Origin of the sequence: Lactococcus sp. NH2-7C, assembly GCF_029953655.1 — a bacterium.
Taxonomy (GTDB): domain Bacteria; phylum Bacillota; class Bacilli; order Lactobacillales; family Streptococcaceae; genus Lactococcus; species Lactococcus lactis.
The window spans coordinates 865,073-922,743 of sequence record NZ_CP124538.1; the positions used below are offsets into that span (position 1 = coordinate 865,073).

Annotated in this window: 53 protein-coding genes, 1 pseudogene and 1 other annotated feature (2 of these 55 running past the window's edge); of the genes and pseudogenes, 8 read left to right on the top strand and 46 right to left on the bottom strand. The window is 34.9% G+C overall.

What is annotated here, in order from left to right; all coding sequences use genetic code 11:
- Positions 1-668, top strand: the end of a protein-coding gene (locus QJV49_RS04150) for a UDP-N-acetylmuramoyl-L-alanyl-D-glutamate--2,6-diaminopimelate ligase (RefSeq protein WP_225511885.1). Its footprint begins 784 nt before the window's first position; only the last 668 of its 1,452 coding nucleotides appear in the window; its start codon lies beyond the left edge, outside the window; its stop codon occupies positions 666-668.
- Between the two features lie 78 nt (positions 669-746).
- Here the strand turns inward: QJV49_RS04150 and QJV49_RS04155 are convergent, their stop codons facing one another.
- Together QJV49_RS04155 and adhP are read right to left on the bottom strand one after the other, a co-directional pair.
- Positions 747-1,007: a hypothetical protein gene (locus tag QJV49_RS04155; RefSeq protein WP_017864931.1), complete on the bottom strand. Its 261-nt coding sequence runs from the start codon at positions 1,005-1,007 to the stop codon at positions 747-749.
- Between the two features lie 20 nt (positions 1,008-1,027).
- Positions 1,028-2,050: an alcohol dehydrogenase AdhP gene (gene adhP / locus QJV49_RS04160; protein WP_225511883.1), complete on the bottom strand. Its 1,023-nt coding sequence runs from the start codon at positions 2,048-2,050 to the stop codon at positions 1,028-1,030.
- 195 nt (positions 2,051-2,245) lie between these two features.
- On the opposite strand from adhP, the gene recQ reads away from it, so the two are divergent.
- Positions 2,246-4,024, top strand: coding sequence for a DNA helicase RecQ (gene recQ / locus QJV49_RS04165; RefSeq protein ID WP_225511881.1), 1,779 nt, complete (start codon positions 2,246-2,248; stop codon positions 4,022-4,024).
- Between the two features lie 27 nt (positions 4,025-4,051).
- On the opposite strand, the gene yjeM is transcribed toward recQ, so the two are convergent.
- From yjeM to QJV49_RS04200, 7 genes are all read right to left on the bottom strand, one after another.
- A complete protein-coding gene (gene yjeM, locus QJV49_RS04170; protein ID WP_225511879.1) occupies positions 4,052-5,578 on the bottom strand; it encodes a glutamate/gamma-aminobutyrate family transporter YjeM in 1,527 nt (508 codons plus the stop codon).
- A 279-nt stretch (positions 5,579-5,857) separates the two neighbouring features.
- A complete protein-coding gene (pepT, locus tag QJV49_RS04175) occupies positions 5,858-7,099 on the bottom strand; it encodes a peptidase T (protein ID WP_225511878.1) in 1,242 nt (413 codons plus the stop codon).
- Between the two features lie 28 nt (positions 7,100-7,127).
- Positions 7,128-7,925, bottom strand: a complete 798-nt coding sequence (locus tag QJV49_RS04180; protein WP_225511876.1) for a DUF1803 domain-containing protein — start codon at positions 7,923-7,925, stop codon at positions 7,128-7,130.
- A complete protein-coding gene (locus QJV49_RS04185) occupies positions 7,925-8,869 on the bottom strand; it encodes a manganese-dependent inorganic pyrophosphatase (RefSeq protein WP_003130319.1) in 945 nt (314 codons plus the stop codon). Before QJV49_RS04185 ends, QJV49_RS04180 begins: the two co-directional genes overlap by 1 nt.
- A 204-nt stretch (positions 8,870-9,073) precedes the next feature.
- A complete protein-coding gene (pflA, locus tag QJV49_RS04190; RefSeq protein WP_225511875.1) occupies positions 9,074-9,868 on the bottom strand; it encodes a pyruvate formate-lyase-activating protein in 795 nt (264 codons plus the stop codon).
- Positions 9,869-10,084: 216 nt separating this feature from the next.
- A complete protein-coding gene (locus tag QJV49_RS04195) occupies positions 10,085-11,422 on the bottom strand; it encodes a hemolysin family protein (RefSeq protein ID WP_225511873.1) in 1,338 nt (445 codons plus the stop codon).
- 121 nt (positions 11,423-11,543) lie between these two features.
- Positions 11,544-12,659 (bottom strand): AI-2E family transporter, encoded by a 1,116-nt coding sequence (locus tag QJV49_RS04200; RefSeq protein ID WP_225511872.1) that lies wholly within the window; start codon positions 12,657-12,659, stop codon positions 11,544-11,546.
- A 148-nt stretch (positions 12,660-12,807) separates the two neighbouring features.
- Here QJV49_RS04200 and QJV49_RS04205 point away from each other — a divergent pair, with 148 nt between their 5' ends.
- Positions 12,808-13,257, top strand: a complete 450-nt coding sequence (locus QJV49_RS04205) for a GNAT family N-acetyltransferase (RefSeq protein WP_225511870.1) — start codon at positions 12,808-12,810, stop codon at positions 13,255-13,257.
- Between the two features lie 625 nt (positions 13,258-13,882).
- Positions 13,883-14,329: a hypothetical protein gene (locus QJV49_RS04210; RefSeq protein ID WP_241892018.1), complete on the top strand. Its 447-nt coding sequence runs from the start codon at positions 13,883-13,885 to the stop codon at positions 14,327-14,329.
- A gap of 23 nt (positions 14,330-14,352) precedes the next feature.
- Here QJV49_RS04210 and QJV49_RS04215 read toward each other — a convergent pair whose 3' ends face one another.
- Together QJV49_RS04215 and QJV49_RS04220 are read right to left on the bottom strand one after the other, a co-directional pair.
- Positions 14,353-16,521, bottom strand: coding sequence for a glycoside hydrolase domain-containing protein (locus QJV49_RS04215; RefSeq protein WP_225511868.1), 2,169 nt, complete (start codon positions 16,519-16,521; stop codon positions 14,353-14,355).
- Positions 16,522-16,620: 99 nt separating this feature from the next.
- Complete coding sequence (locus QJV49_RS04220; RefSeq protein WP_225511867.1) at positions 16,621-16,968, bottom strand: DUF722 domain-containing protein; 348 nt, start codon at positions 16,966-16,968, stop codon at positions 16,621-16,623.
- A gap of 603 nt (positions 16,969-17,571) precedes the next feature.
- Here QJV49_RS04220 and QJV49_RS04225 point away from each other — a divergent pair.
- Entirely contained in the window at positions 17,572-18,147 is a 576-nt protein-coding gene (locus QJV49_RS04225; protein WP_225511866.1) for a helix-turn-helix domain-containing protein, read from the top strand.
- An 11-nt stretch (positions 18,148-18,158) separates the two neighbouring features.
- A complete protein-coding gene (locus QJV49_RS04230) occupies positions 18,159-18,743 on the top strand; it encodes a hypothetical protein (RefSeq protein WP_225511865.1) in 585 nt (194 codons plus the stop codon).
- 138 nt (positions 18,744-18,881) lie between these two features.
- On the opposite strand, the gene QJV49_RS04235 is transcribed toward QJV49_RS04230, so the two are convergent.
- Together QJV49_RS04235 and uvrA are read right to left on the bottom strand one after the other, a co-directional pair.
- Positions 18,882-19,463: a uracil-DNA glycosylase family protein gene (locus tag QJV49_RS04235; RefSeq protein ID WP_225511864.1), complete on the bottom strand. Its 582-nt coding sequence runs from the start codon at positions 19,461-19,463 to the stop codon at positions 18,882-18,884.
- 321 nt (positions 19,464-19,784) lie between these two features.
- Positions 19,785-22,607, bottom strand: coding sequence for an excinuclease ABC subunit UvrA (gene uvrA / locus QJV49_RS04240; RefSeq protein WP_225511863.1), 2,823 nt, complete (start codon positions 22,605-22,607; stop codon positions 19,785-19,787).
- A 358-nt stretch (positions 22,608-22,965) separates the two neighbouring features.
- Between uvrA and QJV49_RS04245 the strand changes: the two genes are divergently transcribed.
- Positions 22,966-23,280, top strand: coding sequence for a GIY-YIG nuclease family protein (locus tag QJV49_RS04245; protein ID WP_225511862.1), 315 nt, complete (start codon positions 22,966-22,968; stop codon positions 23,278-23,280).
- Positions 23,281-23,293: 13 nt separating this feature from the next.
- Here the strand turns inward: QJV49_RS04245 and QJV49_RS04250 are convergent, their stop codons facing one another.
- From QJV49_RS04250 to QJV49_RS04295, 10 genes are all read right to left on the bottom strand, one after another.
- The gene (locus tag QJV49_RS04250) at positions 23,294-24,643 is read right to left on the bottom strand and encodes an amino acid permease (protein WP_225511861.1); all 1,350 of its coding nucleotides are present in this window, start codon (positions 24,641-24,643) and stop codon (positions 23,294-23,296) included.
- A gap of 607 nt (positions 24,644-25,250) precedes the next feature.
- The gene (locus tag QJV49_RS04255) at positions 25,251-26,168 is read right to left on the bottom strand and encodes a Gfo/Idh/MocA family protein (RefSeq protein ID WP_038601917.1); all 918 of its coding nucleotides are present in this window, start codon (positions 26,166-26,168) and stop codon (positions 25,251-25,253) included.
- Positions 26,169-26,199: 31 nt separating this feature from the next.
- Positions 26,200-26,835 carry a thiamine diphosphokinase gene (locus QJV49_RS04260; protein ID WP_010906154.1) on the bottom strand — a complete coding sequence of 212 codons (636 nt, stop codon included), beginning with the start codon at positions 26,833-26,835 and terminating at the stop codon, positions 26,200-26,202.
- A complete protein-coding gene (locus QJV49_RS04265; protein WP_225511860.1) occupies positions 26,832-27,179 on the bottom strand; it encodes a nucleoside triphosphate pyrophosphohydrolase family protein in 348 nt (115 codons plus the stop codon). Before QJV49_RS04265 ends, QJV49_RS04260 begins: the two co-directional genes overlap by 4 nt.
- Before the next feature lie 24 nt (positions 27,180-27,203).
- Positions 27,204-27,659, bottom strand: a complete 456-nt coding sequence (locus QJV49_RS04270; protein ID WP_225511859.1) for a hypothetical protein — start codon at positions 27,657-27,659, stop codon at positions 27,204-27,206.
- A 140-nt stretch (positions 27,660-27,799) separates the two neighbouring features.
- Complete coding sequence (asnS, locus tag QJV49_RS04275) at positions 27,800-29,143, bottom strand: asparagine--tRNA ligase (RefSeq protein WP_225511858.1); 1,344 nt, start codon at positions 29,141-29,143, stop codon at positions 27,800-27,802.
- 207 nt (positions 29,144-29,350) lie between these two features.
- Positions 29,351-29,662, bottom strand: a complete 312-nt coding sequence (locus tag QJV49_RS04280) for a hypothetical protein (protein WP_003130296.1) — start codon at positions 29,660-29,662, stop codon at positions 29,351-29,353.
- Positions 29,659-30,840, bottom strand: a complete 1,182-nt coding sequence (locus QJV49_RS04285; RefSeq protein ID WP_225511856.1) for a pyridoxal phosphate-dependent aminotransferase — start codon at positions 30,838-30,840, stop codon at positions 29,659-29,661. The genes QJV49_RS04280 and QJV49_RS04285 overlap by 4 nt, the downstream gene beginning before the upstream one ends.
- Positions 30,837-31,280: a DUF5590 domain-containing protein gene (locus QJV49_RS04290; RefSeq protein WP_225511855.1), complete on the bottom strand. Its 444-nt coding sequence runs from the start codon at positions 31,278-31,280 to the stop codon at positions 30,837-30,839. The genes QJV49_RS04285 and QJV49_RS04290 overlap by 4 nt, the downstream gene beginning before the upstream one ends.
- A 135-nt stretch (positions 31,281-31,415) precedes the next feature.
- Positions 31,416-33,791: a helicase C-terminal domain-containing protein gene (locus QJV49_RS04295; protein ID WP_225511853.1), complete on the bottom strand. Its 2,376-nt coding sequence runs from the start codon at positions 33,789-33,791 to the stop codon at positions 31,416-31,418.
- A 228-nt stretch (positions 33,792-34,019) separates the two neighbouring features.
- Here QJV49_RS04295 and QJV49_RS04300 point away from each other — a divergent pair, with 228 nt between their 5' ends.
- On the top strand, positions 34,020-34,457 hold the full coding sequence (locus tag QJV49_RS04300; RefSeq protein WP_010906159.1) for a universal stress protein: 438 nt from the start codon (positions 34,020-34,022) through the stop codon (positions 34,455-34,457).
- Positions 34,458-34,510: 53 nt separating this feature from the next.
- On the opposite strand, the gene QJV49_RS04305 is transcribed toward QJV49_RS04300, so the two are convergent.
- From QJV49_RS04305 to QJV49_RS04415, 23 genes and pseudogenes are all read right to left on the bottom strand, one after another.
- Positions 34,511-35,803, bottom strand: coding sequence for a hemolysin family protein (locus tag QJV49_RS04305; RefSeq protein ID WP_225511852.1), 1,293 nt, complete (start codon positions 35,801-35,803; stop codon positions 34,511-34,513).
- Positions 35,804-36,048: 245 nt separating this feature from the next.
- Positions 36,049-36,795: a tyrosine-protein phosphatase gene (locus QJV49_RS04310; protein ID WP_225511851.1), complete on the bottom strand. Its 747-nt coding sequence runs from the start codon at positions 36,793-36,795 to the stop codon at positions 36,049-36,051.
- A 200-nt stretch (positions 36,796-36,995) separates the two neighbouring features.
- A complete protein-coding gene (locus QJV49_RS04315; RefSeq protein WP_225511849.1) occupies positions 36,996-38,804 on the bottom strand; it encodes an oligopeptide ABC transporter substrate-binding protein in 1,809 nt (602 codons plus the stop codon).
- 105 nt (positions 38,805-38,909) lie between these two features.
- Positions 38,910-39,793: pseudogene (gene oppC, locus QJV49_RS04320) on the bottom strand (murein tripeptide/oligopeptide ABC transporter permease OppC).
- 9 nt (positions 39,794-39,802) lie between these two features.
- Positions 39,803-40,762, bottom strand: a complete 960-nt coding sequence (gene oppB, locus QJV49_RS04325) for a murein tripeptide/oligopeptide ABC transporter permease OppB (protein WP_225511846.1) — start codon at positions 40,760-40,762, stop codon at positions 39,803-39,805.
- A complete protein-coding gene (gene oppF / locus QJV49_RS04330) occupies positions 40,743-41,702 on the bottom strand; it encodes a murein tripeptide/oligopeptide ABC transporter ATP-binding protein OppF (protein WP_225511845.1) in 960 nt (319 codons plus the stop codon). Before oppF ends, oppB begins: the two co-directional genes overlap by 20 nt.
- Positions 41,699-42,715: a murein tripeptide/oligopeptide ABC transporter ATP-binding protein OppD gene (gene oppD / locus QJV49_RS04335; RefSeq protein WP_225511844.1), complete on the bottom strand. Its 1,017-nt coding sequence runs from the start codon at positions 42,713-42,715 to the stop codon at positions 41,699-41,701. Before oppD ends, oppF begins: the two co-directional genes overlap by 4 nt.
- Positions 42,716-42,940: 225 nt before the next feature.
- On the bottom strand, positions 42,941-43,300 hold the full coding sequence (gene rplT, locus QJV49_RS04340) for a 50S ribosomal protein L20 (RefSeq protein ID WP_225511843.1): 360 nt from the start codon (positions 43,298-43,300) through the stop codon (positions 42,941-42,943).
- Positions 43,301-43,497: 197 nt separating this feature from the next.
- Complete coding sequence (gene rpmI / locus QJV49_RS04345) at positions 43,498-43,698, bottom strand: 50S ribosomal protein L35 (RefSeq protein ID WP_003132353.1); 201 nt, start codon at positions 43,696-43,698, stop codon at positions 43,498-43,500.
- 127 nt (positions 43,699-43,825) lie between these two features.
- The gene (gene infC, locus QJV49_RS04350; RefSeq protein WP_075525291.1) at positions 43,826-44,320 is read right to left on the bottom strand and encodes a translation initiation factor IF-3; all 495 of its coding nucleotides are present in this window, start codon (positions 44,318-44,320) and stop codon (positions 43,826-43,828) included.
- An 86-nt stretch (positions 44,321-44,406) separates the two neighbouring features.
- Positions 44,407-44,532, bottom strand: a sequence feature (ribosomal protein L20 leader region).
- Between the two features lie 362 nt (positions 44,533-44,894).
- On the bottom strand, positions 44,895-46,217 hold the full coding sequence (locus tag QJV49_RS04355; protein ID WP_225511842.1) for an ISLre2 family transposase: 1,323 nt from the start codon (positions 46,215-46,217) through the stop codon (positions 44,895-44,897).
- Between the two features lie 358 nt (positions 46,218-46,575).
- The gene (locus QJV49_RS04360; RefSeq protein ID WP_225511840.1) at positions 46,576-46,884 is read right to left on the bottom strand and encodes a hypothetical protein; all 309 of its coding nucleotides are present in this window, start codon (positions 46,882-46,884) and stop codon (positions 46,576-46,578) included.
- The gene (locus tag QJV49_RS04365; RefSeq protein WP_225511839.1) at positions 46,875-47,720 is read right to left on the bottom strand and encodes a ParA family protein; all 846 of its coding nucleotides are present in this window, start codon (positions 47,718-47,720) and stop codon (positions 46,875-46,877) included. The genes QJV49_RS04360 and QJV49_RS04365 overlap by 10 nt, the downstream gene beginning before the upstream one ends.
- Positions 47,721-47,895: 175 nt before the next feature.
- Positions 47,896-48,516: a hypothetical protein gene (locus QJV49_RS04370; RefSeq protein ID WP_225511838.1), complete on the bottom strand. Its 621-nt coding sequence runs from the start codon at positions 48,514-48,516 to the stop codon at positions 47,896-47,898.
- 146 nt (positions 48,517-48,662) lie between these two features.
- Complete coding sequence (locus tag QJV49_RS04375) at positions 48,663-49,271, bottom strand: hypothetical protein (protein ID WP_225511836.1); 609 nt, start codon at positions 49,269-49,271, stop codon at positions 48,663-48,665.
- Positions 49,268-50,074, bottom strand: coding sequence for a hypothetical protein (locus QJV49_RS04380; protein ID WP_128062378.1), 807 nt, complete (start codon positions 50,072-50,074; stop codon positions 49,268-49,270). Before QJV49_RS04380 ends, QJV49_RS04375 begins: the two co-directional genes overlap by 4 nt.
- A gap of 2 nt (positions 50,075-50,076) precedes the next feature.
- Complete coding sequence (locus QJV49_RS04385) at positions 50,077-51,306, bottom strand: phage tail tip lysozyme (RefSeq protein WP_021722640.1); 1,230 nt, start codon at positions 51,304-51,306, stop codon at positions 50,077-50,079.
- Positions 51,306-53,237 (bottom strand): conjugation-related ATPase, encoded by a 1,932-nt coding sequence (locus QJV49_RS04390; RefSeq protein ID WP_021722639.1) that lies wholly within the window; start codon positions 53,235-53,237, stop codon positions 51,306-51,308. Before QJV49_RS04390 ends, QJV49_RS04385 begins: the two co-directional genes overlap by 1 nt.
- A 69-nt stretch (positions 53,238-53,306) precedes the next feature.
- Positions 53,307-53,918 carry a hypothetical protein gene (locus tag QJV49_RS04395; RefSeq protein WP_225511835.1) on the bottom strand — a complete coding sequence of 204 codons (612 nt, stop codon included), beginning with the start codon at positions 53,916-53,918 and terminating at the stop codon, positions 53,307-53,309.
- The gene (locus QJV49_RS04400; RefSeq protein WP_032946809.1) at positions 53,905-54,264 is read right to left on the bottom strand and encodes a DUF5592 family protein; all 360 of its coding nucleotides are present in this window, start codon (positions 54,262-54,264) and stop codon (positions 53,905-53,907) included. The genes QJV49_RS04395 and QJV49_RS04400 overlap by 14 nt, the downstream gene beginning before the upstream one ends.
- Before the next feature lie 150 nt (positions 54,265-54,414).
- A complete protein-coding gene (locus tag QJV49_RS04405) occupies positions 54,415-54,861 on the bottom strand; it encodes a Mov34/MPN/PAD-1 family protein (RefSeq protein WP_021722635.1) in 447 nt (148 codons plus the stop codon).
- Complete coding sequence (locus tag QJV49_RS04410; protein WP_225511834.1) at positions 54,858-56,675, bottom strand: ThiF family adenylyltransferase; 1,818 nt, start codon at positions 56,673-56,675, stop codon at positions 54,858-54,860. The genes QJV49_RS04405 and QJV49_RS04410 overlap by 4 nt, the downstream gene beginning before the upstream one ends.
- Positions 56,668-57,671, bottom strand: partial view of an SMODS domain-containing nucleotidyltransferase gene (locus QJV49_RS04415; protein ID WP_225511833.1) — the 3' portion only. It continues 85 nt past the right edge of the window; the window shows 1,004 of its 1,089 coding nt (coding positions 86-1,089); its start codon lies beyond the right edge, outside the window; the stop codon is at positions 56,668-56,670. Before QJV49_RS04415 ends, QJV49_RS04410 begins: the two co-directional genes overlap by 8 nt.

Genomic DNA, 57,671 nt, shown 5'->3' on the forward strand with positions numbered 1-57,671 from the left:
ATGCTTTCTATGGTGCTGATTCTGAAAATAAAATTATTGAATCAAAAGGACTTCATTTTGTTACTGACGGTTCTGTCAGTGGAGCATTTGACATTCGCTTATTAGGACGCTTCAATCAAGAAAATGCCCTAGCTACAGCATTAGCAACTAAAGCTTTAGGAGCTTCATTAGAAAATATCCATGATGGTTTAGCTCTTGCTGTTGTTCCAGGACGTATGGAACTTCTTACTGCTCAAAATGGCGCTCACATCTATATTGACTATGCTCACAACGGTCTGTCATTAGAAAATCTTGTTGAAGTTGTTGAAGAACACCATGCTGGTCAGCTTGTTCTAGTCCTTGGTTCAACCGGAAATAAAGGCGAAAGTCGCCGGAAAGATTTCGGACAAGTGATTGAAAAACATCCGCGACTTGATGTCATTTTAACTACTGATGATTCAAATCGAGAAGACCCTAAAATAATTGCTGACGAGATTGCTTCTTTTGTCAGTCGCACACTTGATTTTGAACTTGACCGTGAATTGGCAATAAAAAAAGCTGTCAGTAAAACAAAAAGTACTGACGATGCTGTGATTATCGCCGGAAAAGGTACTGATATGTTCCAATTAAAAGACGGAAAACGCCAACCTTATATTGGAGATACAGCTGCTGCTCAAAAATATCTCTAATTTACTGACAAAAATTCTGTCAGTAAATTAATCATAAAAAAACGACTCAAATAGAGTCGTTTTTTCTTTTTCTTCTGACTAGGCAAAAGAATTAACAACAGCAAGAATTCTTTGTAATTCCGCATGAGTTTCATAACTTACAGTATCTGAATAAAGTAATGCTGAAAGATTCCGTGAAGAATAGCCAGCTTTTTCACTTACCTCATCAATATGCAAATTTTTTTCTTTCATTTTGTACAAAATAGCTTCTTTAAAATTGTTTGTAATTTCTTCTTGTTGAAATTGCGAAAGATTGTTAAATTCATCACTTGAATAATTGACCAAATTTTTTGAATTCATCTGCATCGCCTCTTTTATATTTATTTAGTAAAATCAATGACCATTCGGCCTTCAATTTTTCCTGCCTTCATTTCATCAATAATATCATTGATTTCTTCCAGTTTGCGTGTCGCAACAATTGGTTTTACCTTACCTTCTGCTCCAAATTGAAACGCTTCTGCCAAGTCAAGTCTTGTTCCGACAAGTGAACCTGCAACCTCCACCCCATCAAAAACAACTGTTGGAACTGATAAAGTCATCTCAGTATTAGGAAGTGCCACAGCAACCATTTTGCCCATTGGTTTCAAAGAAGCAACCGCTTGTTCAAAAGCAATCCTTGCAACAGCACAAACTATTGCACTTTGTGCTCCTAAGCCACCAGTTATTTTTTTAATTTCATCAACTGGATTTACATCACCAGAATTGATAATCACATCAGCCCCAATTTTTTTAGCTAAATTTAATTTATCTTGATTAATATCAACAGCAATTACTTTTGCTCCAAAAACATTTTTAGCATATTGAATCGCTAAATTTCCAAGTCCTCCAGCCCCAAAAATTACTTGCCAATCACCAGGTTTTACCCCTGATACTTTGATTGCTTTGTAAGTTGTTACTCCAGCACAAGTAATTGAGCTAGCTTCAATCGGATCAAGTCCGTTAGGAACTTTGACAGCATAATCGGCAACAACAATCGCTTCTTCAGCCATCCCGCCATCAACAGAATATCCTGCATTCTTAACTTCTCGGCAAAAAGTTTCATTACCAGATACACAGTATTCACAGTGACCGCATCCCTCAAAGAACCAAGCTACTGAAACCCGGTCACCAACTTGAAGTGAGCTTACATCAGCTCCAATTTCTTTGACAATTCCAATTCCTTCATGACCAAGAACAGTCCCTGCTTTGTTGCCATAATCCCCCGCTGCCACATGCAAATCGGTATGACAAACCCCACAATACTCCATTTCGAGCAAGGCCTCATTGCTTCTAATCGGCCGAAGTTCTTTTTCAACAACATCTGCATAACCATCTGGATTGTGTCTTACTACTGCTGCTTTCATAAGAAAGTCTCCTCTATATATAAAATTTTGTAAACGCATTCTTTTGTTTTATTATATCACTTTTCACCTCATTTTGTATCATTTGAAGTAACAAAAACATCTTGGTTCTTTTAATGTAATCTTTGAACCATTCATTATCAATTTTTATGAGTCATTTGTGATTTTTCTTCTTCTTTTACGTATAATATAGTAAGAATGAATTTAGAAGCAAAATTAAAAGAAATTTTTGGGTATGACAATTTCCGAAATGGTCAGAAACAAATTATCGAACAAGTCCTAGAGGGACAAGCCACTCTTGGTATTTTACCTACAGGAGCTGGAAAATCAATCTGCTATCAATTACCAGCTCTTATTCAACCAGGGCTTACTCTCGTAATCTCCCCACTTATCAGCTTGATGAAAGATCAGGTAGACCAGCTGAATATTGCCGGAATCCCAGCAACATTTATTAACTCTACCTTGAAGGATTCCGAATCTTATCAAAGAATGCGACAGGTGGAAAATGGTGAAATCAAGCTTCTATTTGTGGCACCAGAGCGTTTTTCATTAGACTATTTCAATGCCTTTTTACAAAAACTTCCAATTGATTTAGTTGCCATAGACGAGGCACACTGCATTTCACAATGGGGACATGATTTTAGACCCAGTTATGTCGATTTTGCCTCTCATCTCCAATATTTACCAACAAATCCTACCGTATTAGCCCTTACCGCCACTGCGACACCAAAAGTTGCAGATGATATTCAAAAACTTCTTTCAATTTCCCCCAGTCATACTATTAAAACTGGTTTTCTTAGAGAAAATTTACGTTTTGAAGTAGTCAAAGGGACGGATAAGAGAACTTTTCTTAAAAATTATCTTAAAAACCAAGAGAGTGAGGCTGCTGGAATTATCTATGCCAGCACTCGTAAAGAAGTTGAAGAAATTTGTGAATGGCTCAACCATAATCATTTAAAAGCCGTTCGTTACCATGCTGGCCTGAGCGAACACGAACGTCAAATGAATCAAGAACTTTTTCTCTTTGACGAAGTGCCAATAATGGTTGCCACTAATGCTTTTGGCATGGGAATCAATAAACCAAATGTTCGATTTGTGATTCATTATGCCCTTCCCGCAACAATTGAAAGTTATTATCAAGAAGCAGGGCGAGCAGGACGAGACGGCCTTGAATCTGATGCTATACTTCTTTTTTCACCAAATGATTTACGAATTCGTAATTTTTTGATTGAGCAAAGTGAAGGCGATGAAGCGCACAAGGAACATGAATACGAAAAGCTTCGGCAAATGCAAGCATATACAAGTGCCGAAACCTGTTTGCAACGCTATATCTTGCAATATTTTGGTGATGAAGGTGAAGATTGTAAAAAGTGTAGTAATTGTCTTGATGAAAGAGAACTTCTCGATATCACAATTGATGCTCAAAAAGTTCTATCTTGCATCGTCCGAATGGGCGAACGTTTTGGTAAGACAGCCGTAGCACAAGTTTTGATCGGTTCTAAAAATAAAAACATTGCCAAATGGAATTTTGAATCTCTATCAACTTTTGGAATCATGAAAAACTATTCGCAAAAGACCGTAGGTGAATTAATCGATTTTCTATCTGCTGAAGGTTATTTAAACATCACATCAGGTAAATTCCCTCTCCTGCTTCTTTCAGCCCAAGGATTAAAGGTCCTCAAAGGACAAATCAATGTTTATCGCAAAGCTAGCTTGATTATTGAATCGAAAACAAGACCTTCTCATCATTTTGATGAAGAATGTTTTGCAAGTATTCGTGCACTCCGACTTGAATTAGCCAAGGAAGAAGGCGTTCCTCCTTTCATGATTTTTTCTGATAGTGCGCTTAAAGAAATGGCTCAAGTTCTGCCAGATAATCCAAGTCAATTTTTACAAATTTCTGGTGTTGGTCCAGTTAAACTAGAAAAATATGGAGCACTTTTTATTGATAAAATATCTGAATATAAAAAAAGCTGAGTTTACTCAGCTTTTTTAATAACGTTATCACAAGTTATTTTTCTTTCTATAGTTGTGCATCATGAAGTAGGCAATTACACCAAAGATAAGTGGACCACCAATCATTGAAATAAATGATGTCAACATTTCAGATAATGCTTTCCCAGTTTGGTCAACAGCTGGTAATTGAACGTAATTCACAATTGGTTGAATAATGGTAAAGAAGTTAGCCCCACCAACAACAACCAAAACCAAAATTGTCAAGAAGTTCACAACAAAGTTTGATTTAAAGAATTCAATTGGTTTAGCAATATTTTTATTCTTCTTGAAGTACCAGAAAGCAATAACGATGAAAAGATAAGGCAACGTCATAGAAACATTAGCCATATAAGTCAAAATGAGGAAGAATTGACTTGCTCCACCTTGTGAAGTCAAGAAATTCAAAACAATAATTAAGGTAACAATCGCAAATTGAATCCACATTGCAAATTTTGGCATTCCTTCTTCATCAAGTCTTCCTAATTTACCAGGCCAAAGTTTTTCTGGTGTACCAGTAATCAACTGTTTGATTGGACTATAAGTCAAGGTAAAGAAAGCGCCCATGTAAGCAAGAAGCATAGAAAGACCAATATAGCGGGCGAAAATACCACCAAGAATATCTGCTCCAGAAGTAGAAAGTCCAAGTGCATGACCAACCGCTTCACCAAGGTTTTGCAAAAGCATGTAAGGAACAGTCCCCAGGTTCATTGATCCATCTTTAATGGCTGGAATCCATTGTGAATAATCAACAAAGAAACCAACACTAAGAATAGCGATAGCATAACCAACAGCAATAATAAGTGCTGATGTGATAATTCCACGTGGGAAATTTTTCTCAGGTTCATGAGTTTGGTCAACTAAACCAGCAATTGATTCAACCCCACCATAGGCAAAAATGGCAAAAACAAGAAAGGCAATAAAGGCAACAATACTACCATCAAAAGTTGGGTTAGGAGATGAAGTAAAAGCAGCAAGGTTAATTGGTGTTGCTGGATGACCATTAACAATAAGTACAAGAACGGCACCAAGAATTAAAATAACATTAAGTGAAAGAACGGCAATTCCCGCAATAGAGGTGAATTTTTTAATTGTTTCTACACCTTTTGAGACCATAAAGGTAATCAATGCCATCCAAACTACAGCTGCAATGGAAATCCAAAGTAATGAAGGAGTGTGAGTGGAGTTACCAAAAATCAAATTGACCATTGGAATCAAAATTTTGTTAGCAACACTTACCATCCAGATGACATAAGAAGCATACCACATGAATGTTCCGACGAAGGCGAAGGTAGGATTAACCGCCTCACTCATCCATGAATAAATTCCTCCTTTTTCATCTTTAAATGCTGAACCCATTTCCGTTACCATAAAGGCAAAAGGGAGGAAAAAGAGCAGAGCTCCAATAATATACCAAGGAATGGCGCCGTAGCCCATTTGATAGAAAGCGACAGGGATATTCCCAAAACCGAAGACAGTCGTAAATATCATCAACGAGAGTCCTACGAGTGAGAGTTTACCTTTTGTGTTTTGTGACATAATCTTTCCTTTTACATTAATTGACTTATAATCAGTCAATTTTTATTTTTAAAGCGTTGAATAATAACTCATTTTACTAACAAAGTTGTTAGTAAAATATTTAGAAACAGAATAATATTTTATACAGTAACAGAAAGTTATCGAAAAGTAGCAATTAGTCTGAAAATTACATGATAAGCGCAAAGCAAGCCGCTCATGAAGATTTTTAATCAAAAACCTTCTTGGGCGACTTGTTCTTTTATTATTGAGCTTAAAAACTAATTACTCTCTCTTTTTCTTTTATTTTGCTACTTCATTGTTCAAACGAATGATTTCAAGCAAAGTATCTACTGCTTTTTCCATTGTTTGTACAGAAACAAATTCAAAACGTCCGTGCATGTTTTCACCACCTGCAAAAAGGTTTGGTGTTGGAAGTCCCATAAATGAAATTTTAGAGCCATCAGTTCCACCACGGATTGGTTCAATAATTGGGACAATATCAAGATTTTCCATTGCTTTTTTAGCAATATCAATAATTGACATATCTTTTTCAATAATTTGAGCCATGTTGTAGTATTGGTCTTTAATAACTGGTTTCACACGGTTTTGACCAAGATCAGCATTCATTTTATCTGCAATCTCTTGCATCAAGGCTTTACGTTCGTTGAATTTACCTTCTTCATGGTCACGAATGATATATTGAGCTCGTGCTTCTTCTGGTGTACCATCAAGTTTCAAAAGATGGAAGAAACCTTCACGACCTTCGGTTTTTTCAGGACGGTCAAATTCTGGAAGTGCATTGTGGTAGTCAATTGCTAATTGTAATGCATTAACCATTGTATTTTTTGCTGTACCTGGGTGAACATTTTTTCCTTGGAACTCAATCACTGCACCAGCTGCTGAGAAAGTTTCATATTGAAGTTCTCCAAGTGGTCCTCCATCTACAGTGTAAGCAAAGTCAACATCAAAGTCAGCTACGTCGAATTTATCAGCACCTACACCAATTTCTTCATCAGGACCAAATCCAACACGAATTTCACCATGTTCAAAATCAGGATTAATATTCAAAAGATAGTCAGCCAAAGTCATGATTTCAGCTACACCTGATTTATCATCTGAACCAAGCAAAGTTGTTCCATCAGTATGAACCAAAGTTTGCCCTTTGTAGTTTTTAAGATTTGGAAAATCTTTTGGATCAAGTGTAAACTCAGTATCACCAAGTTTAATCACAGATTCACCATCATAATTTTCCAAAATTTGTGGGTTAACACCCTCTGCGTTGAAATCAGCGGTATCCAAGTGAGCTAAAAGTCCAATTTTGCGCACTTTTTTATCTGTATTCGCAGGAATTGTACCGATAACATAACCATTTGATTCAAGATAATGAACATCTTTGAGACCAAGTGCTTTCATATCTTCACCCATTTTGTGGGCAAATTCTACGAGCGCTTGAGTTGAAGGTGTTGTTGTGCTGTTTTCATCTGAACGTGTGTTTACTTTAACATATTCAAGAAAACGGGGTAACAGTTTTTCGTACTTCATTGGTTCTCCTTAAATTTATTCTAATAGTCTATTTGTCTCCAAGTGAGATGAATGACTCAATAGCTGTGGTTTGTTGAATTTGAGCAATAATGAAAGATTTAGCATCAGCATATTTCTGCTCTGGAATCACTTGTTCTGAAAATTTCAAAAGACATTTGTATTCTTTTTCCGAAATTTTTTCAATATACTTATATTTTTCTAGCACATCGACAAAAATATCCGGTTTAGATTTGACAACTTCTTTACGCATAAATTTCAAAAGAAAAGTAGTCATATACTTAAGCGCATATTCTGGGTCAACATCGCCAATCATTTGATAAACCTCTGTTTCAAGCGGAGTCAAAGGTAAATTCTTGGCCACTTTATCAAAATAATTGGCAAGTGATTGTGGAATTTCAGTATTCTGTGGATATTCTTTGTAAGAAAAAGATGTCATGAAATTCAAGATAACTTGATTCGTTTGATTAGCCAAAGATTGATAAAGCATACTTTGGGATAATAGCTTTTCAATCCGTGACTCCTTTTCAATAAAAATTGGAGGTTCGTAGATATTTTTCTGCGGTTCAGCAATTTTGTCTTTTAAAGTTTCCCAATCAAACTCACTGTCATTAAAAACATGAAAGCCAAGCGAGTAACGTTTATCAGAACGTAAGATTAACCCAGCAGCAATAAATGAGTCAATTTGCCGGTCAATATTTTTTACGTCAGCAAAATCTTTATGAATCTGTCTGAGCATAACTTCATCATGTTGTGCTAAATATTCTATCAAATCTTTAAAAAAGGGCTGACTTGTCAGCCGATTTTCATTATAGATTTTAATAGTCATTATTTATTGAAGCTTTCAGTCAATTGTGGAACAACTTGTTTTTTACGCGAAACAGCACCAGCAAGGAAGGCGTGGTCATCTGCAAGTGTAAAGTTGAAAGCTGCTTCTGATTTTTCTGGGTGTGCACCCAAAGCAATGATTTCAGAGTTTGAGTTAACGATGTCAGTAATCATAAAGACAAAGTCATCATATCCATTTGCTGTCATTGAAGCATTGATAGCTGCTTTAATATCTGACAGACGTTCTAAAACTTCTGGAATATCAACTGTATTAACTTGTGCAATACGCACATTTGAACCATTCAATTCAAAAGTTTTTGCATCAATATCAATCAATTCTTCTGCTGTTTTAGTTGATAAATTTGTTCCAGCTTTAAGCATTGCAAGTCCATACTCTTCAAGGTTAACACCAGCAATTTCAGCAAGTTCTTTAGCAACTTTGTGGTCTGTTACATGAGTCGTTGGTGATTTCAAAAGCAAAGTATCTGAAATCAAACCTGAAAGTAAAAGTCCAGCAACTTCTTTAGGAATTTCAACATTTGCTTCAAGGAATTTACGGTAAACAATTGATGACGCAGAACCAACAGGTTCAACAGTCATAAACAAAGGAGCTGCTGTATTAAAATTAGCCACACGGTGATGGTCAACTACTCCATAAATTGTTAAATCTTCAATATCAGAAATTGATTGTTGGAACTCATTGTGGTCAGTCAAAATTACTGTATCCACACCCTCTTCTTTTGCTGATTTTACTACACGTGGAGCTTTCACGCCAAAGTAATCCAATACGAATTGTGTTTCTTCATTTGGAGTTCCAAGGGCAACTACTTCAGTGTTAAGGGCACCATTTGGACGGTGGTTGCTCAAATATGAAAATCCATATGATGAGCCGATAGCGTCAGTATCAGGTTTTTGATGACCAAAAACAAGTATTTTATCAGACATTTTTTTACCTCATTTTAAAAATTTTAATTCCCATTTCAACTTCTAGTTTTGGCTAAAAATTGTTTGGGTTATCATCCCTTAAATTATACCAAAAAATGGCTGATTAAGCACATTTTCATTTTCATTTAGGACTGATTTTATCCGATTGTTCATTTTGTAAAATAAAAATGAATCTGAATAACTTCAAATTCATTTTTTATTCTTTTATCTTATACGTTCTAAGTAATCTTGATAAGATTCTGTATTCATGATTTCTTTAGCATTATGAACACGATCTTTTGTTGGAGGTTTCACACCTTCAAGCGGATATTTCCAACCTAATTCACGCCATTTAAATTCACCCATTGTATGGTAAGGTAAAATTTCAAATTTCAAGACATTTTTTAAGGTTTTTACAAATTCACCTAATTGAACCAAATCTTCATCAAAATCACTTTCACCAGGAACAAGAACGTGACGAACCCACATTGCATTACCACGGTCTGATAAATACTGTGCAAAAGCTAAAATATTATCATTTTTATTAGCTGTCAATTCTTTGTGACGTTCAGGATTCATTTCTTTAATGTCTAATAATACTAAATCGGTATAATCTAGTAATTCATCAATTTTTTCAGTTACATATTTGTCAGTCAAATAAGGTTGAGCAGCTGTATCAAGTGTTGTATGAATACCGAGAGATTTTGCATATTTGAAAAGAGCTAATACAAAGTCAATTTGAAGGAGCGCCTCACCACCAGAAACAGTAATTCCACCTTTTTCTCCCCAAAAACCTCTAAAACGAAGCGCCTCATCCATAACATCTTCTACGGTACGCTCTGTCGCTTTATCTGACTTTAATGCCCAAGTATCAGGGTTGTGACAATACTTGCAACGCATCCGACAGCCTTGCATGAAAATAATAAAACGGACCCCAGGACCATCAACAGAACCAAAAGATTCAGTTGAATGAATCAGTCCAGTAACTTTTTTAAGTTCATCTATATTCTCTGACATCATCTTCTCCAATTCAAAACACTATTTTACACCCCTATCATACCGCAATTCATTGATTTTATCAAATCAAATTCTGTCAGTAAAAGTTACGAATAAGGGCTCTGTCAGTAAAAATTTTTAGTAAATTATTTCTTGTCAGCACCTAAATGTAAGGGCTTATCTAAATAATTATCAGTTTTATTCTATAAAAAAACTGACAGAATTTCTGTCAGTAATTTTTTAAATTTCTGTTTCTTCTGGTTCGACATCAAATTCAACACGAAGTTTAACCACGCGTTTTCCAGAGACTTCTAAACTTGTCAGTGAAAAATGGTCTTCATCATTGTCTACTTTGCAGACAATTTGTTGTCCTTTGGCTGGAATTTTACCAGTTGTCGCTAAGAAATAACCCGCAATTGTATCGACGTCATTGCTTTCAAGATGTGTATCAAATTCTTCATTGAAGTCATTCAAGGTCATTTTCCCTTGAACAACATAGAGATTTTCACCGATTTTGAAGACTTCTTCTTCAGCAATATCGGTTTCGTCATCAATTTCCCCAACGATTTCTTCTAGTAAATCTTCTAAGGTAACTACACCTTCAACACCACCGTATTCGTTTAACAATACAGCCATTTGATTTTGAGTTTTACGCATTTGACGCATCAAGTCATCAACAAAGATTGTTTCAGGAACGAACAAAGGTTCTTGAAGAATTTCTCGTAAGTCAATATCATCAAAACCATGGTCAAAAGAATATCTTAAAAGTTTTTTCACATGTAAAATTCCCAGAATATTATCTTTGTCATCATCATAAACTGGCACCCGTGAATAAGTTTCATTTAGGATAGCGGTAATATTTTCACGTGAATCATCATTAATATCAATCATGAAAGCATCCGTTCTTGGAACCATGATTTCACGTGCAACCAACTCGTCTAAGCTGAACACGCCAGTAATCATTTCGCGCTCATTAGCGTCAAGTGCTTCATCATTTGTATTAAGTAAATACTCAATTTCATCTCGAGTCATCCCTTCATCCAAATCATCAAATTTCATTGGAGTCAATCGGCTTAAGACATTTGTTGAACTTGCCAAAAGCCAAACGAAAGGTTTCATCACTTTTCCCAAAAATTGGATAGGTGGTGCAACTCTAAGAGCCATCTTTTCTTTAAGATTTTGGGCAATTCGTTTTGGATAAAGTTCACCAAACACGAGTGAGACATAAGTTAAGACAGCTAAAACAATAATTTGAGCCAAAGTTTTAGCTAGAGTTGTTCCACCTAACAGTGGAGCTAAACGAGAAGATAAGGCTTCGGCCAAACTAGCCCCCGCTAAAATATTAATCAAAGTAATCCCAATTTGAATCGTTGAGAGGAAATTACTTGGTTGATTAAGGATATTAACAAGGTTGATATATTTCTTATCACCTTCGCTAGCCTTTTGTTCTACTTTCGTCCGGCTGAGACTGACCATGGCCATCTCACTGGCTGAAAAGAAGGCATTTAAAGCTGTTAAAAAAATAAGTAAAAGAATCTGCAAGAGTATCGATACACTCTCGGGATCAGGGTTTGACATTAGTGCTCCTTGAGAAAAATATTATAGTGTTTATTTTTAACACTCAAAACTTTGCCAACTCAAATTTAATGAAAATGAGAGTTAACAATTTAGATAGAATTATTATATCATATTTTTGTTCTCATTTTGAAATAATTTTTCTTTGTTCGGCTTTATGATTATTATAAAGGCTATTGGCAAATTTAACAATCTCTTTGACTAAGCAATAAGCAGGAACGGCGATAATCATCCCAAGAATTCCATATAGACTTCCAGAAATTAACATTAAAATCATAACAGTTACAGGATGAACTTTAACGGCTGAGCCCACTATTTTAGGATAAACTAGATTACCGTCAAGCTGTTGCAAGACAAGCACATAGATAACGGCAATGAGTGCTGTTATTGGTCGATTAAAGGCCACCGTTACTATCATCGGTAAAACACCAATATATGGTCCCGCATAAGGAATGAGATTCGTTACTCCAGCAAAGAGTGCGAAAAGAAAGGCATAAGGAATCCCAAGAACCATGTAACCAATAAATACAACAATAAAGACAAGCAAGGCATCAAGCGCAACTCCTGAAATATAACGTGAAATCGTATGATTCATATTTTCAAGAAGTTCAAAGATATTCAATCTATCTTCGGTCAAAACATTTTCCTTCAAAAACGGAATAATCTTTTCACCATCTTTAAGCATATAGTAAAGTAAGATTGGTACCAAAATCATTACCATAACAATACTTGTAATGATACCAACGATACTTCCAACACTAACCGTGATACTATTAAGCAAATTGTGCAAAATATCAGTGTACGAAATATTTAACTTTTCAACAAGACTATTAACATCAAGTTGGTCGTAGATTTGAGCGAATCGTGGATTATGTTGAAGCCCTTCGATCCAATCCTTAACTTGGGGATAAGCTTTTCCAGTTGCATTAATTAGACTTGTCAACTGTGAAATTAAACTTGGAATGACTGAGGCAATTGCAAAAATAATCATTCCTAAGATTAATAAAAGAACAATAAAAATTCCTAATACCTTTTTTATTCTTAACTTTTCTTCCATGAAAGTAACGACAGGATTAAAAACATAATATAAAAATCCTGCAATAATAAACGGAACAAATAAGAGCGTCAACAATGTTTTAATGGGTTGAAATACAAAATCAATCTGAGACAAAAGAAAGATTAACAAGGTTACTGCTAATATCTCCACTGTCCAGAAGAATAATTTACTATTTTTGAACATAAATTTCCTTTATTTAATTTATTTTTGTCTTTCTTAAAATAAATGATTGAATAATTGTTATTTTAAATAACTTATTTCTGCTATTTTTAGAATATTTATATTATAATAAATCCAAGGCTTTTAAGCAAACTAATCTTTAGGAGAAATTATGGAAATTAGAGTAACTCGTGATACTATGTCTGATATTTATTTTGATGCTTTACGGATTCGTAATCAAGTTTTTGTAAAAGAACAAGGTGTTCCTTATGAACTTGAAGTTGGAAATGCTCTTGAAGAGGCCTCTTCTGTTCATTTCGTTCTTTATGACAATGGTCTTGCCAAAGGAACTGTTCGTTTGCTTGCTGATTTGGATGAAAAAACAGCGCTAATTCAACGAATGGCTATTTTAAAAGAAGCAAGAGGTCATGGTTATGCAAAACTTTTAATTGATCGTCTAATTGAATTTGCTAAAGAAAGCAAATTAAATAAATTAGAACTTCATGCACAGCTTTCTGCCAAAGGTTTGTACAGCAAATATCAATTTAAAGAAGTTGGAGAAATTTTTGAAGAAGCTGGTATTCAACATATTCAAATGGAAAGAACTAACTTTGATAAATAATACTTAAAGACGCTTATTATTATTTATTTTGATAGCTGATTTTGTATGCGCAATATATCTTTACTTAAGGAATAATAAAAGCCTGATTAATGTCAGGTTTTATTTTATAATTTATTTTTGTTTAATCAAATTGGTAAGTTACTCACAAAAGTTTTCAAACGAAAGAATAAATAATTAATGACAATATAGAAAAGTAAATCTTTAAAATTCTATTCTTTAAAGGATTATAAAATTTCAGTAAATAATCATTCATCGAGCTCAATTAATGTAGAAATCGAAAATGATAATACCCTTTCAATAAACGGTAACATCAGTGTTTTTTTTTACCCTCGTAAATAAGTTCTAAGTTTATTATGAATGAGGAGACTTGTAATTATACTTTGTTTAAGTCTATTAGTACTTGTAATTTTATTATCAAAAATCTCATAAAAAGTTAAAGTATTGACTAATCATTTAGTTTATATACACTTTTATATTGTTTTATCGTATAATGTAAATAAATAATAAACGGAGAATTTATATGTTTGTATCTCACTTTAGTAAGTGGACGTGGTTCAAGATTTATCTCACTTTTTATCATTCTGCATATTGGAAATATTTTCTTCCTCGGAAAAATAAGCAACTTATGATTTTTGGTCTTTTACTTGCATTTCCAATATCTCTATTCTTGTTAAAAGATTATTTCTCTTTTGTAGCTTGTTTTTGGGTTCTTATGTTATTGATTCCTTTAATTTCTCCTGCTATGTTCCTATTTTTATATTCTCCTAAGACACTTATCTGTTATAAAGAATATCCTTCAGAAGATTTCCAGCAAAAGATTAAAAACTCTTTTGCTGATAAGAGTAATACTTCACTTAATTTTTACAGAAATACTTTAGACAAAACTTATGACCTATTACTTGAGACTCCAAAGTACTATTTTATCTATAAAAATTATAAAAAATCATTAGTCCCAGAACCTTCTGTCATTTTAGTGATTAATAAAAATGAGAATCAATCAGAATTAGATAATAGAAATCAAAATTTTTTAAAATTTATCCAACCCAAATGTAAAAAATATATAAAAAAATGACATCATTTCTGATGTCATTTTCTTTAGACTGTTATTGCCTTAGTAATGAATGTAAGTAAGAAAGCTGCTACTGCCCCTACAACATCTACTGGGGCTGTAGCCCCAATAACCAGAACTGCAACAATAATCAGTGCTGCAACCCCAATTACTTCCAAAAATTTTGGTACGAGTGCCAATACATCAGAAGCGAGCCCTGATACCTTTTCGGTTACAAAAGCAAGAGGGTCAAATTCGATTTCTAATGTCATTGAGAGCTCTCCGCTCAAAGGTTTTTCATTTACTTTTTGAACATTGTAAGTAAGAGTCAACTTAAATATATTTTGATCACTTGTGCTCAATTTAAAGCTTAAATTACCAGCGTTAAATGACGAAGAAATCGTTGAATTACCAAGTTTATCAATAACCAAGTCGGCACCAACTGATGGAAGATGGAAAGTTTTTGCTAGGTAGTCTTTCAAACTTACGGAATCATCTGATACAATTTTTCCATTTTTAATATTAAATGAGGGACCATTGCCTTCTTTTTTAAATACAGTTGCTGCAGAAGTAGTTATTTTTAAATAAGGTTCATCCAAGACAACAACTGATTTATCGAATTTAACTTTTCCTTGAAATAATTTACCAGAGGTAATGGAGTCAAGTGCATCTTGTGGCATAATTGTCCTATCAGGATTTTGATCAAATTTGGTATATCCTTTATCCTTCCCAGAAGAGGCACCTTGATCAATAGGCGTTCCCCCAATTGGGTATTCAATAAATTGATCAAAAGCCCAATTATCAGGCATTTTATATCCTAGATTTCCACTCCAACCATAAGACATATTAGAAACAAAACTATACTTCATTCCTAACTTTTCACCATGTAAACAAACATTACGCGTCCCGTAAATTCCAGGGTAAAATTCTGTTGCGGCTAATCCATTAACAACACCAATCATATATTGTCCGGCTGTCCCGTCAATATCGCCTTCTTGTAGATCAACATCAACTGCAAAATAGATCGTTGCACCTTCTGGAAAGCCTAAGTCTCTTGCTGCTTTCGATGCAAGAAAGGCATCTTTATAGCCTTGATAGATTGTAAAGTAGTCCTCCTCATAACCTCCATCTTCATAAATAGGAAAAGTACTGAGACCAGCAGATACAATTTTATTTATTTCATCTGTTGTTAATTTTTTATCACGTTTATCTGAACCTGTTCCAACAGAACCTGTTAAATAACGACCGATAATTTGGAAACCAAACTGCTTGAAATTCAAAATATCTTGATTGGACAATTGGGTAGAGGTATCTAACGCGTTTGAATTACGATTTGTATTCCCATTACTCGTCAATAAACCTTTAATAATGGTTAGATTAGCAACTCCCGTTGAATAGTCGGTAGAATCATAATTCATAAATGAAGCAAATTTTGTTACTTCTGAAGCGACTTTATCAGAGTAATTGCCATCAAAAACACCTGATTGATAAAATCCATTGACATATAGACCATATTGCAAAATCTCTACAAAGCTTCCTGAATCACCACTTTGTAAAGTGGGAGTTAATTCAACTGTCTTATTTCCATAGTTTCCATTTGCGAATGGTTTTCCCTCTATTGCTTCAGATTCTGGAGGTAGCCCTTCTTCTGATTGCAGTGCATAAATTAAAGCAGTATTTGTTGCACGTTGATAAATACCATCGCAAGGTAAAATACCAAAATAACTATTATAATTCACATTCAACCATTGTTGCATTCCGCGAATTTTTTCATCTCCCCCTTCAACAATTACAAAAGCGCTCATATCAAACAAAGCTTTTGCCCATTTAGAATTAAAGTCTCCATCTCCATTTGGAAACCCTGCCTCATTCTGAAGCTTTGTCAGTGCTTCTTGAGTATAATTAGAAAATTCACCATTTAAACCTCCTGGGCCAATACCTTTACACCAAAACGCCCCTTGAAGGAGATAAACAATATTTCCTTTGTAACCTTCTTTGAGTTTAGGGACGACTTTTTCATCATAACGCTTACTTGTTTCCTCACCAAAGTTATCGGAGAGTTCTGTGATGCCTAACTCATGTTGCAAACCACGTATGAGCGCGTAGATTGTTGTCCAGCCTGTTTTCCCATCCTCAGTAACTTTCTTAAAGCCCGAAACGTTTCCATAGGCTTTATTCAACCATTGTTGTGTCTCCAGTACCATTTCATCTGCCATTTACTTTACCTCTAAATTAAGTAATTTACTTAATCCTTTCTTTTTAATGGTTACATTATGACATGAAAAAGCGGAAAAAAACGGGAAAATTATGGGAAATTATTTTTCAATGAGCGAAGCCTTTAAATTTTTCCTAAGGTCTTTTTTGAATTTCACATATTGCTTACGAGCAGTACTTTCTTCGACACAAACTCGATTGCCAACATTTATCCAAGTCAAGTGGTATTTAAAACGGGCAATAATAATCTGTTTAATCAGTAAGCCATCAATTGAAACCATCATCCCGTCTAATACCGCTTTTTGAACACATTTTTTTTGATAATCAAGATCACTTTCAAGTATGCGTTCGTTACCTATCGATTCATTTGCTTCTTTTCTACAATTAATCTTCACCTCCAACATACCAGTTATATAATCACTCATCAATTCATCAAGCGAATCTCCCATAGCTTCCTCCTTCAATTTTTTATTAACATGCCCTAAAAATCTTTTTATTTTGTGTCAGGCTCTTATTCAGCTTTCTCTCTAATAAGTGTCACACGCGCTAGATACCTTTTTCATATCGTCCTTATCATGGAAGCTTGATTTTATAAATTCCTTTTATTTTCCTTAACTATCCGGCAACTTCCTATTCTGGAAAGCTCTCTTCTCCTCCAGAAATAATTGATTAAGACTATACTATTTGGAACTAGTCCATCCCATATTATTGGTATTCTCCATTTCCTTTATTAATATTTTGATAAAAAATACTTTTTAACCAGTGTGTTATTGTTAAAATCTTGGTGATAATATTTCTGACACACCAACTTATCCCTATTTATTTTTTCTTAACTTTAATGTCTTTAAGCTTTTCTAATACAGATATAAATAAATAATTTACTAAAATTAGACGATTATTTATAATCTCTATCATCTAATTCTTAAATTTATTATAATACTGTTTAAACAGTATGTCAAGAGAGATTATATGCAATTTATTAACCCCATTGATTTATACTGTTTAATTCGTTATAATAACGGTAGAATAAATTTCAAGAAAGTGATGAAATAATGGGAAGAGGAACTTTAACACCTCAAGAAGAGGAATTAAAAAAACTTATTTCTAATAATATTAGACAAAAAATAAAAGAAAAAGGAGTTTCGCAAGCTGAATTTGCTAGAAAAGCTGGAATTCCTCCAACAACATTATCCGGCTATATAAAAGGAGTCACAAGACCTAATGCGGGTAATCTTCAAAAAATTTCTGATAGCTTAGGAATATTAAAATCTGATATTGATCCTTCATATAAAAAAGGCTACTCTTTAGAGGAATGGCAAAGTAAGCAAGAACAAACTTCAACTGTGGCCGAAATAGTGGAAGTCAGCAAGTCCCTAAATGATATACGGCAGGAAAAAGTTCTTAGTTTTGCTAAAAATGAAAAAAAAGATCAAGAAAAAGAAAGTACAAAAATTGTTGCTTTGAAAAATGGAGAACAAAACCAAACTGTTGATCTAGCTGATTTAGTAGATGATAGCAAAGTTGATTGGGATAAATGGGTTTCATTTGACGGCAAACCTTTGACTGATGAAATAAAAAATGCCATGAAACTTGCTCTTGGAAAACGTTTGGAAGATAAGGATAAATAAGGAGGTTTTCTATGGGCAGACAGGAGCTTTTAGACTATCTCCTCAAAGAAATTGAAAAATGTGGCTTTGAGATTTTTGCAGTAGATACTTTTCCAATGGCTGCGGTGGTTAATGTGGATAACAAAATAATGGTATATAATTTCAAGGATGCTTCTCCTTTTGAAGTCGCTCATGAACTGATCCATATTCTTAATAAAGACAATCATCGTGGAGAATACTTCGACGCAATAAACCCGCAAGAGGTAAGAGCAAACCATGAAGCGATTCTTCTTCTCTGGGAGATATTTGAAGCTAATGGCGGAAGTTATGAATATTTTAATGTCTTTGTTGATACGACAGATGCACCTTTTGAATTAGCTTATTCAATTATCAGCAAAGAATATTCGGAAATGCACCAAGCAATTACTGAAATATTTGAGGATGAAATCAAAGTCACTATTAATAAACAGGAAATGCATGACTATATTGTTGATTATATTAGCTATTTTGATGTGATTGAATCGGTTAATATTTATCAATTTTTGGACCATTACCATCTGAATCATTGTTTGTATGAATTAGCGGAAAAAGAATTTCAGAAGATATCCTATGGATAGAACTGGCATAATTTGAATACATTTGCTTGAAATCTGAAAATAGTGATGTCAGAAAAATATATTGAGTAATTGGACATAAAAAAAGTTACTAACATACTGTCAGTAACTTTTTTTTATTACTGACAGCCTGTCAGTAATTTATTTCATTAATTGAGCAACTCTTTTTTTTAGTTCTGGTAAAAGTTCAGGCTCAAACCACGGATTTTTAGCTAACCAAATATTATTTCGTGGACTAGGATGAACAAGTGGAAAATATTTTGGTAAGTAGGCTTCAAAATCACGAATGACTTCTGTGGTTTTTGCTGATGATTTTAAATTTAAATAATATTTTATGGCATAAGAACCTACTAAAATAAAAAGTTCAATCTCAGGCATTTCTTCTAAGAGTACTTTATGCCATTTTTGTGCAAAACCTGCCCGAGGTGGCAGATCACCTGATTTTCCTTTTCCAGGAAAATAAAAATCTAAAGGCAAAATAGATATTTTGTTTGACTCATAAAAAGTGGTTCGGTCAATTCCAAGCCAATCACGCAGGCGGTCACCTGACGGATCATTCCAAAAGAGTCGTGATTCTTGTGCTCGAATGCCTGGCGCCTGACCAATAATACAAATTTTTGCCTCTTTATGGACAGAATAAAGAGGCTCTATCCCTTCTTTTGTATATTTTTCGTTTTGTGGGTCAGCTTTAATCGCCTCAAAAATTTCTTTAAATTTATCCATTTTCTTTCCTTAAAAGCGTAATCTAAGTTTATAGATTACGCTTTTTATTGTAAAATTTACTGACAGAAATCTTATCTGATAAATATTTCTAACATGATTCCTGTCAGTAAAATGCGAAGCATTTTATCGGTGAATAAAGGAATTGTCAGCTATGCTAGCAGTTCTATCAAATGCGACCAAAGGTGAACATTTTATGGGCACTTCTGTCAATTCGATTATCGAACTAAGTATTTTAATTACAGATGAACAAGCTGACAGTTCTATCAACCATAAGCACTTACTGATAAGTCTTTTAATTACAAGTCTAAATTTCCATCAGTCTTATTTTTCCAATTTTTCTTTCAAATACTGACCAGTATAGCTGTCAGCAACTTCTGCTACCTCTTCGGGTCTTCCTTTGGCAATAATTGTTCCACCACCAGCACCACCTTCTGGTCCTAAATCGATGATATAATCTGCTGTTTTAATGACATCCAAATTATGCTCAATGACGACAATTGTATTTCCTTGTTCAACCAAACGATCTAAGACTTGAATCAGGGTCGCAATATCTTCACTGTGCAAACCAGTTGTTGGTTCATCCAGGATATAAAAAGCTTTACCATTTGAACGTTTTTGTAATTCAGAAGCTAATTTCATCCGTTGAGCTTCCCCACCTGATAAAGTAGTCGCTGGTTGTCCAAGCGTCACATATCCCAAACCTACATCAACAATCGTTTGAAGTTTTCGTTCAATTTTTGGAATATGACGGAAGAATTCCAAACCATCAGACACGCGCATATCGAGTACTTCTGAAATATTTTTTCCTTTATAATGAACTTCTAAAGTTTCTGAATTGTAGCGTCTGCCGTGGCAAACTTCACATGGAACATAAACATCCGGCAAGAAATGCATTTCAATTTTGATGATTCCGTCCCCAGAACAGGCTTCACAACGTCCACCTTTAACATTGAATGAGAAACGTCCTTTTTTATAACCACGAATTTTTGCTTCATTTGTATTGGCAAATAAATCACGGATGTCATCAAAGACGCTGGTATAAGTAGCCGGATTTGAACGTGGAGTTCGACCAATTGGACTTTGGTCAATATCAATCAAACGCTCAATTCCTTCATAACCGGTAATTTTTTTATGCTTACCAGGTTTATCTGAGTTGTGATTCAATTTTTGAGCTAATGATTTCTTTAAAATACTGTTAACTAAAGTTGATTTACCAGAACCAGAAACCCCAGTTACAGCCGTCATAACTCCCATTGGAAACTCAACGTCAAGATTTTGCAAGTTGTTCTCGCTTGCACCTGTAATCTTGACCATTTTTTTCTTATCAATGGCTCGACGTTTTTCAGGAACTGGAATGGCTCTTTTCCCTGACAAGTATTGCCCTGTCAGTGATTTTTTATTTTTCATGACTTGTTTTGGTGTTCCAGAGGCAATAATTTCGCCTCCTAAATCACCTGCCCCAGGGCCAACATCAATAAGCCAATCGGCTGCCATCATCGTGTCTTCATCATGTTCAACGACAATTAAGGTATTTCCTAAATCACGCATCTTTTGTAAAGACTCAATCAGTCTGTCATTATCTCTTTGATGTAAACCAATGGAAGGTTCATCCAAAATATACAAAACACCTGATAAATTTGAACCAATCTGTGTCGCTAAACGAATACGTTGTGACTCTCCACCAGAAAGTGTTCCGCTTGAACGCGATAGCGTGAGATAATCCAAACCAACATTTTTCAAGAAAGTCAAACGATCTTTAATTTCTTTCAAAATAGGTTTTGCGATAATTTCATTATTTGCAGAAAGAACCAAACTATTCACATAATCAAGCGTATCGCCAATTGACAGAATTGAAAACTCAGCAATATTTTTCTCTCCCACTTTAACAGAAAGTGCTTGATCATTTAAACGATAACCATGGCAAGTCGTACAAGTCAATTCGGTCATGTAAGAACGCGCCATTTCTCTAGCTGACTCGCTCATTCCTGAACGATAACGACGCCAAAGATTAGGAATGACCCCAACAAAGGTCATATCTTGGTCACGTAATCCAAAATCTCCTTCGTGAAGAAAATGGAAAAGTTTATCTCCGTTTCCATATAAAACAATTTGTTGTTCTTTTTCTGACAGTTTTTCCCAAGGCGTATCTAAATCAATGCCGAACTGCTCCATTGCTTGCTCTAAAAGAGCAGGGTAATAAGTTGAGGCTTTCCCATACCAATAGACAATTGCTCCTTCACGGAGGGTTTTGCTTGTATCAGGAATCAATAAATCGACATCGGGTTCCAATTTGACCCCTAAACCATCACAATCTGGACATGAGCCAAAAGGAGCATTGAATGAGAAGAGACGTGGTTCTAATTCCGGAACAGTAAAGCCGCAAACTGGACAGGCATAAAATTCACTAAATAAAAGCTCTGAACCATCCATTTTATCAACAATAACATAACCCTCAGCCTGATGAAGCGCAGCCTCTACAGAGTCAAACAGACGTGAACGAATTCCTTCTTTTACAACAATACGGTCAATGACAATTTCAATGTTGTGCTTTTTATTTTTATCAAGTTCTGGAACTTCTGAAATATCATAAACTTCACCGTCAACACGAACACGAACATAACCATCTTTTTGGATACGCTCAAACATTTTGACATGAGTCCCTTTTTTGGTACGCACGACAGGAGCGAGAATTTGCAAACGAGTTCTTTCAGGAAGTTCAAGAATTTGTTCAACAATTTCTTCAACTGACTGTGCCGAAATTTTTCCATGACCATTCACACAATATGGCGTCCCAACACGGGCGTATAATAGACGCAAATAGTCATTAATTTCCGTAACCGTTCCGACTGTTGAACGAGGATTTTTAGAAGTTGTTTTTTGGTCAATAGAAATTGCTGGCGACAAACCATCAATTGAATCAACATCTGGCTTATCCATATTTCCTAAAAACTGTCTGGCATAAGCTGACAAAGATTCGACATATCGGCGTTGTCCTTCTGCATATAAAGTTTCAAAGGCAAGAGATGATTTCCCAGACCCTGAAACCCCAGTAACAACAACTAATTTATCTCTTGGAATTTCGACATCTATATTTTTTAAATTGTGCTCACGTGCACCGTGAATAACGATTTTATCTTGTGGCATTTATTTTTCCTTTATTACTTCATGCTAGGTTTAGAGTTGGGTCCCCTATTTCTCATTTTAACTCCCCTAAAAAAATTAGCTGAAAAGCAAAATGGTTCTTGTTAAGTGAGCAAAGCTCACAAATAAATTTGGACACGTTCTCTAAACAATTAGTTTATGAGTCTAAAATGATTTTCCTTTTTATTTAAATTTATATCCTTCAAATGATAAACATTTGTTATATTAATTGATGGGCTATAAATTATAAGTGACTATCTCTATTATACCACGAATGGAAGCTAGCTCTTAACTTTGGCTACACGAAATGTTATAATCATTTTATAAGCATTTACCATTTTAGAAATCTAGGATAATTTTCATGGGTACTCATTTTACATATGTTTTACAGTGTGCCGACCAAACACTTTACTGTGGCTATACCACTGATTTAGAAAAAAGACTTGCCACTCATAACTCTGGTAAAGGGGCGAAATACACAAAAACAAGATTGCCAGTTAAGCTGCTTGCCTCTGTTGATTTTGATAATAAAAATGATGCCATGTCTTGTGAATGGTGGTTTAAACATAAACTTGTTCGCAAGCAAAAATTGTCACTTATCAAAAATGATTTAATCAAAGAAAAGTTTATTGAATACCTAGAGCTCAAACAAAAGAAAAACATTCATTTAAAATGAATGTTTTTTATTATTATGCTTTTTTCTTTCGGTAAGTAAAGTAAGAAAGGAGGCAAATCACTAGAGCAAAGACTGACAAAGTCCATGGATTAGTGACAATTTGCATGATGAAGATAATCGTTAAAGCAATAAGCACAACAAGTGTTGCCAACTTAACAAACCAATTCGTTACTTCTTTATGTTTAAAATATAAAACAAGAGCAGCGACTAAAAGCAGAATCCAAACAATTGAAATCGTAAATGAAATCGAACCAGCCACAAATTGCCAGAATCCATCACCCAAAATTGCTGACAAAAGTACACCAATAAACAAAACAAATGATGAAACTAAAATCGCATTCGTTGGGACTTGGTTTTTAGATAATTTGCCCAATCTTTGACCTACATAAGAATTTGAACCTTGAATGCGTGAATAGAGTGAGCGAGAAGTGGCATAAATTGCTGAGTTAACAGCTGAGAAGATCGCGATGACAATGATTACGAGAACGATTTTATCAGCATGTGGAATTCCTACTCGAGCAAAAATTGTAGCAAATGGACTTGCTGCATCTGGATTTGAAACTTCGCTCCATGGCAATAATTGCAAGAATAAAAAGATTGGAATAACATAAAAACTAATAATCCGAATTAAAACACCTCGAATAGCTCTCGGAATCGCTACTTTTGGATTTTCCGTTTCAGCAACTGTAATTGCTGCCAATTCAGAACCACCAAATGAGAAAATAACAACCAATAATGAAGTTAAAAATCCTGAAAAACCATTAGGAGCGAAGCTTGGTGCTGTACTTTTAGTTGATCCTTTTTGAGCAGTATCAGCAACAAAACCAAGATGAGCATCATTAATAACTAATAAATAAATTCCGAGTGCAATTAAAATTAAAATAACAGCGACTTTAATAAAGGCAAGCCAATATTCCGTTTCGGCAAAAGCTCTAACTGACCAGAGATTGATTGCGGTTCCAAGAACTGCTACAATCAGGGCGAAAACCCATAATGGTACTCCAGGAATTAACATGGCAAGGAAAGTCGATACCCCTGCTTCTTCTGCAATTAGGACGGCCATCCAAGTTGCCCAGTAAACCCAGTCCGCAAAATGCGCCCAGTGGTCTCCAATAAAAGGAGCAACAACTCCGGCCATTCCAGCCTTATGTTCATCTTGATGGATAACCATTTTCCCAACACCATACATGACAACATAAAGTGTCAGTCCAGCTAAGATGTATGAGAGTAATACACTTGGCCCAGCCTGTGCGATGACTTTTCCAGAACCCAAAAATAGTCCTGAACCAATCGCTCCCCCAAGTGAGAGCATAACAATGTGGCGAGTCTTTAAAGCAGACTTCAAGCCTGTAGAATTTTCCATAAAATTCCTCTTTTCTAATGTGTGAAAGCAAAGCTTTCTTTTATAAGTTCCCTTCCATTCATCTAGCAAAACCCTGCTTGGAGTCGGTCTTTACGATTAATTTTACTTTAGAGTCGAATGAAAGGGTAAAAAAAATTAAAAAAGAAAGACCAGATAGTTTTTACTATCCGGTCTTCTTTGAATCCCGGCGCAGAAACTTGAGTATACTCAAAAGTTGTATCTACGCCAATTGCATAAACACAAACTATCTGCACCAAAAATAAAAGACTGTAGATTGTTGTGTTTTCATGCGGACTCCTTTTCTTAATTTTTTAATAATTATACTTTTTTATTGACAATAATGCAAGGCTCAGACTAAAAAAATGCTGACAGAAATTTTTTTAACTCTGTCAGCCATTTTAAGATAGGCTAATATTTCTGTCAGAGGATAGCTGTTACTGCTTTGCCCTTTTATCATTCATTTGCGACTTGCGTTGGTGCTTTAGCACCCTACAACAAGTGGGCATTCGAGCGCAGCGAAGATTAGCGGATAAAGAAAATGGATAGCTCAGTGCAAAGCCCGTAGATAGTTGTTTACAGATACGTTAGTATTTCTGTCAGTAACTTTTCATTTTAACATTTGGTCAATGATTTCGTGGGATTTTAGAATATTTTCTTGTTTAAGTTCTGTCAGTAATTCCTGACGATTTTGACCATCAAATTTTTCAACCGCTAGAACCATGGCAGAAATGATTTCATCAAAACCACGATTGTATGTCGCACTTTGCCAACCACTTATTCCAAATTTTTGACGGTCAATTCCTGTAAATTTTTCAAGTTCGCACAGTTCTGACAAGCGAAGGCTTTCTCTAGGACTTTCTACTGTAAATTCTTCAGTAAAGGCGCCAGCTTCTAAGTTCATTGTGGCAATTCCACTCGTTGTCGCTGTTTCTAGCATAACAATTGCTCTTGTTAATTGCCCGTCTTGATTCTTCTTTAATGAATAATTGACTTCTAAAATCTCATCATCTAGCAAATAAATCAAGGTGTCCAGAGGGTGAATAAAAATATCGTACATTGAAAATGTAATTTTTTCACTGGCAGAATTTGCTAAATTTTTACTTACTTTCACCATATTTTTATCTGGGAGAGCTTTTAATTTAGCTGTTTGTGGTGCAAATCTGCGATTAAAAGCGACGACAAATAAAGTATTATTTTGGTCAGCAATTTTTTGCAATTCTTTTACTTCGGCTAATTTTTCTGAAACAGGTTTATCCATTAAAACAGGAACTCCCGCTGACAAATATCTTTTAGCTAACTCAAAATGTTGGGAAGTTGCCGCATGAATAATAACCAAATCCACAGTTTCTAGTGCTGACAAGTCCTCTGTCGCATATTCAAATTTATAATGTTTGCGAACTTCTTCAGCTTTTTCCCACTGACGAGAATACAAAATAAAACGATGGTCCGCCTGCATTTTCGCATAAACTGGTAAATAAGCCTTACTTGCAATATTTGATGTTGCCCCAATGACTCCAATAATCATACTTTTTCCGTTCTCCTTAACCTCTTATTATTTATTTTTTATGCGAATCGCCTGAATAAATTACAATGACCATTCCCTGATTGAATGAAACTTTCATTTGGTCACTGATAAATTCATTACTAGCATAGATTTGACTAAAATTATCCTCTGCTTTCAAAGGATATTTTGCTTCTTCAATGGCTAAACTATCCTTTGTTTCTACTTGAACAAATCCAACATATTGGTAAGTTAGCTTTCTCTTTAGTAAATGCTGACCAGGCAACAAATAGGTCACCAAATTTTGTCGGTCAACTAAAGTCATTTTTGGAGCGAGGGCTTGATATTTTGGTCGTGTTGCTAAATAAGCATTGGTCAGTAAATGGTCCAAACGTCCACCTAAAGCACCAGCAATTACAATTTCCGCATCAGCAAAATACTCTAAAACAAAATCTAAAGCCGCTTCTAAATCTGTCAAATCTTTTTCAGCAGGCAATTTAATCAATCTGTCAGTACTGACAGAAATTTTTTCAAGTTCAATTTTACTGACAGAATCAAAATCACCAATTGCTAGAGCCAATTGATAACCTTTTTCCACTAAAAATAGTGACCCTCTATCCACACCAATATATTTATCAAAACTTTCATTAGGTATAAAATCTGGCAAACCAGCCACAATCAATATTTTCATCTCTCATCCCCTGAGCCTGAAATTTTGCCACGACTCAATCGACTCTCTAATTTTTCAATATTTTCGCTCGCAATTTGTTCAAGAGAAATTCCTAGATAACGCGCACTCGTTGCTACATACCAAAGAACATCACCAAGCTCTTGACCGATGGCCTTTTTATCATTGAATGACAGCTTTCCCTCTTGGTCACGGATGACTTTTTTTACCTTGTCAGCAACTTCACCTGCTTCACCAGATAATCCCAAAATTTTATCCACAAATGCAAAATCTATTTCATTTTGACTCTCTATTTTTTCATTCAAATCAAATTTGATAATTGCTTTTTGGTAAGCATCTAAATCCATTTTCTCCCCTTTAAGATTACAAAATTACTTTTTAAATTTTTTTCTCATTTTCACTTCCATAAAAATATCAGCTAAAATTGCCAAAACCATTTCCTGATAGTCCGCTTCGTCAACCAAAGCATGACGTAAACAACCTTGTTCATAATAAAGGTCACAAAGTTGTCTAAAAAGTCTGTGGTATTGTGCCACTTCATCTGGCAATCCCCGCATATTTTCATAAGCCATATTGACAAATAATAAAAGCATCACCTCTTCATCAAGATTTTCTGGCTTGATCAAATATGAACTGTAGGAACTAATAACAAACTCTGCAATAAAATCGGCCACAAACTGCGAATCAAGATAATCATATTCATAAATCTCGTAAGTCATCAAAGCTCTTTCAGCCATTCGCTCAGCCAACTGTCTTGTTGCCAAATCTATCATCGCTTCATATTCGTCATCCGACCACTTCATCCGAGGTTCTTCTTTATTTTTCATAAGTTTATTATATCACAGTCTTGCAAAGGCTATCATTATCCAAATTTATTAATCATTTCATACAATATTCTTTTAAAGTTGGCATTGAAACTCTTAATAATAAAAATAAAAAAACCTTAAAATAGGTTTTTTTATTTTTATTAAGGTTGGATACGGTTAATCATCCGTGGGAATGGAATTGCTTCGCGAATGTGTTCTGTACCAGCGACAAAAGTGACCATACGTTCAAGACCAAGTCCGAAACCAGCATGAGGAACTGAACCAAATTTACGAAGTTCTAAATACCAATCATAATCTTTAGGATCTAAACCGAAATCAGCAATTTTCTTAAGTAATAAATCGTAATCTGTTTCACGTTCTGAACCACCGATGATTTCACCATAACCTTCTGGAGCCAAAAGGTCAGCACACAAAACTCGTTCTGGATTGCCAGGTACTGGTTTCATGTAGAAAGCTTTGAAACTTGCAGGATAGTTGACGATAAATGTTGGAACTCCATAGTAATTTGAAATCCATGTTTCATGAGGCGATCCGAAGTCATCCCCATGTTCTACATGTTCATAATCTGTATCTTCATCATTTTCGTGTGCTTGCAACAAATCAATAGCATCATCATAAGAAACACGTTTGAAAGGTGTATCAATATACTTTTGCAACATGCTTGTATCACGTTCAAGTGTTTCAAGAGCATAAGCAGCATTATCCAAAACACCTTGAATCAAAGCTTTCACATAAGCTTCTTGAATATCTAATGATTCATCATGAGTAACAAAAGGATATTCTGCATCCATCATCCAAAATTCTGTTAAATGACGACGAGTTTTTGATTTTTCAGCACGGAATACTGGTCCAAAGTCGAAAACACGTCCAAGAGCCATCGCTCCGGCTTCAAGATAAAGTTGTCCTGATTGTGACAAGAAAGCAGGATTACCGAAATAATCTGTTTCAAAGAGTTCTGTTGTATTTTCAGCAGCATTTCCTGAAAGAATTGGACTATCAAACTTAATGAAGCCATTTTTCGCAAAGAAATCATAACTTGCATAGATAATTGCATTACGCACTTGCATCATTGCCATTTGGCGTTTTGAACGCAACCATAAATGACGGTTATCAAGGAGGAATTCAACGCCGTGTTCTTTTGGCGTAATTGGATAATCATGTGATTGACCAATCACTTCCAAATCAGTCACATCAAGTTCATAACCAAATTTTGAACGTGAATCTTCTTTAACGACACCTGTCACATAAACTGAAGTTTCTTGTGAGAGATGTTTAATTTCATCAAATTTAGCTGTTCCTTCTTCTTCACCATATTTTTCAATCATATTTGGTTTGAAAACAACAGCTTGGAAAAATGCTGTTCCATCGCGAAGTTGAAGAAATTGAAGTTTCCCTTTACCTGATTTGTCAGCAACCCAAGCGCCGATTTTTACTGTTTCACCAACGTGGTTTTTGACGTCGATGATTGAAATTAAGTCTTTCATAAATAAGTCCTTCTATCTATATTTCTATTTTTTAATTTTTTTAGAATACCTCTAAAAACTGCTTTTTGATTTGTGAGCGGATTTTTTATCTGCTAGGAAATCAGACGAAGGCGGTGCGGGCACCGTCTAGGAGGATTGATAACGCAGACAGAAAAATCTGACACAAAGCGGAAATTTGAATTTTTAGTGGTGTCCTTACTAATACTTTTATAACTTTTCAAGCCAGATTTCTTTTAAAGTTTTTAAATCTTCTTTGAATTCTTTAGTGGTTTGGAGCTCATCTTTTTCTAATTCTTCAAGAACTTCCAATTCAAAATCAGCTGTTTTCGCTGCTTTTTCAATGGCATAAGGTAAGCCAATTCCCGTTTTTTTGGCAAATTCAAAACGATTTTTTACACCTGCTAAATCTGGTGCTATATCAATATAGCGTTCATTCGTTTCGAGATTCTTATAAGCAACAACTGCTCCAACTTTTTTTGAAAGTTTATAGGCCGATTTTGCTTCTTTCTTATCGATCATTCATTCATCCAATCTTTTAAACGTGCCACTGCAACTTCTAAATTTTCAAGACTGGTTGCATAGCTCAAGCGCACATTTTCTGACGAACCAAAACCCGCTCCTGTAACCAAGGCTACACCTGCTTCTTCAAGAATAGCAGTTGTAAAATCAGTCACATCTGTATAACCCTTCATCGCCATTGCCTTAGTCACTTTCGGGAATAAATAGAAAGCACCATTTGGTTTTACAAGTTCAAACCCCGGAACCTCAGAAAGTTGACCATAAATGATATTTAAACGTTCTTCAAATGCTGCATGCATTATCTCAAAACTATTATCTCTTTCTTCAAAAGCTTCTATTGCTGCGTATTGAGCAACAGCAGTTGGATTTGAAGTCGTTTGGCTTGCAATCTTAGTCATCGCAGAAATAATTTCTGGATCACCTACAGCTAGCCCAATCCGCCAACCAGTCATTGCAAATGTTTTAGAAACACCATTAATCACTGTCGTTCTTTTCTGAATTTCATCAGATAGACTTGAAATTGCTGTAAATTTCGCTCCATTATAAACTAAGCGATGATAAATATCATCTGCCAAAATTAATAAATCATGGGCAACTGCCCACTCTCCAATGGCTGTCAATTCTTCTTTGGAATAAATCATTCCTGTTGGATTAGAAGGTGAATTGAGTAATAAAATTTTACTTTTACTTGTTCTTGCTTCTTCTAATTGCTCAACCGTAACTTTGAAATTATTTTCTTGCTTGGCTTCTACAATTACCAGATTTCCTCCAGCCATTTTCACTTGGTCAACATAAGAAACCCAGTAAGGAGCAGGAATGATCACCTCATCGTCAGGGTCAACAGTTGCCATAAAGTAAGCATAAAGGGCAAACTTTGCTCCAGCTGTAATCAATATTTCATTTGGTTGAACTTCATAATTATAAAAACGCGTCCAATAATGTTGAACTGCATTTTTTAATTCTGGAAGTCCACCAGCTTGTGTATAGAAGCTCGCCTTGCCATTATCGATTGCTTCAATGGCTGCTTGACCAATTATTTTTGGTGTTGGAAAGTCTGGCTGACCAAGTGTCAGGTCAATAATATCTCGCCCTTGTGCTTTTAATGCTTTTGCGCGATTTGCCGCAGCAAGAGTTACGGACTCATCCATTTTTAATACAAAATCAGAATTTTTTTTCATATCAACTCTTTTCCTGACTCAAAGTCATAAACTTTAAAACCATTGCTATTATTTACTTCCCAAGCCGGTTTCCCTTTGTAAAGTGCCAAGACAACTGATTTAGTATCTTTTGTCGTTAGACTTGCTGGTGAAATCCCTTGCGATAATTTAACTTCTTTAATTTTACCAGATTTTTTTGGAATTAGAATTCCAATTTCTTGATTCGCTTTATTAAGGCCAACAATTGAATAAGTCACGGTGTCAGTTGTAGCAATATCAAACCCTGTTGCTTTAACTAAATCTGTTTTTTCTGTGGCAATGTCAATCGCTTGCGCTCGAACGGAATGATAGGGACTTAGACTCTTCCAAAAGAAAAGACTGATAGACAAATAAATGGCTAAAATTATCACTAAAATTCCAATTATAATTTGCGAATGTCGAGTCATTTTTCGCTTTTTCATATTTTTCTTCTTTCAAAATTTGAGAAAATCTTTTTTTCAAAGATTATTTGAAGGCTTATTAGTAAAATTTCTCATGATTAGGAAAAAATAATTTGTCCAATTTCCCATTTTAAGTTTTTGCTTAAACATGTTTTATTATATCAAAAAATTCTTGATTTCGCTGATTGTGTCTAGTAAATTCAGCATTTTTACAGGTAAAGTTTCTGAAAGATTTTTTCGCATTCTTTTGGCGTAAGATTTTCCTGCAAGTCTTTTATCTAATACGACAATACTTGAGTACTGATTTTTACGACGGTTTACCTGACCAATGGCCTGACGTAATTTTAAAGTTGCCATTGGAACATTAAAATCATAGAAAGGATTTTCAAACTTTTTGGCATATTTTTTAGTTAAAATATCATCAGGCGTTGCAAATGGAAGTCTTGGAATAACAAGAATGACTTGATTTTGCTTATCAAAATCGACTCCCTCCCAAAAAGAACCCAAACCTAATAAAATTTTTCCTTCACCTTTATCAAACTTTTTCTTGATTTGGGCTGGACTACCATTAATATCTTGTGCTAAAATATCAAAGCCTTCAGCAGATAATTTCTCAGCAACAAAAGTCAAAGCCATTTTTGAAGTAAATAAGACCACCATTGGTAAATTCAATTTTGAAAGTTCTCCAATTGAATTTGCTGTGTAATCTGCATAATCGATTAAACTTAGATTTTTGATATTAGGCGCATCTGTCACCGTCAATAATTGCTGATTAGTGGCTTGATTTCCTTCAATTTTGAAAAAGCGATAGTCTGTAAAACCAAGTAAGTCAGGGAATGACGGCTTGTCTTTAGATAATGATAGTGTCGCACCCAACATAAAAAGTTTGGTATTTTTAGGAATCAATCGTTCAAAATTATAGAAATCTTTGTCACTCGCATAAAGCATCCCATTTTCACGCCAGATAATTTGATTATCAGCTTCTAAAAGTGCTGACAGATTTCTTAATCCAAGTTCGTCAGCATCTATCTTTATTTTATTTAAATCAAGTTCTTTTTTATTAAGCTGAAAAACAAGACTTTCTTGAAGCCTTTTGGTCAGCTGGGGATTTTCACTTGTTTCAGCATCAATTTTTATTAGTTCGTCAGTAATTTTTAAAGATTTTTGACCCGCATTTTCCATGATAGGAAATAACTGTTGAGCCTCATCAACAACAAGAACACGATTTTCCAAAAAAGTTTCAGGATAGTCAGCTAAACGTTCAATCAAATAGGCATGATTTACCACTTTAATTTCAGCCTGTTCAGCTTCTTTTTGGGCTTTCAACCAAAAATCTTGTTCATAATGAAGCTGTTTTGTATTGACATAGCCATCATGGCGAATGACTTCAAAATAGTCATCATTAGTCATGACTTTTGAAACTTCATCCAATTCGCCTGTCCTTGTTTCTGTCAGCCAAATTAAAATTTTCATTTTAAAAATTTCAAAATTTTTGCCGTCAGTATTATTTAATAAAAGCTCAGAAAATTTTCTCAGAGAAATGTAATTTTTAGTCCCAACAATCTTGGCCATTTTTAAACCAAATGTTTTCCCAAGTTTTGGTGCCACATCATTTACTAATTGCTTTTGGAGAACTTTGGTTGCTGTCGAAACGACAAGTCCTTTTCCTGAGGCCAAAATTGGCAGTAAGTATCCATAAGTTTTTCCAAGTCCTGTCGGTGCCTCAATAAAACTTGCTTGTAAATGCCTAAGCTCTGTTTCCATTAAATGAGCTAATTTTTCTTGTTTTGAGCGAGAAGCCAAGCCCAATCTACTGATATTTTCTGAAAAATTTGCTGACAAGTCTGTCAGTGGACTTTTTTTACTGACAGAAGCCCTAAACTTACGCGTCGCAATATTATGAACCACTTTAAAGCCAGCTGGTCGAATTTTTGTTTTATCCAACTGCTCTTGTAAAAAAGTTTTACTTTCAAAAAGTAAATTGTCCGAATGTCTAAGCAACTCTTCCAAAACGCTTCTTGGTAACTTTTGGATTTTTGCTTCTATTTTCAGCAATAATTCAGCTGTAGCATACGCATCCGAAACTGCGGCATGCGGATGGTCATGCGCTAAATCTAACTTTTCACTCAATGATTCTAAACCATATTTTTCAAAAGTTGGGTAAAAAACACGCGCCAAATCGACTGTATCGACACGCAACATTTCATTAAATTCCAAGCCAGCATTAAGAAAACTTTTTTCTAAAAGTCCATAATCAAACCTAGCATTATGAGCAACAAAAACACTGTCTGTCAGTAATTCTCGCACTTTTGTAGCAACTTCTGAAAACTCAGGAGCTGTCTTTAACTGTTTATCTGACAAACCTGTCAGTTCACTAATCCTTGGAAGCAAAGGTTCATGTGGATTGACTTCAGTGGAAAAAGTTTCAACAATTTTTCCATTTTCAACAAGAACAATCCCAATCTGTATAATTTTATTTTCACTACTATGAGCATCGGTCGCTTCCAGATCCACCACAGCATATCGAGTCATATTTTTCACCTATTTCTTACAGTTTTCTTTAAGTTCATAAGTCATCAAAATTTACTGACAGACTTTCAATAGAGAACTTCTATTTCTGTCAGTAATTTTTTCCACTATTTTAAAGAAATTCACTTCATCAATTATACCATAAACCATTTTTTAACAGTTTTCTTTTTACAAATTGACAAAATAAGAGTAAAATTAAAATATAGATAAAAACTTATGAAGGAGTCGCCTATGTTAGATAACTATAAGAAAATCCTTGTTGGTATTGATGGTTCGGTAGAAGCTACTAAAGCTTTTGACAAAGCAGTTGCAACAGCACTTCGTAACGATGCTGAACTCGTTATCGCTAACGTCATTGACCTTCGTGCCTTCCAATCTATCTCAGCCTATGATTCAGTTGTTGCTGATGATACACACAAAGGTGCTGAAAACCTCATTAATGACTTTGCTGACGAAGCAAAAAAAGCTGGCGTTAAAAAAGTCAAAACTCGTGTTGAATTTGGTTCTCCAAAAGTCATGCTTGGTCAAACTCTTCCAAAAGAAGAAGAAATTAGCCTCATTGTTCTTGGAGCAACTGGTCTTTCTTACATTGAACGTATCTTTATCGGTTCAGTGGCGGATTACATTATCAAAAATGCACCATGCGATGTCCTCGTCGTTCGTCAATAAAATAAAAAAGCGGAGCCTCTTAAAGCTCCGTTTTTTTATACCTCAAAGACACTCTACACTCGTTTAACTTCTAAAATATGAGGAGTAATTTTATCCATTTCAATAATAGTAATTTTTAAATTATCAATTTCGAAAGTTTGTCCCACCTTGAGTGGCTCATTTTTCTCTAGTGAATAATTTGTAATAAAACCACTAATCGTTTTACTCAAATTATTTTGAGCTAAATCAACATTAAAAAGCTCGTCGAATTCAGACAAAAGCAATTTACCATCTACTTGATAAGTAGTTGGAGAAAGCTTTATTACCAACTCTTTCTCATGATCTTCTTCATCCTGAATATCACCCACTAACTCTTCAAGAATGTCCTCAATTGTCACAAGACCACTAGTTCCACCATACTCATCCAATAGAATAGCAAAATGTTTATGCTCTTTTTGCATCTCTGAGAGTAATAACTTTACAGGAATAGTATCAATAAATATAATGGGTTCTTGCATGATTTTCTTTATTTCTTGATCAGGAGCAGTTAAATACTCTTTAATCAAATTTTGGAGCGTAACATAGCCAAGAATATCATCTTTAGTTTTAGCAATAATAGGGAAACGAGTGTGCCCTTTTTTAATCGCAAATTTTAAAGCTTCTTCAATCGAAACATCAACGGGAATCGTCTCCATATCTAATCTCGACACCATGATATCCTTAGCTATCAAATCATCAAATTCAAAGACATTATTGAGATATTCGTACTCTTTTTCGTTGATTTCTCCCTTAATGAAACTTTGATTAGCAATTAAGATTAACTCTTCTTCTGAATGAATCTCTTCACCTTCAGTTGCCAAACTTAAATTAAACAATTTACCAATTGAATTCGCCGAAGCATTCAATAACCAAACGAAAGGATAAGTCAATTTATAGAAAAAATGTAAAGGAGCGGCGACAGTCAAAACAACCCCCTCAGTTTTCGTAATACTTAATGATTTTGGAATAAGTTCCCCTATTACCACATGAACAAAAGTGATTAATAAAAAGGCTAAAATAATAGACAGGCTATCTAATAATGCAGAAGGTAAAGGAATATAAGACAATAGAGGAACCAAAATACTATGCATTGTACTCTCACCAACCCAACCAATTGCCAATGAAGTTAAAGTAATTCCAAGTTGACAAGCACTTAAGTAAGAGTCTAAATGGTTCACTATTTTAAGCGCTAATTTCGCTCTTTTATTATTTTCTTTCTCTAATGTCTCTAAACGACTCTTACGTATTTTAACCAGCGAAAATTCAGCTGCAACAAAAAATGCCGTAAGAAAAATCATCAAGACTATTATTATTAAATTTATAATCACAATTTTTTCCTTAATTTTTATTTATAATCTTTAACCTTAGCTTTGCTCACACTACTCAAAGCTTGATGTCTTTTAGACCCTACTTTGAGAGAATTGTGGCCGTCAATATCAAATTTTTCTCATCTTTTAGAATACACCAGTATTTAAACATCTTTGAGAATCCCCCAATATTGCAATAATTTAATTATACCTTAGTTAGTAAAAGACTTCAAATCACTATTTTTCTAAAATGATTATGATTAAATTTATAATTTATAGTTGAAATAAAGTCTTTGAAAATGTTCAATATAGTCTTTCTCCAATGAGAGTCCTTCTCTTAAATATCCCTCAAAAGATCCAAAATTTTCTTTCATAATTTCTCTTGCGTGAAGCAAATAAATCTTATCAACACTAAGAGCAATCTGTAGTCCCTCAATTTGCTCTTTAGTGAGCGTTTCTTTCAAAGAATTAATAATTTCTTGATTCACCTCTTTGCGAGCAACATTCGTTTTAAGATAATCCTTCATAATTTCCTCATCAGAAGCTCCTGACAGTTTTAAAAGTAAGGCGGCAGCAAACCCAGTTCTATCTTTTCCAGCAAAACAATGAAAATAAACAGCTTGTTTTTGCTCCAAAAGATCTAGTAAAAAAGCTCGATATCCTTCTAAAGCAGACTTACTGATGACAATACTTTCATAAGTTTTCATCATCGCTCCACTAATATCTGTGGCATTAATAATCATATCCTGTAAAGAGCCATTATTTCCTGAAGTTTCAGAAGCTAGAATATCTATATTTTCATATTTAATTCCTTCGAGTTCAACATCTGGTTGACTAGTAACCTCTTCTTTCCCCCTAAAATCATAAATTTTCCCAATTTGTAATTTATTCGTAAGAATTTTTTTATCTTCAGCTGTTAAATCAGTCAACTGACCTCCTCTAAAAAATATATTCTTTTTTAGTCTGGATTCTTTTGAATTTTGTGCCTGAATATCTCTAAAATTTACTAGCATATTGTTCCCTCAATTAATTATTAGTTAGGCTCATTATAGCATTTTTAAATGAATTAATTTTTAAATTCTTAAGTTCAAATATTAAAAATTGCTAAACAAAAGAAGCTCAAATCATAAATTTGAGCTTCTTTGACTTTAGAATTGCGAAACTAAAGTGAGGATATTTTTACAAAAAACTTGTAAACATAAGTTAAGTAAAACTATTTGGTTGCCATCTTATCAGAAGAAACACCAATTTCTGACCAAGTATTCATTGCGCCATAATCAAGCGTCATCCCAACCACACGTTTATTAACTGGTGTGTAACTTAGTGAAAAGTTTGTTGGAACAACATAAGCTTTTTTATTCATATCTTCTTGATATTTAACGAAAGCTGCTTTACGGTAAGTTGGATTTTCAGACTTGGCAGAATCAATATCATTTAAATCCTTAGTGATTTCTGAATCATTAAAGTGACCAAAGTTATAAGGTGCTGCTGCTGAGAACAAATCTTGTTGCGAAGGTTCAGATGACAATGACCAAGCACCGTCAGTGATATCCCAGTCATTTGCTCCTGGAGGAGTCGTCATATGATCAACCCAAGAATTAAATTCCATTAATTTACCATTGTAAAGGCTAACTTTTACCCCAATCTTCTTCCATTGTTGGATGTAGTTTTGAGCAATGGTTTCGGAGTTTGCATCACCTACACGAGCCGCATAAACAAGCGATAATTCTTTCCCGTCTTTTTCACGGTAGCCTGTAGATTTATTGAGTTTCCAACCGTCTTCATCTAAAAGTTTATCCGCTTTATCAAGGTCTTGTTTTTCATACCCTTTGACTGATGGACTCGTAAATTGTTTAAAGATAGGTGGAATTAAGCCATTTGCGGGAGTTGAAAGCCCGTTTGAGAACTTATTATCCACTTCTGCGACATTTCGCGCATAACCAATGGCTTGACGAACATTTTGATCTTGCAATGGCGTTTTACGGTCTTGGACACTAATTGAATTTTTAGTATCATAATGTCCAAGATTATAGTACATCAAGGAAATATATAGTGCTTGTTGTCCTAAAACCTTGTATCCCTTTAAGTTTTTTACTTGTTTATACTGACTATTAGCCATCGAATTGATAACGTCGTATTTATGCGCAGAAAGGGCTGCGACTGATTTTGCGGTTGATACAATTTCATAAGTAATTGAATTTAGTTTTGGTTTTTCACCCCAATAGTAAGGATTTGGGACATATTTAATAGATTCACCAGCAACCACATTTTTCGGTTTAAAAGGGCCTGTAACCAATGGTTTCGTTGTTGTTTTTGGACTAGAAGCCAAATCTTTAGGGGCAACATCTTTCAAATATTGATAAGGCGCTACCGTTTCAAGGAAGTAACCATTTCCTGATTGAGTCATCCCCGGTTTCATTTCTTTAAATTGAACCTTGATGACTTTTCCGTTTTCACCATCAGGGAAAGTAATTCCTGAGATTGTTTTAGCTTTACCCGCATGATAATCACTCAAGCCAACAATATTTGCCAGAGAATCAGTCCAACGGTCGGAACCATAAGCAGGATTAGCAATTGTTTCATAGGTAAATTCATAATCTTTAGCCGTTACTTCTGAACCATCAGACCATTTCAAATCTTTACGAAGGGTAATCGTTGCCGTTTTAGCTTTTGGGTCAAGACTGACATTTGCAGGTCCCCCATTGATAAATTTAAAGGAACTGTTAGTAAAGAAGAGAGCATCTTGACCTCCTCCAGGACCCGACATCGCACCAAAAGTGGCATCATCAGAAAGTCCTGCCAACCATTCAGCTTTCATCGGTGAGTTACTTTGATAAGCAATCTTTAAATCCCCACCTTTGATTGCCTTGTCCGGGTTTTGATAAGCAACATCAAAATTCCCCGCTTTTAATTTTTTTGTACTTGTACCTGAGCTTGAGCTTTGGTTAGAGCCACAAGCACTTAGGAGTGCAGCTGCTAAAACTACACTGCTTGCCAATAAAGTTACTTTTAATTTTTTCATCTTAGTTTCTCCAATAATTTCTTTTTATTTTTTGCTTCAATATAATATTTAATTTATCATATCCATTTTTAATAGATAAACATTTTTATCACTCTTGAATGTTGTTTATCTTGTAGCTTGTCTTTGGTCAGCCACTCGTCTTAGCGCATTTCCGATAAAGATAATGGCAAGCACCACAATTAGGATGACCACTGTTGCTGGAACCCAAGTCCAAGGCTTATCAGTCATTGTTTCTGGATTAGTCGCTTCATTTATCATTGTCCCCAAAGATGGTGTCCCTGCTGGAAGTCCAAAACCTAAGAAAGAAAGCCCTGTTTCTAAACCAATATTTCCAGCAAAAACAAGCGTTGCTTCAGCAATGACTAAGGTGGACAAGTTGGGCCATATTTCCCGAAACATAATTTTAAAATCAGAGGTTCCCGAAGTTTTTGATGCTCGAACATAATCTCGATTGACTTCTGTCATTGTTCTTGCCCGAATCAGACGCGTTGTCCCTATCCAACTAAAGATACTGATAATCCCAATTAAAGACCAAGAATTAAAGTGTGGAATAATCGTCACGAAGATGATGATAATCATCAGATAAGGTAGTATCATAACAAAATCAGTGAAACGCATGAAGATTAAATCAAATCTCCCACCAAAGTAGCCCGTAATTACACCTAAGATATTCCCTACAACTAAAGTAATAAGTGTAACTGCAAAAGCGATATTGAAAGAGTTTCGTGCAGAAATCATCAGCATCATGATGATATCTCGACCACCATTATCAGTTCCCAGTAAATGTCCATTTGTCAGTGGTGCCAGATATTGGTCCATGATATTCACATCAACATAAGTTGATTGTTTTAAAAACATCGAGTAAATATAAACGATTAGAAAGACAGCAACTAGGAAAAATGTTGAAATCATTGCTAATTTATCATTCTTTAGTTCTTCTTTGATTGAGTGAACTAATGATAAAGAATTTTGTGTTTTTTTTCTGTCATTTTCACTCCTTATTGAATCCGAATTCGTGGGTCAACCATTGCCATGATAATATCCGACAGAAGGGCTCCAAGAAGTCCCAAAAAACCATTTAATAAAATCAAAGCCGTAATCATTGAATAATCTCGCCCAGTGATTGAAGTAATAAAAAGTTGTCCTAAGCCAGGATAGCCAAAAATTGTTTCAGCAAAGATTGCTCCTCCCAAGAGTCCAGTAATCACAAATCCAAAATTAGAAGCAATTGGTAATGAGGCATTTCTCAAAATATGACATCTAAAAATCACTCTTTCCTTGACCCCTTTGGCTCGAGCCGTTCGTACATAATCTTGTGTTTGTTCATCTAAAATTCCTGAGCGGAAGTAAGTAAAAATTCCAACTGTTCCAAAGACCGCCAAACTAAATGCTGGAAGAATCATGTGATAAATCTTACTAAAGAAAACAGGAATTGTTCCCATCGCATTTGGACTTACCGTCCCACCTGTCGGAAACCAATTAAGACTATAACCAAAGATAAAGATAATCAAGAGATAGAATACGTAAGGTGGAATACCAAAAGTAATTGAATTATAGGTCAACCACAATTGGTCTTGCCATTTTCCTTCATTTCGAGCTGCAACTATCGACATCGGAATAGCAAATAAGTAAGTTAAAATAACTGACAAAAGTGACATCCAAAAAGTGTTAATTGCTCTTTGACCAATAACTGTCGTTACTGGTTCTTTAAGATTATAGGACATTCCTAAGTTACCATGAATAGCATGCCCTAACCACCTGAGATACTGCTCCCACCAAGGGTCATATAAACCTGCTGCCCGTCTTAATGCCTCAACTTCATGTGGGTCAGTATGAGGACCAATTAAACCCGAAAATGGATCACCAGGCATCAATTTAGCAAAGAAGAAAACAAGGATACTCAAGATAAATAATTGAGGAATCATCAATAAAACACGTCTAATAATTACTTTCCACATTTTCCCCTCCTTTTGGCAAAGCTGCCCAATGGCTCTCACTTAATTTTTGCAAGGGCAAAGCGTGTCCGTCTTTGTCGTAAAAGTTTGCTTTTTTATCCTCAAAGTCTTGTTCAACTTTTAGACGGTTTTCCCGATTTTCCGCTCTTCTTGTAACATCAATCGAAGGGATAGCAGATAAGAGTCGTTTAGTATAAATGTGCTGTGGCTCATCAAAAATATCTCTTCGTGTTCCTTTTTCGACAATTCGACCGTTGTGCATGACCGCAATATTATCGGTCATATGGCGGACAACTCCTAAATCATGAGAAATAAAAAGAAATGCAATTCCCAAGTTCTTTTGAATGAGCTTCATGAAATTCAAAACTTGAGCTTGAACAGATAAGTCTAATGCTGAAACTGGTTCATCCGCCACAATTAACTTAGGATTAGTAGCAACTGCCCGTGCGATTCCAATTCTTTGTTGTTGACCTCCAGAAAATTGGAAAGGATACTGCTCTAAAGCTTGTTGAGGTAGTCCAACAATATCCAATAATTCATGAATCCGTTTATTTTCTGTATTAGCATCTAATTTTTCAAAATTTCGAATAGGCTCCGCGATGATATCGTAAATAGTTTTCCGTGGATTCAAACTCGAAAAAGCATCTTGAAAAATCATTTGAACATCTTTATTGTATTTGAGCTGGTTTCTTATCCTTTTTTTGCTGACATCTTGTCCTTTATAAATCAATTGTCCTGATGTCATTTGTTCTAAACCAACAATTGTTTTGCCAATCGTTGATTTTCCGGAACTAGATTCACCAACTAAACCGACAGTTTCTCCTTCATGAATCGTTAAATCTACTCCATCAACAGCTAAAACATTATCTGTCACTCGATTAAAGAAACCAGATCGAATAGGATAATAAACTTTTAAGTCCTTTAAATTAAGAATTTCGCTCACTTTTCACCCCCTTTCAATTTTTGATCTGGAAATTCAAATTTTTCCCAAGCCTGACCTCGAACAAAATGATTTGGAGAAATTTCAGTCATTTTTTCCGAAATTACTTTTTGAGCTTCTTCTTTCATCCAAGGTACTCGAGCTAGAAATAAATCTTTGTCATACTCAATTTCTGACAGAGAAGGCACGGACCCTGGAATCACATATAAATCATCCGAAACTGTTTCGGCAGATGGATTTGAACGCAAAAGTGACCGGGTGTATGGATGTTTAGGATTTTGAAAAAGCTCTTCAACAGAAGCTTTTTCGACGAGTTGTCCGGCATACATCACCGCCACTGTATCGGCAACTTCAGCAACAACTCCTAAATCATGAGTAATTAGGATAACCCCAGCATTTTTCTTTTTTTGTATTTCTAAAATCAAGTCTAAAATCTGAGCTTGAATGGTAACATCTAAAGCAGTCGTTGGCTCATCAGCAATAATCAAATCTGGGTCATTGGCAATGGCTATTGCAATCATTACCCTTTGTCTCATCCCGCCTGAAAGTTGGTGGGGAAATTGATTAACGACTCTTTTAGGATTTGGAATTCCTACTTGTTCTAAAAGTTGAAAGATTCTACTTTCATACTGATTTTCTGGATAAACATCATGCACGGCCAACATTTCCTTGATTTGCTGCCCAATTTTCATCAATGGATTAAGCGCAGTGAGTGGATTTTGAAAAATCATTCCAACTTTACTTCCTCGAATACTTGCCATGGAATCACCCGTTTTACCAATCACTTCTTCATCATCCAATAAAATGGAGCCTGTAATTTGAGTTTGATTTGGGTTATGTAATCCCATAATAGCAGTTGCAAAAGTTGACTTCCCAGAACCTGATTCCCCAACAATGGCTAAAACTTCACCACGTCTAAGACTTAAATCAATATCATAAATTGCTTTTTGAAATTTACCAGCAATCCGAAAAGCAACACTCACTTGTTTTGCTTCCAAAATATTTTCACTTTCCACATTTACCTCCATCCTGTATTCTTATTTATACTAAATGTCTTTTATTGAAAACAAATTACTTTTGTTTCAAAACAAGGACTTATGGTATTATATTCTTTTTTATTAATTTTTGCAACAATTTAGTATATTCGGAATAAAAAAACACTCTCCTAATGTCATAATTAAGAGAGTGTCTGCTTAAAATATAAAAAATCTGCTAGAAAACCAGCAGATTTTTTAAGATATTTATTTAGCCAAAGCTTTTTTTGCTTCTTCAGCAAGTGCAGTAAATGCAGCAGCATCAGCGATTGCGATGTCAGCAAGCATTTTACGGTTTACTTCGATATCAGCTAATTTCAAACCGTGCATCAATTTGCTGTATGAAAGACCGTTCATACGTGCAGCTGCATTGATACGTGCAATCCACAATTTACGGAAGTCGCGTTTCTTTTGACGACGATCGCGGAATGCGTAGTAGTATGAATTCATGACTTGCTCTTTAGCAGTCTTGAAGAGTTTATGTTTAGCTCCGTAGTAACCTTTAGCGAGTTTTAAAATACGTTTACGGCGTTTGCGAGTTGCAACGCTAACTTTAACACGTGCCATGTGTGTTCTCCTTTAATTCTTAGTAGATTTCAATTTTGTCATAATGACAAATTTATTTTTTATTGAGTTGAAGCAAGAAAATTCAGTTCTACCTATTTAGAGATTTCTCTAAAATTAGATGACTTATTTCATAGTCCGCCTATCAAAGCAGTGCTTCAATGTACGACGATTGCAGCAATGACGTTTATCCTTACGGATTAACGCATTGTCGCAACCATGCGACGGATACGTTTGAAGTCACCTTTAGAAACCATAGAAGATTTACGAAGTTGACGACGTTGTTTCACAGTTTTACCGTGGAAACGGTGAGAAGTGTAAGCACGGAAGCGTTTAAGACCGCCGTTACCTGTACGTTTGAAACGTTTAGCAGATGCGCGGTGAGTTTTTTGTTTTGGCATTGTAATTCTCCTTAATTTATATCAGTTGGCAGAAAAAATATTCTGCACCTCTATTCATTTTAAACGTTCGTTTTCAACGAATAGAGAGGTGAAAGGTTAACCTTTCAGATGGTTGTCTTGTTAAGACCTATTTTTTGATAGGTGCAAGTTGCAAGAACATTTGACGACCATCCATTTTGGCTCTTTGTTCAACAACAGCAACATCTTTTGTTGCTTGCGCGAACTTGTCCATTACTTGACGACCCACATCTTGGTGAGTAATCATCCGACCTTTAAATCGGATTGAAACCTTAACTTTATCGCCTTTTTCAAGAAACTTGATGGCTTGACGAAGCTTTGTATCAAAGTCGTTTTGGTCAATTACTGGTGACAAACGGACTTCTTTTACAGAAACAACAGCTTGTTTTTTCTTTGCTTCTTTTTGTTTTTTCTTTTGCTCAAACATGAATTTTGTATAATCCATGATTTTTGCAACAGGTGGTTCTTGGTTTGAAATTAAAACCAAGTCCATGTTAAGATTTTCAGCTTGCATTAGCGCCTCAGACGTTGGTGTGACACCTAATTGTTCACCCTCAGCGCCAATGAGACGAACCTCACGAGCACGGATTGCACCGTTCATCATAGGTTTTCTATTGTCTTGTTTAGCTATGTTCGTTCTCCTTCTAATATGATGTGAAAGTTGACTAAGATTTAGGCAACTTCTTTTTTAAAGAAAAACAAAAGCGGAACGACAATCTCGCCCCGCTCATGAAAACATTCGTTTTTGAATAATTCCATTCGTTTGCCCAGGGCTATAACCTCTAAGGCGAGAAGCGGGTGCTTCTGCTTTTCAACTCTATTATTCTATCAATTATTTAAAGACTTGTCAAGTCCCAATTCTTTTTAGTATGTGTCCGTATTTTGGTTAAAGCCTGTTTTGCTCAATAATCAACTGAAAAAGAATAGAAAAATTTGAGTTTCATCATTAACGACTTGCCTCAACCTTGACTATTCTTCTTTTCTTTGTTAGAATATTCTAAGTTGAGTAAAACAAGTTCGGTTTGGTTTACTCACAGAGGTCGTTCCTGCGACCTCTTTTTTAATTCTAATTTTTAATTGACTTAATCATACCATAATATCGGGTAATATACAAGAAAAATTATGAAATTTAAACATGCAAAAATTCCGCACTTTACTGCGGTTTTTTTATCTTTTATTTAGAGCAATGGGTTCCTGTTGATTTTTCTACGAGCTGTGATATTATTCGTAGTTTTTCTATTCATTTCGTTAATAGAAGAAGTTTTATCTTGTCTAAAAAACTCTCCAACAGGGATATCTATTTTCTGGTAATAAGCATACTCCTCTCGCCAAGCTCCAAAAAATAATTCTCGTAGAGAGTCATTATAGACTGCGAGAATCATCTTACTCATAGTATTTGCACCTTTCTCTGACCAATACATTCCTCGACGTTTCATACGATACGTAAGCTTACGATGCTGGGTCTCCATAACCCCAATCCCCCGATGGCTAAACCCTCTAAGTTCTGCAGGCTTAGTATATTGAAAATTTTGAAGTAACTTTGTTTTAAATTTGTTAAAAAGTTCAAGCTCCTCTTCATTATTAATTAAAGATTCAGCCGTATCCAGTATTACTCTTGTTGATTTTTTACTATGCAACTGAATTGCTGAAAATAAGCCTTGCTCCAGTTCGTAAGGCAACTTACGGAATCGCTCTTTAATTTTCATATTAAGATGCTGAGCATCCCAAAAATGTTCATGGCGACACTGAAAAAGAGAAGCGATCTCTTTAAATATATAAGGTGTATAACCTTTTCCCATATCTGAATTTGTAATAAGCACCGTATCAGATGTAATGTCATAGCGATTCGTCAAGAGGTCCTCTAGCTGGTCTAGAGCCACGGCATGTTGACTTGAAATAACCTCTGACTTATTCTTCAGTCGATAACGATTCCCTGAAATTTGCTCACTCCCAGTGTGCACCAAAAAGTGAGCCATATCAACTCGCTCTTTTTCTTGTGTTTTAAGCATGATGCCATCCCCTTCAATGTAAACGGCTTGTGCTTTAATCTTATCAATCATTTCGTTTTCTTCAAAGTAACGATATTCTTCTCGATCATCAAACAATTTTGAAACTTTATTAGTCGTACTATGCACCGTTGATTTCCCAATGTAGAGCTGCGCTGAAACTTCAAATTTGGTTGAAACTTGTCTCAAAGGCATACTCGTCGCATAATCCGCAATCTGATAGAGAAGTTCAGGAGAGTATCTTCCATATTTAACAATACCCAGTTCTTCATCCACAGGGTAACGCCACACGCCATCTTTAGAATAGCTACGTCGTCTATATGTCACTACACCGAGTGAAAATGTCACCGTCTTTTCTGCTCTTTTACGATATTTCCATCCTTGAAGTTTCATCTGAGGCATTAGCTCATCATCCAATTTCTCAATCATCTTCAAAAAATTTTTTATATTATTTTTTCTTAATTCGCTGTAGTATGCTCTCTCATCAAATGTCATAACTGTCTCTCATTCTTTATCAAAGATAATTATAAGAAATATTCCATAATATGACAAATAGATTTTTATTTTAGACTTTTCTAAGATTCTTTTTTATATATTCTTTTTTTCATATTTAGTCATTAAAGTGTTTCGTTAATAAAGTATTTCGTATATGCCTTTCTGAAACAGTCCCATTTTGATTGTTCCATTTGAACTGTTTCATTCGTATTGTTCAAATTCAACATTCCAACGGATCCTATGGTTGAGCAATTGTTGCTTTTTAACAATGCAAAATACATAAAAAAAAATACCACCTGTTTCCCACAAGCGGTACAATTTCAAAAGTATTAGGGCAATAATTCTTTTACTTCTATTTTTATAAAAAATCAAAGATATCTGTTTGTTTTGAATTAAACTCTGGATCACATGCAGCTTTATAAGCACGCATAATTAATTTTCCTAAAACTTCAGAATCGCTCTTTTCATCAAGTATTTCTGTTAAATCTGCCAATGCCTCACGTTCGTTAACCCTTAAAGAAAAATTATAGCGTTCTTTTTGAGGACGTGCTTTTCGCTTCCTTTGAGATGTATGATTAATTATTGTTCGTTTAGTTATCTCTTGTGCACCAGCTTCCTGTCTAGTTGCACGAATTGCTTCTGCACGACGTTTATCTCCTAATGCCATGATAATTCCTCAACTTTCTTATCCATTGCCAACATCACTCCTTCCAATTGATACTTAAAAGTTTGATTGGATTTTTCCTTCACAACACTGTCTTTTTCAAGTTGTGTCCAAATAGATTGCTTTTCATCAGAAAAAGCTTGTGCAAATAATTCCTTATGAGGAATATATCCCACAAATCGATTGTCATCCGAAATAAGCGAAAGCAATTGTCGAGACAACTTTGTATAATGTTTTCCGATTTTTTCAATATCTGTCCCCATTAAAAGCAACTCACAGGTCACTCTATCTTCCTTATGACGCTTATCATAAGTATCTACTTTTAAATCTGATAGTGCCTGTTCCGCTTTAGGAATTGCATTCGTTGATTTTTCCGTAGGCATAACCACACCAATCTGAGCCGTTGAAACGGCTAAAGCATTTTTTGTCAAAGTATCTGTGTCAGGATGTGTATCAATGAGTAAATAATCGAACCTCTTGATTAACTCTTCATGTTCATACAACCAATCTTCTAATAAAAAGTAGATGTTTTGAGTACCTTCTGCTCTAAGACGAGCAGGTTCGTACTGCAAATTAGGGTGAGCGGGTAACAGCCAGATGTTTTCTTCAACTGGAATAAAATTTACTTCTCCACCTTTGAAAAGATTCAATGAAGTATTTTCTATTTCATAAACATCGTAAAGTTCCGACAAAGAGCACTGATGATCCAAATCAATTAAAGCGACTTTGTAACCTTGTCTGGCTTTCCACTCACCGTAAACTCGAATAAAAGGTGTTTTACCTGTGCCTCCTGCAGGAAGTGCAGCGGTTAAAACAATTGGGAATTTTTCTTCTTCCATTGTGAAATTTCTCCTTCAAATAATTGATGAAAAATACACAAGTTTTGCGCAATAACTTACATACTTTCGTGTGTAACTTTATAGTACTATTATACCAAAAGAAAAGAGACAAAAACGTCTCAAATCCCTTTATATCAAGTTTGTTAGTTCGCAACCATCTTGTAATATTTCCAATCTAAAGAAAGAAATGTGTGTCCCAAAAACTGTCATCTGAAAAAAGAGAAGCTGATAATTCTTGAGTTTGAATTTCTTCTAAGTCTTCCATCCAGTTCTCTTCTTGTGATGTTTTTTTAGAATCATAGTGCGGTAAACAAATTTCTTTCCTTTGATAACTGGGAAAATCCCAGCTTTGATTATACATATCCTTTTTCTTAGAAAACCAGACATCGATGTTTTTAAGATAAAACCAGTTTGGTTCTGTGCCACTATTAGATGTAAAATCGGGTCTGATGATGGTTTTTGCACCATACACAAAGCTCTCATCCTCTTTCAAGCGAACCGTCCCGGAAAACTCTATTTCGTGACAAGTTTTTCTTAATTCAGCGATAGAATCAAAGACAAAAACTTGACCCATTCGACATACTTTATTCCCACTTTTCATTGAACACTGTGCATAATTTTTATTCGGATAAGGATTTCTAATTTTGGTTTTTTCCAGAAGTATGGAATGTCGCTCATTTTTATCATCTTTAACTACAAGAGAAACCTTACATTCCAAATAAATATTAGAAAAGACTTCTTCTTGAAAGAAAATAGGGTTCAAAATCAAAAGTGTTTTGTCACTGGTAATAGCCATTTTATCTAGTTCATACTTAATAAATTCATGCGTACTATTGACAATACCAGCTGAAACATTATGCCAACGTTTACCATCAGATAAAAGGAACGCTGTCTTATAATCTTCTTGGCTAATTTTGTCTTTTTATATATATTGATAAGCCATTATTTTCCAACCTTTCCAAGCTCTGTCACAGTTGTGATTTTCCTCGAACTTACATCATAGGTTACCTCGAAAATATAATGAGGGACATTTGATTTTAAATCTCCCGCACTTGCAGTATAGTCACAATCTATGAATGCTGTTATGTTTGTTCCTGCTTGTGGCTGAGCATAAACCTGTAAGCTATTTAATTGACTTTGAATCGCCCCATAGTCTGAAGTCCCCTTATCCGCAGACAAGGGAAAAAGTTTTTGTGAAACTTCTGGTATAACCCAGTCAGAAACTTCTTTTTGTCGCTCACTATTTGTAGTTTTACTTTGATCATAGTTGTAATACACCTTAAAAAGTGATTGAGTTAAAGTTTCTAAATCTGCCACATTTTGGTTGTTTTTTCCTGTTTTTGCATTTTGTAAAGCATCTTCAGCTCCCTGAAGTTGTAATTTTAAGTTTGAAATTTCTTTTTTATTTTTTGATGCAGCTTGCGTTGTGCCCTGTTCTTGTTTTACTCCTTCATTTTTACTTGCTGGAAAGATAAAAACAAACAATCCTGCAATAATAATCCCACAGACAACCCCTGTAATTAAAATAATTATTTTTTGTTTATTTTTCATTTGCTTCTCCTAACTTTTTTTAATCCGCTGGAGCTACCTATCACCTTAAACTTCTTCAATGGCCAATTAGGTTCTTTTATATCTTGCAAGTCTATCGATCGCCCTTGATCCCAATTTCTTTCAATCCAAATATTCGAGTATTTAAACTTTATTTTGGTTTTACGTTGAGTTCCTGTTTGATACCCACTTTCAATCCAGTTTTCAGATCTAAACGGGTTCCCTGTAAACATATATTCAAAACTTTGTACTTCTTCTTGAATTGAAATTGCTTTAGAAATATATGGTTGCCACTTTTTAAATTCTTCCTGTTCATCTATTTTATGAAAAGTTGCCAAATATAGGAGTTTTTTTGAAAAAAATATCCCAAAATAAAGAATTAAAGTACTCACAGCCCAATTACTTAGGCTATCTATCAGGGTAATTGTGATCCTTCTGTTCAAAAAACCAATTCCTAGGGCAAACATCAGATATAGAAACCATTTTGAAGTGAAAAACTTCCCTTTTTCCCCATTTGTTCCCATAAAAATTACAAGCGGAAGTAAAACCGACCCTATAAACAAAAGTATGAGCACAAAGCACATAAGATTTAAAACTGCTGTCCTCATCTCTACATTATTGAATGGCTTCATTGCAAGCACAAAAGCCATAAATAAGAGCGTTACAAGTACAATCGTAACATATAAAAGAATCCGCTCAGCTACAGTAAGCAAATTTAACCCCTGGAGGTTCCAAAATTTTCCTTGCTTAAGTAACGCCTTCACATCCAATAAAACCTTTTTTATATTTTTTTGTAAAATTTTCATTTTCATCCTTTCCCTTTAGGGTAAACATACGTAAGTATTTTAGCATCAGCTGCCGAAATGGTCGCATAACTTTCCTCAGGCTGTGTTGCTGAAGCTCGATCCATTCCAGAGTGCCCAGATACTACGTTACATTCAGAAATAATTAATGATCCATCTGGATTAACATATTCTACAAACGCAGTATGTCCTGCCTCAGAAGTTCCACGTCCTCCTTGTCCCTGTTTAAAATCAACTGCCGAATGTGCTACAGGTTTACCAACTTCACTGATAAAATTGGGATCACTTTGTCCCCAGACTGCCCCATTTCCTTCCGCAGTGGTAGACTCGTTGAATCCCATTTCTTTTGCACGATAGGTCACGTACCAAGCGCATTGATGCCCCCAAGGAGCACTTGTCATATCATCGGGATAACTTTTGAAATCGGGTCGTTTACCAATAGCTTTTTTCACTTCAGGACTCAATTGCTTGTAATATGTTCCCATAGGAATATTGCCTTTGATTTGTTCTCCAGTTCCAGATCCTGCATCACAGCCGCTATTTGCTTCTTGATAGCTATTATCCGTGTTATTATTTGCACCGTCGTTAACTGCGTCTTTAATACTTGAAGGGATATTTTTACCATCAAAGCTGGTGTACCACTTGAGCGCATTAGCTTTAATCTCTGATTCCTTAGTCTGCCCATCAGCAAGCGAAACCCCTTCATAGAGTACTGACCAATCAAGAGCAGCTTGTTGTGGATCTGTAGCTTTTCCTACACTCATTCGTGTTGAATTCTTAGATCCATTTAACTCGTAATCTAATAGCTTAAATTCATTAACAGCCGTCAACGTGGATATATCACCTGACTTAATTGAACCTTCAGAACTAATTCGATTACCGTTAATCGTGTTTCCCCAACCTGACCATTGAAACCAACCTGCGACACCTCCGCTTGGGTTGATTGCTTGTGGATTAAACCCAGATTCTCTCTCGGCAACCGCAACCGCTCCTGCAGCTCCTGCTCCTGAAAAGCCATTTGCTTTGGTTAAATGGTCAAAAATAGATTTTGCATTGGTATTTGTTGTATCCTTATTATCAGATGGATTCACACTTTCATTTTGAACGTCACTACAGCTTTGTGCTGAAGCAGCTGCTTCTCCTGCTCCAAGAGAGGCAGTCATCATTAAAAGCCCACCAAAACTGCTTCCTATCAATAAAAAGAGGATCACAAAACCAGCTAACCATTTTTTCATCAGTGCCATCCTCCATATTCTGCTAAATCTGAGGAATCATAATCTTGTGAAAAAATAATGCTTTGTCTACCTGCAATGTTCAAATAAAGCTGCCCTTGTTCAAGAGTTGTGATAGCATCTAATTCATAGGGGCTAATTTCTTCTTGTAAAATGTCTGCCAATAATTGCTTATCTGCACTTGATGTTTGACCAAAGACTCTATAGTTCATCATCCCGAAAATAGATTTCATAGCCGCTTGATACCGTTCTGCCTTGAATCCAGAGCCTCCAGAATTTAAAATCGTTTGAAAACTTCCTGCTTGGACAATAATGCCTGCATAGTTTTGTGAAAGTGCATCAATCATCTGAAGGGTGAGTTCGCTTGACGATGGTGTCCTAGGGTTAAGCATTTTACCTATATCCGTGATATTAACAATATAGTGTTCTACCTCAGATTCTAATAAGCGTGGATTTGTTTTCAAGCGTTGTCTCTGTTTTTTCCCATTTCGGATGACATCATAAGAAATCAAAGCCATGACCGAAAAGAGTTGAACGTTAAGATAGTCAGGTGTCCCAATCAATCCCGATAAATCAAAGGTCACTAAATGTTCTTCAGATAAGTCCGTAAAGTTCGTTGTTCCTTCAAATACATCAGGTTTTGTGTTCAATAGTTTTACAAAAGTAGAGAGAATACGTCGGTAAGAACGTTCCATTTCAGCTGTTTTTGCTAATACAAGTTGTCCTTCAATATACCCTACAAAATCTTTTAAGGTGGGATATTCACTCGCAGGAACTTTTGTTGCTTTTAATTCCTTCACGTGGAGTAGAGGATTACGATACCATAAGGGGTTATTTTCAGAGGGATACTGACAATAAAAAGCAGTGGCTAAATCTTCAAAAACATCGCAATCATCCGCAGTCGCATCAGGCTTTAAAACTTCAAACATATTTTTTAACTTTGCAATATGAAGACTAAATGACTTAATTTCATCTGTTTCTCCTTTTTCATTGGTTGCGCCTTGAAAGACTTGGAAAATATTGATTTTATTACGGTTTCCTGCCATATCTATTAAGATGCCTAGATTGTTTTCCGTATAGTTGTTAAGAAAAGGTGATTGATCCAGATTGATATTTCTAATAAAGTGATTCTGAGCAAAATTGTCATCAATCAAGGCAATTGAGAACGTTCCTTGTCCCATATTAGGTGTTCCAGAAATTAGCATAAAGGGACGTGTCCGAAATTGGTTTTTTAAGAGCCAGTCTAATTGAATGACACCATCGGTTTTCGTTTTACCGAAGTAGCTCCCAGTTTTATCTTCTAATTTGGTATGATCTAAAAAATAACCTCCTGCTAAATCACGGCTTTTAATGGGCCGATGACTCGGAGCATTCAATAATTCATCATGAGACTCAGGACTTGTAAAAAGAGCTTCTTGTTCAAAGTATAATTCATCAAGCATCACCGTACTTTTGAATTGACTAGCTTCATCTCGAATCTTTTTGACACGTGTCATCAATTTATCTTCTGTCAAATCATAAACAGCTAAACGAATGGAAATCCCTTTCATCTTTTCGTGTTTACGTGTCATATCATCAATCAAGTCTAACAAATCTCCAACTTCCTGAGCTTCACGGTTGTTATCTGTTGTTTTTCCATTAATGTCAATGCGACTTTCTTTTTCATTGATTGATTTAGCGGCTTTTTCTTCAACTTTTTTAGTGTCTAGAGACTCCACAGCAAGAAAAGAAACAACGTGATCTTGTTGAAGTAATTCTTTCAACCACATTCTCCCCAAGCCCTCTCTTGGATAATCATAAATACGTAGGTAAGTCACACACCCATCTCCGTACTGAATGTAGTGTGAGAAATATTTGGATCCTCCTTGTGGCTGAACTCGCATTAAAAAATCAATATCATAACCTTTTTTTTCATATTTTTTGAAGCTTCCCATTTATTATTCCTTTCCTAATTTTTTGTATAAATTCTTGTGTACAAATAAACGCAAGAATTTACACAACTTTTATAATTTCGTATTTATGTTATTGAGTTGAAAGAGCACTAGTTCTTTTTCCTTAGGTGTGAGCATTGAAAGGTTAAAGCGGTAAGATCGTGCCAAGCTGACAAGTTGCTCACTTTTTTTATGCAATTCCTTTGAACTTTCCCCATAGAGGAAAAGCAAGTACTCAATGTTGCTTAGACGTTCTTCCAAATCCTTTTGCTTCTCGATTTTTGCACGAATCATATTTTTTTTAATTTCTAATTGTAAGCTTCCACGTTCACTTGTGATTTTGGAAGAAGAAAGAATTTGAAGTTTTTGACGTAAGTGTACGACTTGAGAAGCTGTAGAAACAGGAAGTTTTGTCGTTTCAATAGTAAAGTGCTCATTTGTTTTGGATAAAAAGGTGTAAAAATATGATAAAATCATTCGCTGCTCTTCATAACTCACACTGGATGCACCCGTTCCTTCGATACGAAAAATCTGAAGCTCAGTGTCATCCACTAAGACCAATTCAGCTCCTTTAGTTTTGTTTAAACGTTTATAAAAAGTTTGTTCCAAAAAATTAGTTAAATTTTCCTTTTTTTCTTTGCGAACAGTTTTATCCTCTTTTTGTGATAATTTAGAAATTGGCATCTGTTTCTATTTCCTTTCCTTGGGATTTTTTCAGTGGTTTGAACTGCCTCTTGATCCGTCCTGTCTTAGTTCGCAAGAACAACAATAAGACTGTATAATTTCGTTTTCCTCCATTGGTATGTATGATAAGAAAAATAACAATGATTGCTGTAATCACATCAAAAATGAGCATATTCAGCCATTGACTCACAGGAAAGAAACGATTAAACCACCAAGTAACCCCTCCGCCTACAGCCATGATTCCAAAATCTACACCATAAAAAATCCCCATCTTAAATTTCGCAAAAATATCACGCGGGACACCGTAGTTATCACTCCCTTGATTCATTAAACTACCTACTTTCATATTATTTTCTTTGATTTTAACTTGTATCCAAATTTTCTGCTTTATCCCCCCACTTCACTTCCAAAAATCGCTCAAATATAAAAAAGTTGCCAAATATGACAACTTTTTTATTGATTAATATGGTGTTTTTATTTTGAATTAATATTCTATTTATCCTAAACTGATAGTTTCTTTGAGAATATTATTGTCAGAAAAAATATAAATACTGCTTTGTATTCTTTTCTCTATTTCTCCAATGATTATTAAAATCGGAGTATCACAGTTATATTTTAATGAGTTCTTTATATCAAGCATTTGTCTTTTGTCCTGTAAACTCATTTCGGGCAATGACATCGGATGAGTATGCCACTCCCCTAAATAGAACTTTTTTTGTTTCCACATTTTTTCAGAAAATTTATTAAATCCCCTTGTTCCTCTTTTAAAGCTTCTAGAATGGGATTGGGAATCAGGAATACCATAGAAAGCATCCGTAACAACTGCCGTTTCAAAATTATTAGAATAATACCCAAACAAAATGCCACCCGTTTCAAAAGGCAAGGATTTCAAATATTCTGATATAAACAATTCTTTAATCTCAGTATTAATTTCTACTTTCACAATACTTGTTCTCTCATAACTTCCTTTACTAATCCGAGTTTTCCTAGCTCAATAACAGTAATATAATTCTTATTTTTATTGAGATCTTCTTCAAGAATATTGATAGCAATACCTGATAAAATTTCTATATGATCAATCCTCGCAGGAAAAAGGGGATGCCAGCACCCTATCCCATCTCTTGGGAAAGATTCTGCGGGGAAATCTTCAGAGTCTAACTTTAGAAATGGCTGGATTTTTTTAGAAAACATTTCTTCATCAATTTTTTCTAAACTTGTGGAATATACATACAGATGTTTCGCACCTAACCCTATAGAAATTGAAAAAAACAAAGATTTTAAATCTACATTAGACAATACATTCAATAATTTATCATCTCCTGTTGTTTCTATTATTACATCATATTCTTGTAAAGCACTAAGATCACGTTTGATAAACTCTTCAAGACTTTCCGCAAAGTAATTCCCAATATAGTGGATATTACTACCAGACAAGCGCTTATGCACTCGTATAGCTTTTGCTTTATCTATATCGGATGCCAATAATCTATGACGAACTAAATTTCCCATCTTGAGTATATCAGAGTCAATCACATCAATATTAGTAACACCAAGTCTAACCAAAAGCTCTGCAATAGTAGAGCCTAATGCACCAACTCCTATAATGAGATATTTCAGTTGTCCAATTTTAGGCGTAATAGCCCCTCTGCTTGTCAAACTATTTTCTGACCAGTTCTCACTTTTTACCCAAGTTATTTCATTTGTTTTCGAAAAAAGATTATTCATATCAACATATTCATATCCAACTTTATTTTTTCTAAAACCTTTAAAATAACTATTTGTAGACTGATGATTTGATAATTTTGGTAATGAAATACCTTGCCAAAAGTACTCATGGTTCACATCTCCAAATTTCATAGGTATTGGGAACCCTAATACCATAAAATGATATAAACCGTCTCTTATCTCATTTAATAACGGCATAACATCTTTTTTAAAATCAATACCACTTTCTTTCAATAAAATTATTAAATCATGCCATGTTTTTGGAGCTTGCCACGGTTCAAGTTTAGGCATATTTTTCAACCTCAACCAGACACCTTTTTGCTCACCACTTTTTTCACCTGCAACATAGTTTCCCCATTTATATGACATTATTCTTTTATCTGCCTTTTTATAACTAGTTGAGCCTGCAAAAAAATCTGTAATATAAAATAATTTTTGATGCTGATTCTGTTCAATACTGCCTACTTTTATATTGCAGAATCCTTTATTCTGTGTTAACTTTTCCCACTGCAAAAATTGTTCCCTCTGCTCCGCAAAAACAATTTTTTTACGGTTATCATTCGGATAGGCTACCAGTTCAAATGCTTCTCCATCTCTCACTAATTCATTTAAAGAAGCTCTTCTAATCCATTCCAACGCCTGTACCACATAATGATATAATCTGTTAGAATCATTGCTTTCAGCTTTCAATCCTGGTTCATATTGCTCTAAGCAAAGATTACTTGCGAAGAATAACGAAGTTTCATTCTGTGGTGTGTGCGGAGATTGATGAGGATATATTTTGGATATTCCTCCCTTTTTAGCAGGATAAAACGTAATGCCCCCTTCTGGATATTCTATGCTTATCCTAATATACCAAGAAGTCATTAATGGGAAATCTGAGGTAACTTTTCCTCTATTTTTCAAATCTACTAAAAGAAGCCAATCCCCTTGAAAGAACGACACATCTTCAATTATTTTACAGTCATTTCCCAATTCATCAAGTATTCTCCTAGCTTTAATAATTCTTTGATAACTTTCTTCCTTATCCAAACCTAGCACTCCCGATATTTTTAGTGGCAGCACTTCTTTCTGAAAAGTTAGATTTTTGATTTGATAGATTTTGGGGTTCTGGAAATTCATTGCCAAATAACTCACGCCAATACTCTATACTGGTAGAAAACTCTTCCTCGTTAAGAGCTTTTCGTGCTTGCTTTGCCGCCTTCTCCACTAATTTATAAAATTCATTATAATCTTCATCACTTATTCTTTCAAAGACATCATGATCTGGAACACCGTGATCTTTCAATATAGGTTTCTGACTATAGTCATTAACAATATTTTCTAAAACCGATACAACTCCTTCTGCAACACTTTCAATACCATCTGGGCAGGTCACACCAATCAAATGTTCCAACGGATAACCTTTGGGATATTTAGGACTTGTATTTAACTTTTTCCACCATTTCAATGCCTTCACCACATTTACATAGTGCTTATTACAAGCACTATTTTTATCAATTGTCCAGTTAATTTGAGCCAGTGGGTTAGTTTCTTCCCACGTTTTAGTTTCTCTATCTGGAATCAATAAAACATCTGGATTTGCTTTTTTATTAGCATTTAAAAATATCGAATCAAAGATGTTAAAATAATCAACTGAAATAAGATTATTCTCTAAAGCTTTACTAATACTACCAGTAGTAATCCCTTCCTCACGCTGCATAAAATTTAGAGCCTCATCATCTTTTATCTCTGCAGTTACTACTAAGTCCAAATCCACATATGAGAGTTTAATACCTATAGATCTAGAATTAAATTCCCATTTATCTTTATAATGTTTATTTAAAAACGGAACAAACAAATTCATTGCTTCTTGTGGTGTTACTTTCTCAGCGTCAATATTTGTTACCACAATTATATCCACATCAGATCTTTTCCCATTTTTAGGTTTAACTGCCGTACTACGCTTATAGCTTCCTTGTAAAAATGTTGTTTGTACAATTTTTGATAATTCATCATCTGATTTCAATCTATCACGTAACGTATTGT

What these genes read in the sequence shown, in the direction of transcription:
- QJV49_RS04250 (WP_225511861.1), bottom strand. Translation starts at nt 24,643, where the DNA reads ATGGAAAATTCTACAGGCTTGAAGTCTGCTTTAAAGACTCGCCACATT.
- QJV49_RS04400 (WP_032946809.1), bottom strand. Translation starts at nt 54,264, where the DNA reads ATGAAAGTAGGTAGTTTAATGAATCAAGGGAGTGATAACTACGGTGTC.
- QJV49_RS04365 (WP_225511839.1), bottom strand. Translation starts at nt 47,720, where the DNA reads ATGGAAGAAGAAAAATTCCCAATTGTTTTAACCGCTGCACTTCCTGCA.
- QJV49_RS04245 (WP_225511862.1), top strand. Translation starts at nt 22,966, where the DNA reads ATGGGTACTCATTTTACATATGTTTTACAGTGTGCCGACCAAACACTT.
- pflA (WP_225511875.1), bottom strand. Translation starts at nt 9,868, where the DNA reads ATGATGTCAGAGAATATAGATGAACTTAAAAAAGTTACTGGACTGATT.
- pepT (WP_225511878.1), bottom strand. Translation starts at nt 7,099, where the DNA reads ATGAAGTACGAAAAACTGTTACCCCGTTTTCTTGAATATGTTAAAGTA.
- QJV49_RS04200 (WP_225511872.1), bottom strand. Translation starts at nt 12,659, where the DNA reads ATGTTCAAAAATAGTAAATTATTCTTCTGGACAGTGGAGATATTAGCA.
- QJV49_RS04205 (WP_225511870.1), top strand. Translation starts at nt 12,808, where the DNA reads ATGGAAATTAGAGTAACTCGTGATACTATGTCTGATATTTATTTTGAT.
- QJV49_RS04225 (WP_225511866.1), top strand. Translation starts at nt 17,572, where the DNA reads ATGGGAAGAGGAACTTTAACACCTCAAGAAGAGGAATTAAAAAAACTT.
- QJV49_RS04265 (WP_225511860.1), bottom strand. Translation starts at nt 27,179, where the DNA reads ATGGATTTAGATGCTTACCAAAAAGCAATTATCAAATTTGATTTGAAT.
- QJV49_RS04380 (WP_128062378.1), bottom strand. Translation starts at nt 50,074, where the DNA reads ATGAAAATTTTACAAAAAAATATAAAAAAGGTTTTATTGGATGTGAAG.
- uvrA (WP_225511863.1), bottom strand. Translation starts at nt 22,607, where the DNA reads ATGCCACAAGATAAAATCGTTATTCACGGTGCACGTGAGCACAATTTA.
- QJV49_RS04210 (WP_241892018.1), top strand. Translation starts at nt 13,883, where the DNA reads ATGATTTTTGGTCTTTTACTTGCATTTCCAATATCTCTATTCTTGTTA.
- adhP (WP_225511883.1), bottom strand. Translation starts at nt 2,050, where the DNA reads ATGAAAGCAGCAGTAGTAAGACACAATCCAGATGGTTATGCAGATGTT.
- QJV49_RS04395 (WP_225511835.1), bottom strand. Translation starts at nt 53,918, where the DNA reads ATGCCAATTTCTAAATTATCACAAAAAGAGGATAAAACTGTTCGCAAA.
- QJV49_RS04375 (WP_225511836.1), bottom strand. Translation starts at nt 49,271, where the DNA reads ATGAAAAATAAACAAAAAATAATTATTTTAATTACAGGGGTTGTCTGT.
- QJV49_RS04155 (WP_017864931.1), bottom strand. Translation starts at nt 1,007, where the DNA reads ATGAATTCAAAAAATTTGGTCAATTATTCAAGTGATGAATTTAACAAT.
- QJV49_RS04260 (WP_010906154.1), bottom strand. Translation starts at nt 26,835, where the DNA reads ATGAAAATATTGATTGTGGCTGGTTTGCCAGATTTTATACCTAATGAA.
- rplT (WP_225511843.1), bottom strand. Translation starts at nt 43,300, where the DNA reads ATGGCACGTGTTAAAGTTAGCGTTGCAACTCGCAAACGCCGTAAACGT.
- QJV49_RS04180 (WP_225511876.1), bottom strand. Translation starts at nt 7,925, where the DNA reads ATGACTATTAAAATCTATAATGAAAATCGGCTGACAAGTCAGCCCTTT.
- QJV49_RS04290 (WP_225511855.1), bottom strand. Translation starts at nt 31,280, where the DNA reads ATGAAAAAGCGAAAAATGACTCGACATTCGCAAATTATAATTGGAATT.
- QJV49_RS04185 (WP_003130319.1), bottom strand. Translation starts at nt 8,869, where the DNA reads ATGTCTGATAAAATACTTGTTTTTGGTCATCAAAAACCTGATACTGAC.
- QJV49_RS04230 (WP_225511865.1), top strand. Translation starts at nt 18,159, where the DNA reads ATGGGCAGACAGGAGCTTTTAGACTATCTCCTCAAAGAAATTGAAAAA.
- QJV49_RS04390 (WP_021722639.1), bottom strand. Translation starts at nt 53,237, where the DNA reads ATGGGAAGCTTCAAAAAATATGAAAAAAAAGGTTATGATATTGATTTT.
- QJV49_RS04295 (WP_225511853.1), bottom strand. Translation starts at nt 33,791, where the DNA reads ATGACTCGATATGCTGTGGTGGATCTGGAAGCGACCGATGCTCATAGT.
- QJV49_RS04385 (WP_021722640.1), bottom strand. Translation starts at nt 51,306, where the DNA reads ATGAAAAAATGGTTAGCTGGTTTTGTGATCCTCTTTTTATTGATAGGA.
- yjeM (WP_225511879.1), bottom strand. Translation starts at nt 5,578, where the DNA reads ATGTCACAAAACACAAAAGGTAAACTCTCACTCGTAGGACTCTCGTTG.
- QJV49_RS04195 (WP_225511873.1), bottom strand. Translation starts at nt 11,422, where the DNA reads ATGTCAAACCCTGATCCCGAGAGTGTATCGATACTCTTGCAGATTCTT.
- QJV49_RS04270 (WP_225511859.1), bottom strand. Translation starts at nt 27,659, where the DNA reads ATGAAAAATAAAGAAGAACCTCGGATGAAGTGGTCGGATGACGAATAT.
- infC (WP_075525291.1), bottom strand. Translation starts at nt 44,320, where the DNA reads ATGATGAACGGTGCAATCCGTGCTCGTGAGGTTCGTCTCATTGGCGCT.
- QJV49_RS04370 (WP_225511838.1), bottom strand. Translation starts at nt 48,516, where the DNA reads ATGGCTATTACCAGTGACAAAACACTTTTGATTTTGAACCCTATTTTC.
- oppB (WP_225511846.1), bottom strand. Translation starts at nt 40,762, where the DNA reads ATGTGGAAAGTAATTATTAGACGTGTTTTATTGATGATTCCTCAATTA.
- QJV49_RS04310 (WP_225511851.1), bottom strand. Translation starts at nt 36,795, where the DNA reads ATGCTAGTAAATTTTAGAGATATTCAGGCACAAAATTCAAAAGAATCC.
- QJV49_RS04360 (WP_225511840.1), bottom strand. Translation starts at nt 46,884, where the DNA reads ATGGCATTAGGAGATAAACGTCGTGCAGAAGCAATTCGTGCAACTAGA.
- QJV49_RS04355 (WP_225511842.1), bottom strand. Translation starts at nt 46,217, where the DNA reads ATGACATTTGATGAGAGAGCATACTACAGCGAATTAAGAAAAAATAAT.
- QJV49_RS04255 (WP_038601917.1), bottom strand. Translation starts at nt 26,168, where the DNA reads ATGATTATTGGAGTCATTGGGGCAACATCAAATATTGCAAGTAAGGCT.
- asnS (WP_225511858.1), bottom strand. Translation starts at nt 29,143, where the DNA reads ATGAAAGACTTAATTTCAATCATCGACGTCAAAAACCACGTTGGTGAA.
- QJV49_RS04280 (WP_003130296.1), bottom strand. Translation starts at nt 29,662, where the DNA reads ATGATCGATAAGAAAGAAGCAAAATCGGCCTATAAACTTTCAAAAAAA.
- QJV49_RS04215 (WP_225511868.1), bottom strand. Translation starts at nt 16,521, where the DNA reads ATGGCAGATGAAATGGTACTGGAGACACAACAATGGTTGAATAAAGCC.
- QJV49_RS04300 (WP_010906159.1), top strand. Translation starts at nt 34,020, where the DNA reads ATGTTAGATAACTATAAGAAAATCCTTGTTGGTATTGATGGTTCGGTA.
- rpmI (WP_003132353.1), bottom strand. Translation starts at nt 43,698, where the DNA reads ATGCCAAAACAAAAAACTCACCGCGCATCTGCTAAACGTTTCAAACGT.
- recQ (WP_225511881.1), top strand. Translation starts at nt 2,246, where the DNA reads ATGAATTTAGAAGCAAAATTAAAAGAAATTTTTGGGTATGACAATTTC.
- QJV49_RS04235 (WP_225511864.1), bottom strand. Translation starts at nt 19,463, where the DNA reads ATGGATAAATTTAAAGAAATTTTTGAGGCGATTAAAGCTGACCCACAA.
- QJV49_RS04285 (WP_225511856.1), bottom strand. Translation starts at nt 30,840, where the DNA reads ATGAAAAAAAATTCTGATTTTGTATTAAAAATGGATGAGTCCGTAACT.
- QJV49_RS04220 (WP_225511867.1), bottom strand. Translation starts at nt 16,968, where the DNA reads ATGGGAGATTCGCTTGATGAATTGATGAGTGATTATATAACTGGTATG.
- QJV49_RS04315 (WP_225511849.1), bottom strand. Translation starts at nt 38,804, where the DNA reads ATGAAAAAATTAAAAGTAACTTTATTGGCAAGCAGTGTAGTTTTAGCA.